We start from the raw sequence: 55832 nt of genomic DNA on the forward strand, positions 1-55832 counted from the left end.
TGCGCGCCTCGACGCCCCCGAAGTCGCCCCGCCCGCCTGCGCCTCATCCCTGATCACCCCGCTGGTGGCGCAGCACGAAAAACGACCGTGGCAGACCACCAGCGGGGCGAAACACGGGCTGGGGCGGTCTCCGGCGGGGCGCCTGGCTTGGTGCTGAGAAGCGCAGTGCCGAGGTGGGCGTGCGCAGCACGCGTCAATATCTGACTGGCCGTGGTTGTTTGAACGAAGCGGATGCAATCCGCGCAGTGAGTTCCACGGCCCCACCTCGGCGCGAGCATCGCAAGGCAGTCCCGCGCAGCGGGACCACCAAGCTGAAGCCCTGCCGGAGACCGCCCCAGCCCGCGCCCCGCGATCCCGGAAAAGCACTCACCCCTGCTTGCCCAGCCCCTGCCCCAGCCCCAGCCGCCACTGCAAAGGCGCCACCCCCGACCACCGTTTGAAAGCCCGCGAAAAAGCGCTCTGCTCGGAATAGCCCAGCAACGCCCCCACTTCGGCCAGCGTCAACCTGGGATCGCGCAAGTGCAACTCGGCGACCTGCCGCAAAGCCGTTTCGCGCAAGTCCCGAAAGTTCAAGCCCTGCTCGGCCAGCCGCCGATAGAACACGCGTGGCGACAGCCGCAACGCCTGCGCCACCTGTTCCAACTCGGGCGTGCCCAGGGGTGCCAAATGGGCCACCACCCGCCGCGTCATCTCCGCCAGATCGCCCGCGTCTGGCAACTGCGCCATGGCCGCGTCCACCTGCTCTTCCATGAGCTTGAGCAGCATGGGATCGGCCTGTCGCAACGGGGCCATCAGGCTTCCCAAGGGAATGGCCAGCCGCGTCATGGGTTGGTTGAAACGCACCGGGCAATCAAAGTACGCCTGATAAGGCCGCAAATCGGCCGGAGCCGGGTTCACAAAATCGACCTGGGCCAAGGGCAGTTGCTGGGCACACACATCGCGCCCGAACTGCACCAGGCCCGCGATGCCCGATTCATCGAACAAGGCCCCCGGCTTGCCATGCGCGATGCCCCACTGCAGTTCCAGGTTGCCATCGCAAATGCGGTGCTGCACCGGGTTTATGTCGTGCACCAGCCGGTGGTAGCGCTGGATGCGCTGAAGCGCCCCGCCCAGGTTCTCGCAGGCCAGAAGCACATAGCCCAGCGCGCCCAGGTGAGCGGGTTGAATGGTCTGCCCCAAATGCAGGCCCAGCAAGGGGTCGTGCAGGCGCTCGGCCGCCTTGATCAGCAACTGGCAATAGGCTTCGGCCGAAAAGCGGCCCAACTGGTTGGCATCCCCCACATCCAGGTCAGATGGCAGCACCTCGTGGGGGGCGACGCCTTTCGATTGCAGGTACTGGCTCAACACACGCACCAGGGTCAACGGCACCATGCCCCGCACCACGTCACGCTCGTACAACCGGGGTGGCATGGCGGGGCGTGAGGTAGAGGTAAGCGAGGCAGGCATGGACGAAATTGTCAAATTTCAGGTCGATCGGGTCAAGACGGGTCATCCCTGCCTGGCTATGCTGTGCCACCCTTCAGGAGCCTTCATCCATGAGCAGCCCATCTCGTCCCAGCATCTTCATCACCGGCGCCGCCGCTGGCATCGGCCGGGCGGTGGCCGAGCGTTTTGCCAAAGCAGGCTGGTTCGTGGGGCTGTACGACGTGGACGAAGCCGCGGTGCAGGCCTTGCGCCAGCAATTGGGGCCCGATCGCTGCCACGCAGGTCGGCTGGACGTGTCGAGTGCCGAGGATTGGGTGCCGCAGCTGGAAGCCTTCTGGCAGGCGGCGGGCCAACGCCTGGACCTGCTGTTCAACAACGCCGGCGTGGCCGTGACCAGTCCCTTCGAAGAGGCCGAACTGGCGCGCCACCACCGCCTCATCGACATCAACCTCAAGGGCGTGGTCAACGGCTGCCACAGCGCCTTGCCTTGGCTCAAGCGCACGCCGGACTCGCGGGTGGTCAACATGTGCTCGGCCTCGGCGCTGTATGGCCAGCCCATGCTCAGCACCTACTCGGCCACCAAGGCGGCGGTGCGGGGCCTCACCGAGGCGCTCGACATCGAGTGGCAACGCCACGGCATCCGCGTGGTCGACGTGCTGCCTTTGTTCGTCAACACCGCCATGGTCCGCGATGACGTCAGCAAGATGAAAACCGTGCAGACCCTGGGCGTGCGCCTGAGCGCCGATGACGTGGCGCGCACCGTGTGGCGCCTGTCGCAGGGCAAGCCATCGCGCCTGCCGGTTCATTCGGCCGTGGGTTGGCAGACCAAGCTGTTCGCCCTGCTGTCCAAGCATTCACCGGACGCGATCAACCGCTTCGTCACGGCCCGCATGGCGGGCCAGTGACCCCTTCACCTCAACGACATCCCCATGAGCACCATTGACACGATGCCTCTGCCTGCGGGCATGAAGGCGCTGACCGACTTCGACCAGGCCCGCGAATCCACCAGCCCGCAAGCGCGGCTGCAAGAGGTGCGCCGCCGCGCGCAAGCCTTGCGCGAACGCATGATGGCCGAGTCTGAGGTGCTGTTCTACCGCAGCTTCAACCTCATCCGCGCGCCCTATCCCACCTACTACGCCTTTTCGGGCGTGTTCGCGCACCGGGGCTTCAAGTTCCCGCTGGTGCACTTGCTCAACCGCTTGTTCGTGGTCCAGTACCGCGACCACGATGGTGTGCTGCGCACGCTCATGCTCTCGCCCTCCGACCACGAGGCCAACCGCGAGACCCCCTTCTTCAAGCGCCTGGCGCAAAGCGTGCCGCGCAGCCTCGACGGCGTGTTGGCGCCGCAGTACCACACGGTGCCCAGCGCCCTGGCCGAATGCGGCCTCCAGCCCGATCAGGTGGACTACATCAGCTACGACCACCTGCACACGCAAGACGTGCGGCGTTGGCTGGGCAGCCACGGCACGCCCGGCTACTTTCCCAAGGCCAAACTGCTGGTGCACCGCCAGGAGTGGGCCTCGACCCAGCACCTGCTGCCCATCCAGGCCGACTGGTATTGCCCGCAAGGCATCGATGGCATCGCGCCTGATCGCGTCATCACCTTTGACCGCAGCCTGAGCCTGGGGCCGGGCCTGGCGCTGGTCCACACACCAGGCCACACCGAAGGCAACCATTCGATGGCGGCGCGCGTGCCCGATGGCATCCGAGTGACGAGCGAGAACGGCGTGGGCGTGGACGCCTACGAGCCCAAGCATTCGCGCATCAATGCGGTGCGCAAGCATGCCTTGAGCACGGGCGTTGAAGTGATCCTGAATGGCAACACGCTGGAGGGCAGCAACGACCAGTACATCTCGATGGTGCTGGAGAAAACGCTGGCCGGGCCCTCGGCCAATCCGGCGTATCCCAACTGCGCCACATCGAGCGAACGCACGCCCTTCTGGCTCTTCCCGGGCGATGTGGCCAGCCACCTGTTTGGCGAAGCGCATTTCGGGCAGGTGCAAGGTTGATGGCGCAAGACGAAGAAGGGGTGTTGGTCACTGGGGGCTGCGGCTTCCTGGGGCGCGCTTTGGTCAACCAACTTTTGCGCGAGGCCAATGGCCCGATCAACGTGCTGGCGTTGCCGCACGAGGCCGTGCCGCCAGAATGGTCGTCGCGCGTCAACATTGTTCGCGGCGACATCACCCGCCTGCAAGATGTCGAACTGGCCGCCCAGGGCTGCCAACGCATCTTTCACCTGGCCGCGTTGGTGGGCGATGGCGGCACGTACGCGCAGCATGAGCGTGTCACCGTGGGCGGCACCGCCCATGTGTTCGACGTGGCCCTGCGGCGAGGGGCATCAGTGGTCCTCACCACCAGCGTGTGTGCCTATGGCAACGCGATCCAGCGTGGCGTGTGCCATGAAGGCACCCCGCTGGGCCAGCCACAAGGTCCGTATGGCCGGGCCAAACAAGGCCAGGAAAAGCTCGCCTGGCGTTTTCGTGATCAAGGCGGCCAGGTGTGCGTGGTGCGGCCCGCCAACATCATCGGGCCGGGCTCGGGGCCGTGGTTGTTGGATGCCGCGCAGGCCCTGCGCCAAGGCTTGCCTGCACTGGTCGGCGGTGGCCGGGGCAATGCGGCGCTGGCCATCGTGGACAACGTGTCGACCTTCTTGGTGCAGGTGGCCAACACGCCTTCGGCCCATGGCCAAGCCTTCAACATTCATGATGGGCTGCCCATCACCTGGCGCCGCTATTTCACTGACCTGGCGGGCTTGATGGGTGCGCCAGCGCCACGCTCCACGCCGCGCGCTTTGGCCTATCTGGGCGCTCGCGCGGTCGAGCCGATGTTCAGGCGCTTCCTGCCAGGGCGCAGGCCCCCGGTGACCCGCGAAGCGCTCAACCTGATCGCCTGGGACAACCAGTTCCCCACCGACAAGGCGCGTTCACTGGGTTGGGCGCCCGTGGTGGACTATCCGCAAATCTTGCGGTCGATCCAGCAGGACATCCAGGCGCGCGGGCTTTGATCGCTCGCCTCAAGCCGGGTCGCGAGGCAGCAGGAAGTGCCCGCGCGCGGTCGCCACCGGCTTGTGTTGATCGTCCTGCCAGACCGTGACCTGCACCAGCGCCACGCGGCTGCCTTGGCGGATCGTGGTCGCTTGCGCAAAGGTGTCCACCGGGCGTGCCGAGCGCAGGTAGTCGATCGAGAAATCGACGCCGCGTGGTGGCGTGCCGTCGCTCAAGCCCATGGTCGACACCAGGTGCAGCACCATGGCCGTTTCGGCAAAGCCGGCCAGCACGCCGCCATGCAGCGCGGGCAGCACCGGGTTGCCGATCAAATCGGGCTTGAAGGGCAAGCGGAACAGGGGCGCGTCGTCACCATGGTCGATGCTCTGATGCACGCTCAAATAATCCACGTAGGGCGACACCCCAGGCGCCAAGGCGGGCGTCACGGTGGGGCGCAAGGGGATGGCTTCCCCCTTGACCTCGGCGCTGGCCCTCGCGGCCTTGGGGGCCGCCAAAGGATCACGCCGCGCGCTGGCCGTGGCCCGCATGAAGGTGGCTTGCACGGTGGCCAGCACCTCATCCTGCCCCGGCTGGCGGATCTCGCCGCGCACAAAGGCCACGCTGCGCGACAGGCGGTGGCATTCAGCGTGGCAGATCAGTTCGCGGTCGGCCACAGCGGGGCGCAGGTAGTCCATGCGCAGGTCCAGCGTGGCGAAGGGCTCCATCACGTCGAGCGCGGTGCCCACGGCCACGCCGCAAGCGGTGTCGGCCAGCACGGTCAGCACGCCCGGGTGCGTGAGCTGGCGCTCGGCATCGCCGGTCCAATCGCCGCAGGCGGGCATCGCCAAGGTCGCGTGATTCTGCGAGACCTCGGTCACGTGCATGTTGGAGGCGCGCGCGTAGGGGATGCCCGCGATGAAGGCGTGGACCCACTGCAGGCGGTCAGTGTCGTTGAAAAGGCTCATGGCTTAGGCACCAGTTTGACCGACAGACCAGCGGCTGTCACGCGGATGTCCTCGACCTGGTAACCATGGCGATCGACCTCTCGCAAGTCTTCGGGCTTGAACTGGTGGATGGGGTAGTCCTGCAGTTTCTCTTGCGCCAGCATTGCGCCCAGCTTGGTCCATTGCCGCTGCGTGGCCTCGGTCAGGCCCGCGATGGCCAGCTTGTCGACCGTCACCGTGTTCAGGCGAATGGTGCGGTCTTGCGCCTCGTAGCGCATGCCGAAGCTGACGCCTACCGTGCCTTGGTAGCTGCGCCCAAAGAGGCGGTCGGTGGCCTTGATGTCGAACTCGGAGGCGATGCGATTGGTCTCTGGGCTGAGTTGCAGGCGCGGCGCTTGCGCTTCGACCTCGAAGATCTCGGCCAGCGTCTTACGCATGGGGAATTGTTTGGACAGCTTGGCCAGCAGTTGTTCGCGCGAGATGTCGACGGTGCGCGGGCCCATCAGGCTGGCGCAACCGGCCAGGGCCAAAACCATGGCGATCATCAGCCATGCCCAGCCGAACGTCTTGTGTTTGTGCAACGAAGCGCTTGGAGCCATGCTGTCAGGGAAAACGGTAGAACAAGGCGACATGCTAGCGGCATTCATGCAAAAGAGCCCCGAAGGGCTCTTTGTGCAGGCAGGGTTGCAATGAACTCAGACCTGTTGGCGGCGCTGACGCATCGCGCCAATCAAGCCCATGCCGATGAACAGCAGCATCGTGGTGGAAGGCTCTGGCACTGCTGTGTAGTTGGCCAGGCGGCTAGTGTCGCCCCGCGTCCAAAGCGCATAGGCGTCCTGGAAGGCAGGCTGCTGGTTGTAGATGTCCAACTGGCCATAGACAAAGGGCGTGTAGGGCAGCTGGTTGCCGTCCACGAAGGGGCTGCCGCCATGGAAATCGATGTCGAGAAATTCTGACTCACCAAAAAACTCGATCACGCCCTGGCCGTGTGAGAAGGAAACGGTGGGCTGGCCTGTGTCAATCGCATCGAGCAAGTTGACGGTTTTGCCTTGGTAGCTCATCTTCAACCAGATCGCACCAGAGGCCCAGTAGCTGGTGTTGGTCAGCGTTTGCAAAGAGTAGCCCGGCAAGGCCGACGAATCAAAGCCAAACGTGTAGTGAACATCCAGCGCAGGATTGACTGCCGAGGTGCCGTCGGCGTCTGGATTGGCCAGGAACTGATACTGGTACTGGGTGGCTTGTGCCTGGCTGAACGCCGCTAACAGCACACCTGCCGCCAGGCTTTTCAAGCCTATTTTTTTCATGAATTTCATGAAGCTCCCTGACTGATGTTGAAGGTGTCAGTGGACGCGATGGCTTGCTTTGCCGTCAACCCCTCATGCAGGTGCCTGCCAATCCGGGAGTTTCAGGATTTCAGTGCCCAAGAGCCTGGCGCGTCGCGCCAGCTTGAGCAGGGCGACGTCTTTGCTGATCAACCAGCGCGCGCCCACATGCAGGGCCAGGTCAATGAAAACCTGGTCATCCGGATCCCTGCACTTCAGGGGTCCACGTGGGGGCTCGTCCACCATCAGGGCGTGCTCGAACACGGTGGTGGTTAAGGCGGGGTCAGCTTGCCAACGCGCGAACACGCTGCGCGGCCACACATGGCCCCACTCGGTCTGCATGGCGGGGCTGGCCAGCCAGCGCAATCGGCCGGCTTGCAGGGCCTCGGCCAAGGGGGATGCGGACGGGTCCTTGAACACGCGCCAGTCGAGCAGGGCGTTGGTGTCGAGGATGATGATGGGTACCTGGCCCGCTGAAGGCTCAATGGATTCGGTGTTCATGCCGCGCCGCTGATCACACCACCACCCAGGCAAATCTCTCCGTCGTACAGCACGGCCGATTGCCCGGGTGTCACCGCCCATTGCGGCTGGGCGAAGTTCAAGCGCAGCTGCGCGTGGTCGGCGGCTTCAATCGAACAAGCCGCGTCCGCCTGCCGATAACGCGTCTTGGCCGCACAAGGGCCCAAGGGCGGCGCATGACCTGCCACCCAGCTCAAGTCATCCGCCGTCAACGTGTGGGATTGCAGCCAGGCGTGATCGTGCCCCTGCACCACGTACAGCACATTGGCCACCATGTCCTTGCGGGCCACGAACCAGGCGTCGTGCTCACCGCCGCCGCGTGCGGCGCCTTTTTCCTTCACGCCCCCAATGCCGATGCCTTTGCGCTGGCCCAGGGTGTAAAAACTCAAGCCCACGTGCTCGCCCAAGGTGCGGCCCCGGTCATCCAGGATCACGCCAGGCTGGTTCGACAGGTACTTGTTCAGGAATTCTCGAAACGGCCGCTCACCAATGAAGCAGATGCCGGTCGAATCCTTCTTCTTGGCATTGGGCAAGCCGATCTCAGCTGCGATGCGCCGCACCTCTGTCTTGGGCAGCTCGCCCACGGGGAACATCGTCTTGCTCAGCTGCGCCTGGTTCAGGCGGTGCAGAAAGTAGCTCTGGTCCTTCAGCGGATCCAGCCCCTTCAGCAGTTCAAACCGGCCTTCAACTTCGCGCACCCGGGCGTAGTGCCCCGTGGCGATTTTCTCGGCGCCCAGGCGCATGGCATGGTCCAGGAAGGCCTTGAACTTGATCTCGGCATTGCACAGCACATCGGGGTTGGGTGTGCGGCCCGCCTGGTACTCGCGCAAGAAATCGGAGAAGACGCGGTCCTTGTAGTCGGCCGCGAAGTTGACGTGCTCGATCTCGATGCCCAGCACGTCGGCCACACTGGCCGCGTCCAGAAAATCCTGCCGCGTTGAGCAATATTCGCTGTCGTCGTCATCTTCCCAGTTCTTCATGAAGATGCCGACCACCTCGTGGCCCTGCTGCTTCAGCAAATGGGCGGTGACCGCCGAATCGACGCCGCCGCTCAGGCCGACGACGATGCGCTGCGGCCGGGTGGCGCTCATGCCGAGCGGACGGCGGCTGGCGGTGCGAAGACGCTGTCGTGGATCGTCAGGATGGACAAGGGATAGCGCACGCCCGCCAAATACGTTTCCAGGCACTCCAGCACCAGGGGGCTGCGGTGGCGCTCGGGGCAGGCGCGGATCTCGTCGGCCGTCATCCACACGGCGCGCACGATGCCTTCGTCCAATTCCAGGCTGGCGTCCGGTTCGGACACGGTGCCAAAGAAGGTCAAACGCAGGTAGGTGATGTCTTCGCCCGTGCGGGTGCGCCGAAACCGCGACATGTACATGCCCAAAAAGCCTTGGGGCGTGAACTCGCAGGCGGTCTCTTCCAGCGTCTCGCGCATCACGCCCTGCAGCGGTGATTCGCCTGGGTCGAGGTGGCCGGCCGGGTTGTTCAGCAGCAGGCCATCGCTGGTCTGCTCTTCCACCAGCAGAAAGCGACCGTCGCGCTCAACCACCGCCGCCACGGTGACGTTGGGCTTCCAGCGTTGCGAGGGAACAGGGGTGGAGCCAGCCTTGGCCTCCGCTTCCAAAATATCGGCGGTCTTCATGAGCGCAGGATTATCCGTCAATGGTGTGTCAATGTGTGGCAATCGTGATTCTTCACAATGTGACAACGCGCACTCTCACATTTGAGGGTGCGCCCGCCACGGTTGCACCGAGAATGGGGGATTGTTGTGTATGCTGCCGGGTTTGGCGCGAATGCCGCCTGCCGCCCCCCCCTACATTAGGAGACCGTATGCTGATTGGCATACCCTTGGAGACCGCTGTCGGTGAAAGCCGCGTGGCCGTGACCCCCGAGACGGTGAAGAAATTGAAGGCGCAAGGGCACACCCTTCGCGTCCAGTCCGGCGCCGGCATCGCTGCCAGCGTGACCGACGAAGCCTATGCCGCCGCTGGCGCCGAGATCACCGACGTGGCGGGTGCCTTTGGCGCCGACATGGTGCTCAAGGTGCGTGCGCCGTTCGCCAACGAGTTGTCGCTGACCAAGCCTGGCTCGGTGGTGGTGGGCATGCTCAACCCCTTCGACAAGGCGGGCCTGCAGTCGATGACCGACGCCAAGCTCACCGGCTTCGCGCTCGAAGCCGCGCCCCGCACCACCCGTGCGCAAAGCATGGACGTGCTGTCATCTCAGGCCAATCTGGCGGGCTACAAGGCCGTCATGATCGCCGCCGACAAGTACCAGCGCATCTTCCCGATGCTGATGACCGCTGCAGGCACCGTCAAGGCCGCCCGCGTGGTGATCCTGGGCGTGGGCGTGGCGGGCTTGCAAGCCATCGCCACGGCCAAGCGCCTGGGTGCGGTGATCGAGGCTTCCGACGTGCGTCCTTCGGTGAAGGAGCAGGTTGAGTCGCTGGGCGCAAAGTTCATCGACGTCGCTTTCGAGACTGCCGAAGAAAAAGAAGCCGCTGAAGGCGTGGGTGGCTATGCCCGCCCCATGCCCCAAAGCTGGCTGGACCGCCAGAAGGTCGAAGTGGCCAAGCGCGTGGCCAACGCCGACATCGTCATCACCACGGCCCTGATCCCCGGTCGTGCGGCCCCGGTGCTGGTGAGCGAAGACATGGTCAAGGCCATGAAGCCTGGCTCGGTCATCGTTGACCTGGCCGCAGCCCAAGGTGGCAACTGCCCCCTGACCGAAGCCAACCAGACCGTGGTCAAGCATGGCGTGACCCTGGTGGGCGAGACCAATCTGCCCGCCCTGGTGGCCGCTGATGCGTCTGCCCTGTACGCGCGCAACGTGCTCGACTTCTTGAAGCTGGTCTTCAACAAAGAAGGCCAGTTCCACGTGGACCTGGAAGACGACATCGTCAAGGCTTGCCTGATGTGCCGCGACGGCGAACTGCTGCGCGCCTGACGACGAGCGAGGAGACTGACATGCAACGCCAAATGCTGCGGGCCAAGCTGCACCGCGCCACCGTGACCGAGGCCGACCTGAACTACGAAGGTTCCTGCGGCATCGACGAGAACCTGCTCGAAGCCGCCGACATGAAAGAGTTCGAGTACATCGAGCTCTACAACATCAACAACGGCGAGCGCTTCTCGACCTACGTCATCAAGGCCGCGCGCGGCTCCGGCGTGATCTCGCTGAACGGCGCGGCCGCGCGCAAGGCGCATGTGGGCGACCTGCTCATCATCTGCACCTACGCGCCCATGACCGAGGCTGAAGTGGCCAGCCACAAGCCCAAGGTGGTTTTGCTCGACGAGGGCAACGCCATCAAAGAGATTCGCAAGTTCTGACCTCATTCAATCTATCTGGAGACACGATGGAAGCCCTTGCTCAAGTCGACCATGTCGTCATCAACCTGTCCATTTTCGTGCTGGCCATTTATGTGGGCTATCACGTGGTGTGGACGGTGACACCGGCATTGCACACCCCCCTCATGGCCGTGACCAACGCGGTGTCGGCCATCGTCATCGTGGGCGCCATGCTGGCCGCCGCGCTGACCGTCACGCCTTTGGGCAAGACCATGGGCGTGCTTGCCGTGGCGCTGGCCGCGGTCAATGTGTTTGGGGGCTTTTTGGTCACCCGCCGCATGCTCGAGATGTTCAAGAAGAAAGAAAAGAAAGCGGGAGCTGCTAAATGAGCATGAACCTCATCGCTTTGCTCTACCTGTTCGCCTCGGTGTGTTTCATCCAGGCGCTCAAGGGCTTGAGCCACCCCACCACGTCGATCCGTGGCAACTTCTTCGGCATGGTCGGCATGACCGTGGCCGTGCTTACCACCGTGGGCCTGATCCACGGCAAGGTCACGGCCTTGATGGCCGGTGGCTTGCACGTTGACTTCACCGAAGGCCTGGCCTGGGTGCTGGGCGCCCTGGTCGTTGGCGGCGGCGCGGGCACCATCATGGCCAAGCGCGTCGAGATGACCAAGATGCCCGAACTGGTCGCCTTCATGCACAGCATGATCGGCTTGGCGGCGGTGTTCATCGCCGTGGCCGTGGTGGCCGAACCTTGGGCACTGCTGCAAGAGGTTGGCCCCGGCCAGCCCATCCCCACCGGCAACCGGCTTGAGTTGGTGCTGGGGGCTGCCATTGGCGCCATCACCTTCAGCGGCTCGGTCATTGCTTTTGGCAAGCTGAGCGGCAAGTACAAGTTCCGCCTGTTCCAGGGCGCGCCGGTCAGCTTCAAGGGCCAGCACATGCTGAACCTGGTGCTGGGCCTGGCCACGCTGGGCCTGGGTGGCTACTTCATGGCCACGCAAAGCATGGAAGCCTTCTTCGCCGTGCTGGCGCTGAGCTTCATCCTGGGCGTGCTGATCATCATCCCGATTGGCGGCGCCGACATGCCGGTGGTGGTGTCCATGCTGAACAGCTATTCGGGCTGGGCGGCGGCGGGCATCGGCTTCTCGCTGAACAACTCGATGCTGATCATTGCCGGATCGCTGGTGGGCTCGTCGGGCGCGATCCTGAGCTACATCATGTGCAAGGCCATGAACCGATCGTTCTTCAACGTGATCCTGGGTGGCTTTGGTGGCGAGGCCGGTCCTGCGGCCGTGGCTGGCGCGCAGGCGCAACGTCCTGTCAAAACCGGCAGTGCCGATGACGCGGCTTTTGTCTTGGGCAATGCCGAGACCGTGATCATCGTGCCGGGCTATGGCCTGGCCGTGGCGCGTGCCCAGCACGCCGTCAAGGAACTGGCCGCCAAGCTGACCGAAAAGGGCATCACGGTGAAGTACGCGATTCACCCCGTGGCGGGCCGCATGCCGGGCCACATGAACGTGCTGCTGGCCGAGGCCGAAGTGCCTTACGACCAGGTGTTCGAGATGGAAGACATCAATGGCGAGTTCGGCCAGGCCGATGTGGCGATCATCCTGGGCGCCAATGACGTGGTGAACCCTGCGGCGCACACCAAGGGCAGCCCGATTTATGGCATGCCGATTTTGGAAGCGTACAAGGCCAAGACGATCATCGTGAACAAGCGCTCGATGGCGGCGGGTTATGCTGGTCTGGACAATGAACTGTTCTACAGCGACAAGACCATGATGGTGTTTGGCGATGCCAAGAAGGTGGTTGAGGACATGGTCAAGGCGGTGGAGTGAATCCCATCGGGCTGTCCTCATGGTTTGTGGCGCAAGCGCAGCAATGTGCGTATAGTCTTGTCAACATGCGTGTTGGTTTTATTCCACGGACGCTTGACCGCAACCAGCAGGAGTCGATTCAATGATCGTCACTGAACAAGTCCTGATCGAGAAGATCAGGCAATTGCCCCCGCAGCGCATGTCCGAGGTCGAAGATTTCATCGACTTCTTGCGCTCACGCGAAGAAGAGCACAACCTCACACGGACCGCATCCAAGGCCAGCGAAGCCAGCTTCGCTGGCGTGTGGGCCAATGACGAAGACGCCGCTTACGACAAACTCTGAACCCATGCCATATGCATTCGGCAATGTCGTGCTGGTGCCATTCCCGTTCACCAACAACCGCTCATCGTGCGGACCATGGGTACGCTGACCACGGCGGATGAGCACACCTTGCGCGCCATCCTGGTGCGCGTTATCGGGTGACTCAATGGTAGTGGTAACGCAGTTGGGCAATCAGAAGGGCATCGCCATCAATCTTGTAGACCATGCGATGCTCGTCCGTCATTCGACGAGACCAAAACCCGGCCAGCGCGTGCTTAAGCGGTTCAGGCTTGCCAATTCCGGCAAGCGGTTCACGCTGAACTTCCTTGATTAACTTGTTGATTCGCTCAACCATGCGTTTGTCCTGTTGCTGCCAATAGACATAGTCCTCCCAGGCCGCTTCGGCAAAAATCAGCCTCATTCAACCAGCTTTCGTTCAACACCGGCTCCGGTGTTCAATTGCTCAATGGCTTGCATCAGGCGCTTGGTGTTGCCAGGGCTGCGAAGCAGGTACGCCGTCTCTTCAAGGGAAGCAAAGTCTTCCAGCGAAAGCATCACGACCGACTGCTCGCCATTTCGCGTGATGATCAAGGGCTCGTGGTCGTTGCAAACACGATCCATGGTGCTTGCCAAATTGGCTCGCGCAGATGAATAAGAGATCGCATCCATAGAGGCTCCTGTGTTGTACGTAATATTGTACAATCAGGCCTTGTTCTTGTCCAGCTCGGGCCTGTATTCGGCCGTTCTGAACAGGGCATGGGCGATTGGCCGCGCTGACACGCGGGCGCGAAGAAGCCGGGCAATTGCCTGGCTTCTGGCTTGTCATGCCTTGGGTGGCCTACTGCTTACTCATGCCCAGTTGGCGGCGATCACCGGGTTGAGGGCCGTTTGGTAGTTGGCGGGCAAGGTGGTCTGGCCTAAGGCTGGCGGTGTGAAGCTGGCCATGGCGTTGACCAGGTTGTCCACGTTGCTGGGGGTCAGCGTCTTGCCGTCGGACAACTTCACGCTTTCGACCTGGTTGGCCGCATTGGCATACCAGTTGTTGATGGTGAACTTGTCATTGTGCCGATGACGGACAGTTCCAGGTTGTTGCCGACGTGGCGCAGCCAGAGTTGGTTGGTGGTGGCCTTGCTCGTGCATCAGGGTGTCGGGGTCAGCCGCGATGTGGTGCAGGCGGGCCAGCAGGCACAGGGCCTGCCAGGGCTGTTGCGGGTGTCTTGGGGCGGGATCAGACGGTGAAACGTCTTCCGCCCTCGCAATGGCGGAGGATTGCATGATGACCTACCCTGGTTTTATATTTAGAACGCGCGATTATTGGACTGGCTCTGTGACAGGCACTCCCCCCTGATTGGGGGTGGTTGGCCCATTTGTGTAAGCAAGTGTTCCGCCCAGTAAAAAGCCGGACAGTGTCCGGCTTTTTACTGGGGCAACAGGCCAGGAAACTCAGTTCACTTTGCTGACGCTGCCGTTTGTGCGTTTGGCAGCGTCTGCTGCGCCCCCAGTGACTGTTGCACCGCCAGAAACGACGCCACATCATGCACGCCGTCCCTGGTGATGTCCGAGATGCCGATCGCGCCAGCGGCCCGGACGCCGGTGAAGTTGCCGTTGACGAAACTCTTCTCGAGAGTGGACTCGCCAGCCGTCACTCGGGTGGAACTGAAAGACGCGCCGTTGATGTTGCCGGCGGCTTGATATCCACCAGCGTGGTCAAAGTCGCCGCTCCACCGGCTGTTCCCGAAGTCCACCAACAGCGTCATGTTGGTGGTGGCTCCAAAGGCACTCACTGATTGGCCGGAGTAGGTGGCTAGAAACCCCCCGGCGCGCAATGAGTCCATGTCTTTCAAAGAGGTCTGATAACCAAATACACCCACTTCAATGGTGCCTCGTTCAACCACATTGGGATCGATCTCGTCACCCGCGATGTATTCGGTGACGGTGTACCTTCTGTAGAAGCTGGCCTGCACATCCGCAGCCTCCACCACTTCCGATGACAAGTCGGATTCGATCAGTTGCAGGTTGGTCCGGTGGTTTTGGGCATCAGCACTGGAATATTCGGTCCCATCCAAGGTCATCCTGCCCGATTCCGACATGGGGTGGGTGCCGGTGGTCAGCGAAGTCGTTTGCAACTGGAGGGCCTGTGCGTCGAGGCTACCGGCCGTGGGAATGCCAAAAGCCGTGCCCGTCAGGCTGATGGAGTGAGGGCCATCGAACTCAATGTGGCCTTCACCGATGCCGCCTTCGCCCTGAAATATGGTCAGGTTTGTGAAGCCGCCAAAGCCCACCAGATTCTGGTTGATGTCGGCCACCGGAGCGACGTTGGGCAAGGTGCGGTAGAGCTCCGACGTGCGGGGCAGTTGGGCCAATGGGGGCGCGCCAGCCGCTGGCGGTTCGAATTCCGTCCAGGGGCCCCAGCCATTGACGGAGTCCTGGGCGATGGTGACATCGCCATACAGCTTGACGCTGTTGAGTTGTGCGTCGGTGGCGGCACCGGCCTGACTTTGCAGAAACAGGGTGGCCACGGCCACGCTGAGTGCTTTGAGAGAGTGGTTCTTCATGATGTCGACTTCCTTACTTCAGTAGCTGCGGCCCAACGTGATCTGCACCAAGTTACGGTTGTATTCGTACAAGGCGAGATTGGCTTGGTTTTGAATCATGGTGAATGTGGCTGAGCCCTGCCACTTCTCCAGCCAGCCTGTCTTGAATTGTTGGTTGGCACCGAACTCGAGTCGGTATTCGTCTTCGCGGCGCGCGACGCCATAGAAGGGCTCTGCGCCGATGTAACCACTGTGGCGCCAAGCTGCGCGGGCGAACAGGTCGCCACCAATCCAGGCGTTCTGGCGGCCACCGAAGAAGATCTCGTAGCCGTTGTTGCTGAAGCGGTCCAGCTGGGCTTCTTCGTCGAACATGCGGGCACCGGCTTGCAGGGTCAGGCGGTTCTTGTTGTACAGGCCGCCATAGCTGAAACCGCCGGAGCTGTAATGGCTGTCGCGGCCTTGGTCGCCAGGCTGCGCGAAGTTGCGGTAGGCCAGTTGGGCATCGGCCGTGAACTCGTCGCCAGAGTTCAGGCGCCAGGTGGCCGAAGGCGACACCGAGGTGTACAGGGCCAGCTTGCGGTCGCCCAGGGTCAGGCGGTCGGCTTGGAAATTGAGGTTGCCACGCCAGTTCTTGCCCATGATCAGCGCGGGGCCGGTGGCGGCGGTGAGCACGCCCAGGTTGTATTCACTCAGCCGACCATAGCCTTTGTAGTAAACGCCGAGCTGGCTGTTCCAGCCAAAGCGGCCGGTGGATTCGCCGGAGCGCACCGGGGTGGGCGACATCCAGCTGTGGCTCACGCCGCCCTGCAGGGCATAACCGCCGTCGGCCCGCGCGGTGGAGCCGGGGTTCAGCACCAAGCCGCCAGGGAGCACGGCGTTGTCCGGGCCAGCGTTGACGTTGCTGTCGTACACGGCACCCAGAGACAGGCTGTAGTCCAGCTTGTGGGGGCGGCCAAAGTTGGCGGCTTCGTCCAGTTCAAGTTGCTTGATGAAAGACAGCACCGACAGGCGCACGGCTTCGGGGGTGGTGGGGTCGTCCAGCACCGCCTGCGCCTGGGCTTTGGCCTTGGCGAAATTCAGGGTGCGGTAATAGGCCACGGCCACTTCCAGCCGGGCGCGGTTGAGCGTGGGGTTGGCGGCCAGGATGGTTTCCAACGTCTCGATGGCGCTGTAAGGCCGACCGGTTTCACGCTGGTAAAGGCCTTCGCGGTATTGGTCTTCCACCGACGGGGGGGCAGACTGCGCTTGGGCGTTGAGCGCGCCAAGGCAAGACAGACCAGTTGCAATGACGACCACACGCAAAGAACAAATACCAGCCATCTGAGGAACTCCACACATCTTTAAGGGAATGAGCGCCGATTGTGGAGTTCAGCCCCCGATGTGTCGAGCCCTTGTCTGCGTGCAATTGGCGGGGTAATGCCTAGGACTCCCCGCATCCAGGGGGTGCTAGGTGACTCCGCTGGCCCCTTTGAGCATTTCTTTTCGGAAGCGGTTGAGCTCTTGCACGCTGGCAAAGCTGCGACCCATGATCAGACTCATGTTGTGCAGGATGCGGTCCACGACCTTGGTTTCCCACACGGCGTCGAAGTTGATCTGGCGGTCCAGCCAGTGTTCCAGCCATTGCGGATCGGGCAAGCGGGACTGGATGGTGTCGCGCGGGAAGAGCTTGGTGCTGACGTGCAGGTTGGTGGGGTGCAGGGCCTGGGCCGTGCGGCGGGCGCTGGCCATGAGCACCCCCACTTTGGCAAACGCGGCCTTGGCTTCGTCGCCAAACTTGTTGATGGCGCGTTTCATGTACCGCAGATAAGCCCCGCCGTGTCGGGCTTCGTCTTTGGCCAGGGTCTCGTAGATGGCCTTGATGACGGGCTCGGTGTGCCACTCGGCGGCGCGGCGGTACCAGTGGTTCAACCGGATCTCGCCGCAGAAGTGCAGCATCAGGGTCTCGAGCGCCGGGGCGGGATCAAAGTCGAAACGGACCTCGTGCAACTCTTCTTCGGTGGGCACCAGTTCGGGCCGAAAGCGCCGCAGGTATTCCATCAAGACCAGTGAATGCTTTTGCTCTTCAAAGAACCACACGCTCATGAAGGCGCAAAAGTCGCTGTCGTCGCGGTTGTCGCGCAGGAACATCTCGGTGGCGGGCAGGGCGGCCCATTCCGTGATGGCGTTCATCTTGATGGTCTGGGCTTGTTCGTCCGTCAGTTGGCTGGCGTCGAACTGGTCCCAGGGGATGTCCGTGTCCATGTTCCAGCGCACAGACTCGAGTTGCTTGAAGAGTTCAGGGTAAAGCATGGTGATCTCCAAATACTGCGAACAGCCTACCCGACAATTTTGACAATGTGGCTGCAATGCAGACGGCGGCATGGGTTTGTGGTGTGATGTGATTCCCCACTTCGAAAGGTCATGCCCATGAGCGCACCTCGTTCCTTTTCCTTGATGCTGGCTGCGGCCCTGGTGGGCTCTCTGCCCGGGCTGTGTTTGGCGGTCGAGCCGCCGCCTGCCGCCACCACGTCAGCGGCTTGCCCCGCGTTGTTGAACCAGACCTTTCCTCGCCTGCAGGATGAAAAACCCCAGTCGCTGTGCCAGTACGCCGGCAAGGTGGTGTTGGTGGTGAACACGGCCAGCTATTGTGGCTTCACGCCGCAGTTCAAGGGCCTGGAGGCGCTGCATGCCAAGTACAAGGACCGGGGCCTGGTGGTGCTGGGCTTCCCGTCGAATGATTTTGGACAGCAGGATCCGGGCAACGCCAAGCAAATCGCTGACTTTTGCGAGAGCACCTATGGCGTCAAGTTCCCGATGTTTGGCAAAAGCCATGTGCGCGGAGATGCCGTGAACCCGCTGCACGCCAGCCTGATCAAGATCACGGGCACCACGCCCAAATGGAATTTCTACAAGTACCTGATCGCCCGCGATGGCCGCACGGTGACCTCCTACAGCAGCCTCACCACGCCAGATGACCGCGACCTTGTCGCGGAAGTGGAAAAATTCCTGGCTGCAAAATAATTACCAATGAGTTACGATATGAACTAGTTGGTAATTTATTGGGTCGCGGCAACGCTGGCCACAGGAGCAAAGCCCATGAAACGCATTGCAGTGGTTGGGTCGGGGGTGGCGGGTTTGGGGGCGGCGGCGCGTTTGAGCGCGGCGGCGGGTGAGCGCCAGGTCACGCTGTTCGAGGCGGCTGATTACTTTGGCGGCCATGCCCACACGGTGGACGTGACCTTGGCGGCGCCCTCCGGTGAGCGCGTCACCCACGGTGTGGACACCGGTTTTTTGGTGATGAACGAGCGCACCTACCCGCAATTGCTGGGTTTGCTTGATGCTCTGGGCGTGCCGCGGGCCAAGTCGGACATGTCGTTTTCTGTGCAGGCGGGCAGCCTGGAGTGGTGTGGATCGTCCCTGAACACGGTGTTCGCCCAGCGGCGCAACCTGGTGTCGCCCGGCTTTTGGCGCATGTTGGCCGACCTGATGCGCTTCAACAAGCTGGCCACGCAGATGGCCGAGCAGGGCCGGGATGCTGCACTGACCCAGCCGATTGCCGAATTCCTGGCCGAGCACCGCTTTGGCGCCGAGTTCCAGGAGGGCTACCTGATGCCGATGATCGCGTGCATCTGGTCGTGCCCCACCGACCAGATGCTGCGTTTTCCCATGGCCACCTTGATCCGCTTTTGCCACAACCATGGCCTGCTGCAGGTCACCAACCGGCCACAGTGGTACACGGTGCAGGGCGGCTCGCGCAACTACGTGCGGCGTTTGGTCGAGCAGTTGAGCGACGCGCGCTTATCCACTCCGGTGCGCAGCCTGACCAGCCTGGGTGAGGGCGGTCTGGGCGGCGTGCTGGTGCACACCGACGCGGGCAGCGAGCGCTTTGACGAGGTGGTGTTGGCCTGTCACAGCGACCAGGCCCTGGCCTTGTTGGGCAGTGGCGCCACGCGGGATGAGCGCGAGTTGCTGGGCGCCATCGGGTACCACCGCAACCGGGCGGTTTTGCACACCGACACCCGCCTGCTGCCGCGCAACCCGCGCGCCTGGGCCGCCTGGAACTACGAGCGCGCCAGCAGCGCCGATGCCGAACACCAGGGCGTGTGCCTGCATTACCTCATCAACCGCTTGCAGCCCTTGCCTTGGACCACGCCGGTGGTGGTGTCGCTCAACCCGCTGCGTGAACCACGGGCTGACACGGTGCTGGGCACCTACGACTACGCGCACCCGGTGTTCGACCAAGCCGCGATCCAGGCGCAAGCGCGTCTGCCGAGCATCCAGGGCCAGCATGGCGTTTGGTTCTGCGGCGCCTGGACGGGTTATGGCTTCCATGAAGATGGCTTGAAGGCCGGGCAGGGCGTGGCCGATCAGTTGTTGGCTTGCGATGAGCGGCCTGCGAGCGCGCCCGAAAGCCGCCGCGCGCAGGCTGACCGGGTGTGGGCATGAGCTTGCCGCATCGGCCCCTGATCGGCTTTGGGCAGGTGCGCCACACCCGCCTCAAGCCCGCGCGCAATGCCTTTGTCTATCCCAGTTACTTCTGGATGCTGCCTTTGCGCACCTTGCGTCGGCAAGCGTCGGATGACGTCCAGCGAAACCGCTTCGGCCTGTTGAGCTTTCACGATGCCGACCATGGTGTGGGTGGCCCTGATGCCTTGGCCTGGCTGGATGGCTTGTTGCGAGAAGAGGGCCTCGGCGATCCCGACATCAGCGAGGGCGAGGTCTGGCTGCAGACTTACCCACGGGTGCTGGGCCACGTGTTCAAGCCCGTGAGCTTTTGGTATGTGCACCGCAGGGATGGCAGCCTGGCCGCCGTGGTGGCCGAGGTCAACAACACTTTTGGCGAGCGGCACTGCTATCTGCTGCACGGGCCGGCCTTGGGCTGGGGCCGCGAGATCACGGCCGACAAGGTGTTCCACGTGTCACCCTTTTGCGAGGTGACGGGCACCTACCGTTTTCGCTTCATGCGCAATGCGCAGGATCGCATCGTGGTTCGCATTGATCATGACGATGCCGAAGGACCGGTCCTGCAGACCAGCCTGAGTGGGCGGCTCGAACCCTTGACCCGCGCCAGCGTGCTTCGCGCCTTTTGGGGCTGGCCTTTGATGACGGTGGGCGTGGTGGCACGCATCCACTGGCAGGCCTTGCGCGTATGGGTCAAGGGCGTGCCCTTGCGCACCAAACCCGCCCCTCCCACCGAACTCGTCACCGGGCCGCATGGCCAGACCACACCATGAACCGATCGACCACGCTTCAGCATTCCAACGCTACTCAACTGCCCCAGGATGCCCCTGCCTCGGCCCGCATGGCCATGCGGCTGCTGGCGCGCCTGCAAGTGGGCAGTCTGGACCTGCAACTGCCCGATGGCAGCACCGCGCATTTTGGCCAGGCCGCTGAACAGGCGCCGCGCGCAGCCTTGCGTCTGCACAACTGGAAGGTGTGCTCTGCCGCCATGAAGTCGGGCGACATAGGCTTTGCCGAAAGCTACATCGCCGGCGACTGGACCACGCCCGACCTGACGGCGCTGCTCAAGCTGTTCATTGCCAACCGGGACCACATCGAAAGCGCCGTGTACGGCAGTTGGTGGGGCCGCTTGCTGTACCGCGTGCGCCACCTGCTGCGGCACAACTCCAAGGCCAACAGCCGCAAGAACATCCAGGCCCACTACGACCTGGGCAATGAGTTCTACCGCTTGTGGCTGGACCCGACCATGAGCTATTCCAGCGCCTGGTTCGACGGCGACCATTCGCGTTCGATGCCCGAGGCCCAGCAGGCCAAGATCCTGCGGGCCTTGCATGAGGCGGGCGTGACGGCAGACCAGCCCGGCCAGCGCGTGCTGGAAATCGGTTGCGGCTGGGGCGGCTTGGCCGAGGTGGCCGCACGCGATTGCGGCGCCCATGTCACCGGCGTGACGCTCTCGTCCGAACAGCTGGCCTGGGCGCAGCAGCGCATGGTGGATGCGGGCTTGTCGAATCAGGCCGACCTGCGCTTGCAGGATTACCGCGACATCCAGGATCAGCCCTTCGATGCCATCGTGTCCATCGAGATGTTCGAGGCCGTGGGTCAGGAGTATTGGGCCAGCTACTTCGCCACCTTGAAGCGCTGCCTCAAGCCGGGCGGCCGTGCCTGCCTGCAAACGATCACCATCCGTGATGACCTGTTCGATCGCTACGTGAACTCCACCGACTTCATCCAGCAGTACATCTTCCCTGGCGGATTGTTGCCCAGCGATGCCGCCTTCAAGGCTGAGGCCCGCAAGGCCGGCCTGGAGGTGGTGAACTCGATGGCCTTTGGTCCCGACTACGCTGAGACCTTGCGCCGCTGGCGCGCCGACTTCATCCAGCACCTGCACAGCGTTCAGCGCCTGGGCTTTGACCAACGCTTTCAGCACATCTGGGAGTTTTACCTGGCTTATTGCGAAGCGGCTTTTGACATGGGCAACACCAATGTCGTGCAGTACACACTGCGCCGGGTTTGACCGCGCCATGAGCTTGCCACACAGCGCTCACCAGGCATCACGCCGACAAGCCTTGCGGTGCGCGGGGGCCCTCGGCATGGCGAGCTGGCTGGGCCCGATGGCGCGGGCGCAAGCCAATGCACCCCGCGACACCCCCACGCCACCCGAGCTGACCCAGCACCTGCCCCAAGCCCGCCTGCAAGGCAGCTCGCGCTTTCGTTACTACGGCTTCCACGTGTACGACGCGCAGTTGTGGGTGCTGCCTGCCTTTGACGCGGCCAAGCTGTTCAACCAACCCTTTGCCTTGAGCCTGATCTACGCGCGCAGCCTCAAGGCGAGGGACATCGCTGAACGATCGATTGAAGAGATGCGCCGCCAGACCACGCTCAGTGAGGCAGATGCACAGCGGTGGTTGCAGGCCATGACAGCGGCCTTTGCGGATGTGCGCGAGGGCGACCGTTTGACCGGCCTGTACCAAGTGGAAGGGGCGGCCAGCTTCTTCCTCAATGGTCAGGCCACCCAGGCGATCAAGGACAAGCGCTTTGCCACGCTGTTCTTCGGCATCTGGCTGTCCGGTGCCACGTCGGCACCAGCCTTTCGGCGGGACTTGCTCGGTGTCTGACGCGCCCCTGCCCCACGCTGCCTCGGCCCGCTATGGTTTGCTGGGCCTGCCTTTGGCCTTCGTGGCCCTGCCTTTGTACGTGATGCTGCCCTCGCATTACGCGCAGCTGGGCGTGCCCTTGGCGCTGCTGGGCCTGGTCTTGCTGGGCACCCGTTTGTTCGATGCGGTGATCGATCCGGTGCTGGGCCGTTGGGTGGACGCGCAGTGGTCACCTCCCCGCGCCTTGAAGGCGGCGGCCGTGGCGGCTTTGGTCTTGGGGGCGGGCTTTGCGGCCTTGTTCTTCCCGGCGGTGCAAGGCAACACGGCTTTGATGCTGTGGTGTGCCGTGGCGTTGATGGGCACCTTCGTGGCCTTCAGCCTCGCCAGTGTGGTGCACCAGGCCTGGGGCAGTCGCCTGGGGGGCTCGGCGGTGCAAAGGTCGCGCCTGGTGGCCTGGCGCGAGGGCTTGGGCCTGGTGGGTGTGCTGCTGGCCAATGTGCTGGCCACGCAAGCGGGCCTGTTGGTCACCACCATCGTTTTGTGGATCAGCCTGGCCGTGGGGGTGTGGGCCTTGAGCAAGGCCCCCGTGCCGCGCAAGACCTGGGCACATGCTGCTTTGCTGCCCGCCGACCAGTCGCTGGCCTTGCCCTGGCGCGGCCGTGAATTCCGCCACCTCATGGCCTTGTTCATGGTCAATGGCATCGCCAGCGCGATTCCGGCCACCCTGGTGCTGTTTTTCATCAACGACCGCGTGCAGGCCCCCAGTTGGGCGCCCCTGTTCCTGGGTGCTTACTTCGTCATGGGCGCGGCCAGCGTCCCGGTCTGGTTGAAGCTGATCAAACGCTTTGGCCCCTCCAACGCCTGGGCCGGTGGCATGGCCCTGAACGTGGTCACCTTCATCGGTGTGCTGGCCATTGGCGCGGGTGATGCTGTGGGCTACCTGGCCGTCTGCGTGGCCAGTGGCCTGGCCTTGGGCGCCGACCTCACCGTGCCCGGCACCTTGCTCACGGGCGTGATCCAGCGGGCGGGCCACGCGGGCCAAGCCGAGGGCGCCTACGCGGGCTGGTGGCAACTGGCGACCAAGCTCAACCTGGCCCTGGCCGCAGGGTTGGCGTTGCCCGCCTTGCAGTGGTGGGGCTATGGGCCTGGCGCGCGTGATCCGCAAGCCTTGCAGGCCTTGAGCTGGGCCTATGGCGCCTTGCCTTGCTTGTTCAAGCTGTTGGCTTTGGCCTTGTGGTGGCGCTTGTGGCGCCGCCAAAACCTCGAATGAAAGCACCTCACCCCATGCGCACCATCTCACGATCCAAATGGCTGGCCTTGTTGCTGGCGCTGAGCCTGATGGGCTGCGCCAGCGCGCCCACCCCGGCCGACTACGCCGACCAGAAGCCCACGCTGGATTTGCGTCAGTACTTCAATGGCCCGCTCACCGCGCACGGCATCTTCACCGACCGCTCGGGCCGCGTCGTCAAGCGTTTCACCGTGCAGATGGTGGGCCGCTGGACCGGTGACCAAGGCGTGCTGGAAGAAGACTTCAGCTACAGCGATGGCACCCAGCAGCGCCGCGTCTGGCGCATCACCGACCATGGCCAGGGCCGCTACACCGGCCAGGCCGATGACGTGGTCGGCACAGCGCAAGGCCACGCCGCAGGCAACGCCTTGCAGTGGGCCTACACCCTGCGCCTGCCCGTGGATGGCAAGACCTACGACGTCCAGTTCAACGACTGGATGTACCTGATGGACCAGCACACCATGCTCAACAGGGCCGCCATGAGCAAGTTCGGGCTGCACCTGGGTGAAGTGACCTTGTCCTTCCACAAGCCTTGACGATGAAAGCCTGACATGGCCCTCAACCCACGCATCACCGTTTGGCAAGGCCGCACCGTCTGGCTGATCGGGGCCTCGACTGGCATTGGCCGCGCCACGGCCTCCCTGCTGCACGCCAAGGGCGCGCACGTGATCGTGTCGGCGCGCAATGTGCAGGCCTTGCAGTCCTTTGTGGTGGCGCACCCCGGCAGCGATTTCGAAGCGCTGGACGTGGCCGATGCGGTGGCGGTGCGCGAGGCGGCCGCGCGCATCCAGGCGCAGTCGTCATCGGGGCGGCTCGACATGGTGGTCTACTGCGCAGGCCACTACCAGGCCATGCGGGCACAAAGCTTTGACCTGGGCGAGGCCCTGCGCCACCAGCAGATCAACTACGTGGGGGCCTTGCATGTGCTGGCCGCCACTTTGCCTTTGCTCACCGCCCAGGGGGCAGGGCACCTCAGCCTGGTCGGCAGCGTGGCGGGCTTTCGCGGCTTGCCCAAGGCCATGGCCTATGGGCCGACCAAGGCCGCGCTCAACAACCTGGCCGAGTGCCTCTACCTGGACTTGCACCCTTTGGGCATCGGCGTGTCAGTGATCAACCCGGGCTTTGTGCAAACGCCGCTGACGGCGGGCAATGACTTCGACATGCCCGCCCTGCTGACGCCCGAGCAGGCCGCCGCCGAGATCGTGTCGGGCTGGCACGCGGGTCGTTTCGAGATTCACTTTCCATGGCGCTTCACCCTGTGGCTCAAGCTGCTGCGGCACCTGCCCCACGCCTGGTATTTCCCGGCGATCAGCCGCATCACGAGGGGTTGAGCTGGGCCTGAGATTTCGAAGGGCCAAAAAAAACCCCGCCGAAAGGGCGGGGCGGTGTTCAATCCGTGAAAAGAACTGGAACTGTGGAAGCTTGTCCTTGGTGTTGTGGGCGTGTGATGCGTTCCTCACGTCACCGCCATGTGATCAAGCCCCGTTATCGACTCCCCTCTCCACTTCAAACGTGATGACAGCTTGTTGTGTGATCGCTAATGTAGGAGGGGCCATGGGGTGGCCATATCCCTCTGTCGGGGGTGGTGTGCTGCAGCATGGGCTGGAGGGCTAAACACGCCCCCGTGTTTGAGGGGGTTGGTGCGGCACTTGTCGTGCAATTAGCCACAGGCGAGCCGTTGATGGGGCTGGCGGGCCCTCAAGTCGGGGGGTGTTCCTGTCGAAGGAAACGTCATCATGAGCTTGCGCTTGCCTGCTGTGTCCCCATCTGAGAGACAAGCCCATGAATCTGGAGTGCAGTCCATGCAAATGCTTTACAACTCCGACAACTACGCGGTCGTTCAGATCGAGTTGGCTGCGGATGAGTTCCCGGTTCCCCCTTCGGTCGTCAGCACCCTCACCCGAGGTGGTTACGAGATCGTGGACAAGTTCGCCCGCAAGGAACTGTTCATCGAAGGCGCCCTGGCTGAGAGCTTCAAGGTGGGGGTCGATGCCCTGATTGAAACCTCGCCCAGCGTCGAAGAGTTCGACGCCTACCTGGAAGGCTTCACCGGCCTGGCTCAACAGCCAGTCGTGATGCATTAGGCAGATCAGCCTCCCAGCCATTCAAGTCCTGGCAGCCGCCGCCGAAATGTAACCAGACTACCCCTGTAATCTGGATTTACGTGGCCGCGGAGGGCTGATGCCTCAAGACCTGTTGGTCGTCCGCCATGACGGCGTTGCACTGACCGCAGCGTGGTTCTTGGCGGTTTACGCCATTTACGTCATGACCCTGGTGATTCGCCGCGTGCGGGCTTCGGACCGTGACGTGAGAATTGGCTGGTGGATGGGCGGCGCTGTGACGGTGGGCACGGGCATTTGGGCCCAAGGCTTCATCAGCATGCTCAGTCGCCAGTTGCCCATCCAGGTGGGCTATCTGCCGGCCGTCGTGATGGCCGCGTGGTTGCCGGCGGTGCTGATCTGTGCCGTGCTCATCTGGTCGGTCAGCCGGGTTCATCAGCCCATGGACAAGCGCGTCACCGCCGGGCTGCTCGGGGCCCTGGGCTTTGGTTTTCTGACCTATCTGAACGTGTCCGCCATGGTCTTGCAACCCGAGGTGGTCTGGGACCCGCTTTGGCTGTTGGCGTCTTTTGCCGTCATCCTGCTCGGCAACGTCCTGGCCTCGGTCATGCTGCGGCGAGAGTTGTTGCGCGAGGCGACATTCTGGAACCAGGCGAAGGTGGCGTTGGTGGTGGGCAGTGCGGTGCACTTGTCCCAGTTGCTCATGCTGGAATCTGCGGGTGTGCCGGTGGGCGCCGTGTGCCTGAGCGCGCAGCAGTTGTCGGGCACTCACCTGGATTGGCTGGTCACCCTGGTCAGTGGCGTCTTGCTGATGGGGGTGCAGTTGTGCACGATCCTGGACACGCGTTTGCGCCACCAGCATGCCCAACTGCTGTCCTCGCTCCGGCAGGCGCACACCGAGCTGGAGGGGGCGGCCCACCGCGATGCCCTGACCGGCCTGCTCAACCGACCAGGTTTCGAGCATCACCTGCGCGAGGTGATCCAGTCGCTGGACGAGGCGGGTGAGGCGCCCGCGGGGTGCCTGGCCGTGATGCGCATCAACCTGGATGGCTTTCGCGCCCTGGTCAACACTTATGGGCACGCCCTGGGAGACAAGCTGCTGCGCCAAGTGGCCAAGCGCCTGCTGGTGCTGGTGCGCAACACTGATGCGCCAGCGCGCGGTGATGGCGAAGAGTTCATGCTGCTCCTGCCCAGCATGCCCGACCAGCACGCGGTGGCCCAACTGGCCCACCGCATCGGCTTGGCCGTGAGCCAGCCTTGCGTGATCAATGGCGAGGACGTGACCATCACTTGTTCCATCGGCATCGCCCTGTACCCGGACAGTGTCACGGTGGAACAACTGATCGGTCATGCCAACGAGGCCATGCTGGCCGCGAGCAAGGCCGGTGGCGGCGTGTATTGCCTGCACGAGCCGGGCATGGACATCAGCGGTGCCAAGCAGGTCGAGATGCAGCGCGACCTGCGCTATGCCATTCAACGCGGCGAGTTGGCCTTGCACTTCCAGCCCAAGCTGGACGCGGTGCGAGGGGGCCTGGTGGGCGTGGAGGCGCTGCTGCGCTGGACGCACCCGCAGCGCGGCCCCGTCAGCCCGGCCGATTTCATCCCCGTGGCCGAGCGCTTTGGCCTGATCGGCGAACTGGGCCAATGGGTGATGAACGAAGCCTGCCGCCACATGCGTCTTTGGTTGGACGCGGGCTTGGAGATCCCGGTGGCGGTCAACATGTCGGCGCACCAGCTGCGCGAACACGACCTGGAAAGCCGCATCCGCGAAACCCTGGCGCGCCACGCCCTGCCCGCCGGCATGCTGATCCTGGAGATCACCGAGTCGGTGGCCATGGACGACATTGAAGCTTCACTGAAAGTGTTCGACATGCTAGACCGCATTGGCGTGAAGCTGTCGATCGACGACTTTGGCACCGGCTATTCCAGCCTCAGCTATTTGCGCCGCCTGCCCGCGCGCCAACTCAAGATCGACCGCAGCTTTGTGCGCGACCTGGACCACAGCGCCGATGCGCAGGCCATCGTCGAAGCCGTGGTGCGCCTGTCGCACGCCCTGGGCATGACCGTGGTGGCCGAAGGCGTGGAGACCGAAGCGCAGCGCCAGGTGCTGGTCAAGCTGGCCTGCGACGAATTGCAAGGCTTCCTGTTTGCCAAGCCCATGGCCGAGCCTGACCTGCGGGCCTGGATGGTCGCGCAGGCCGTGCCCATGGCCCCGATCCACTTGGTACCCGCATGAGGGAATCGAATGCAGATGTTTGAACGCTGGATTGCCCGGGCCAAGGCCCTGTGGGCAAGTCCTTCCGTGGTGCCGTTGACGCCGCCGCCCGCGCCGGTCAATTTGAAAGACCTGAGCCACCACGACCCGTTGACGGGCCTAGCCAATCGCCTTCTGTTTGAAGACCGGCTGGATGGCGCGGCGCGCCGGGTCGAGGCCTCGGGCCGCCGATTGGGCGTGTTGTTCATTGACGTGGATGGGTTCAAGGCCGTCAACGATTCGTATGGCCACCGCGCTGGCGACGAGCTGCTGCGCGAAGTGGGCCGCCGCGTGGCGCTGCAGGCGCGGCAAACCGACACGGTGGCGCGCCTGGGCGGCGACCAGTTCCTGATGCTGCTGGATGGCAACCCGGACGCTTCGGCCGCCGCCGTGGTGGCCGCGCGTTTGCGGGCTTGCCTGGCCGACGTCATCCGGGTGGCAGGGCGCGATTTGCGCCTGTCCTGCTCCGTGGGCATCGTGCTCTACCCGGACCATGGCCCGCGCGCCAAGCTCCTCGCCCATGCGGACGCGGCCATGTCGGTGGCCAAGCAGGCTGGTGGCGGCATGCACGTGTTTTTTGAGCCGCACATGGCGGTGAACAGCGAAGCCCAGATCGACCTGCAGCGCGACCTGCGCCATGCCCTTGACCTGGGCGGTGATGGCCTGTCGCTGGACTACCAGCCCAAAGTGGACACCAAGAGCGGCCGCCTGACCGGCGTGGAAGCCTTGCTGCGCTGGCGGCATCCCCATCAAGGGCTGATCGAGCCCAGCCTGTTCATCCCCGTGGCCGAACGCTTTGGGCTGATCGGGATGCTGGGCCAGTGGGTGATCGATGAAGCTTGCCGCCAGCAACGCGCCTGGCAGGACGAGGGCCTGGACTTGCGCGTGGCCATCAACCTGTCGGTGCACCAGGTGCGCCAGGTCGATCTGGTCGATCGCATCGAACAGGCCCTGAAGGCGCAGCGCATCCAGGCCGACCGCTTGATGTTCGAGGTGTCCGAGATCGCGGCCATGGCCGATCCGCAAGCCTGCGTGCGCCTGTTCGAGCAGTTCATGCGCCTGGGCGTTCAGGTGTCGATCGACGACTTTGGCATGGGCAACGCCAACCTCACTCAATTGCGCAAGCTGCCGGCCTGCCAGCTCAAGATCGACCGCAGCATTGTGCAAAGCCTGGAGCATGACGAAGACGCCAAAGCCATCGTGGACGCGGCCGTGCGCCTGTCGCACGCCTTGGGCCTGAACGTGGTGGCCGAAGGCGTGGAAACCACGCACCAGCAGGACATCCTGTTGCGCTTTGGCTGTGATGAACTGCAGGGCTATTTGTTCGCACGGCCCATGTCGCCGGTGCAGATGGCCTTGTGGGCGCGCAGCAGTGAGGCGGTGCCCCGGCCCGAGCCGCCGGTGCGCCTGGGACGGCCGAATTGACCGCTTTTTTGCGGCGGCTTGACGGGGTTTCTACAATGGGGGCATGAGCGCCATCCTCACCCCCTCCAAAACCACCTTGCCGGTGGAACGCCGCCCCTACACCCGTGGGGCCCAATTGCCCGAGATCATGCGCCAGCGCATCGTCATCCTGGACGGTGCCATGGGCACCATGATCCAGCGCTACAAGCTGACCGAGGCCGATTACCGGGGCTCGCGTTTCCTTGAGCACCACAAGGACCTCAAGGGCAACAACGAGCTTTTGCAGTTGACCAAGCCCGAGGTGATCAGCGAGATCCACGAGCAGTACCTGGCTGCGGGCGCCGACCTGATCGAGACCAACACCTTTGGCGCCACCACCGTGGCCCAGGACGACTACGACCTGCCCGAACTGGCGCGCGAGATGAACCTCGAAGGCGCCCGCCTGGCGCGCCTGGCCTGCGACAAGTACAGCACGCCTGACAAACCCCGTTTTGTGGCAGGCGCCATTGGCCCCACGCCCAAGACCGCCAGCATCAGCCCCGACGTGAACGACCCTGCCGCGCGCAATGTGAGCTTCGACACCCTGCGGCAGGCTTATTACGAGCAGGCCGAGGCTTTGCTCGAAGGTGGCAGCGATGTCTTCCTGGTAGAAACCATTTTTGACACGCTCAACGCCAAGGCCGCGATCTTCGCGCTTGATGAGTTGTTTGAGAACACTGGCGAGCGCCTGCCCATCATCATCTCAGGCACGGTGACCGATGCGTCAGGCCGCATCCTGTCGGGCCAAACGGTGGGCGCGTTCTGGCACTCGGTGCGGCATGCGCACCCGCTGGCCATTGGGCTGAACTGCGCTTTGGGCGCCGCGCTGATGCGGCCGTACATTGAAGAGCTGACCAAGATCGCAGGGGACACCTTCGTCAGTTGCTATCCCAATGCGGGCTTGCCCAACCCGATGAGCGACACCGGCTTTGACGAAACGCCGGAGATCACGGGCGGGTTGTTGGAGGACTTTGCCAAGGCGGGGTTCTTGAACATCGCAGGGGGGTGTTGCGGCACCACGCCACAGCACATTGCGGCGATTGCCAAGCGGGTGGGGCAGTACAAGCCACGCTGCTTGCACGAAGGGGCGACGGGGTTTTTGAGCGGGCTTGGGCGCTGACGTTGCTTTTTCGGGGCGTCATCAGTGGTCGTCGCCTTCCCGCTGGTGCTGCTCTTTACCCCTTTTGAGGCCAAGGCGGGCCTCAGCTTCTCTTTCAGATGAGCAACCACGGATTCTGCGGAGTGCGTAGCATGTTGTGCGGATTGCCGAGGCAGCTCCATTCATCAGTGATGAGGGGCCACTACACTGGATTTGCAAAGCAGTTTGGCTCTCATCGTCACGTTGGGTGCAACTGACGGCGCCGTCGCGCGCAAGCTGCGCCGCAGCCGCCCCGCCAGCGCGCTGCCGAACGGTTTCGGGCAACCTTCCACACCTGAGGGATCATCACGTGGAAGAAGGCCTTCAGGTCGACGCGGCCCACGCAAGGCAACTTTGCCGCGTTCCACGCTGGGGTTGTACTTTTCAAAGAAGGCGATGTCGGCCTGTTGGCGCAGTTCGCGGGTGACTTATTCCTGGGTGGCAATACAGTAGCCAGTTCAGGCTCATACCTCGGTGGACAAGGCTGGCACTTGACGAAGGCGAGCTTGGAAACCATAATGGTTCCATTTTGGTTGTATCGCGTTATGCCCACAACATTGACCCTGAAGAACATTCCGGACGAACTATATGGGCGCTTGAAGGCCGCGGCAGAGGCGCACCGCCGCAGCTTGAACAGCGAAGTGCTGGTATGCCTTGAGGCTGTTTTGCTCCCGCAGCGAATGTCTGTGGAAGACCGTTTGGCCAGAGCCCGACAGTTGCGCCAGGCGTTGCCAACGGGCGCCTTCAATGCCGATGACATTACACGCTTGCGTGATGAGGGGCGCGCGTGATTGTTGTTGATTCGAACATCCTGGCATGCCTGTACCTTCCGGGAGACTTGACGGCACAAGCGGAACAATTGTTGGCCGAGGATCCTGATTGGGTCGCACCGCCGCTTTGGCGAAGTGAGTTCCGCAATATTTTGGCGGGCTACATCAGGCGGGGTGCGCTGACCTTGGACCAGGCATGCGCCCTCCAGCTAGAGGCGGAAGGACTGCTTAGCGGACGTGAGTACGACGTTGACTCACATGACGTGCTGGAGTTAGTGACGGCAAGCGAATGCTCTGCCTACGACTGCGAATTCGTGGCGCTTGCAAAAAAGCTGGGTGTGAAGCTCGCGACGATGGACAAGAAGGTACTCAGAAATTTTCCTGAGGGCACGATTTCCATTGACAGCGTTTCACACTGAGTCAAAGCCTAAGCCACATACCGTGGCCAAAGTGAAGTCAACCCCACAGCGCATCCCGATGCCGTGCCACGGCCTTGCCGAAGCTGGAATCGGCCCAGGCCGCACCAGCACGTTCGCGCACGGTTTCAGGCCGGGCACGTGAAGGCTTGACCAGCACCTTCCACAGCTGTGGAATGATCACCTGGAAAAAAGCCTTCAGATCAGCGCGGCCCACGCAGGGCAGCTCGGTGCCGCGTTCCCACTGAGGGTTGCATTTCTCGAAGAAAGCGATGTCGGCCTGCTGACGCAACTCGCGGGTGATGGGGGTCACGTCGCCCTTCAGGCAGTTGTAGCCATCGCCAAAGTCCAGCACCATCGATTCCTTGTCCAGCTTGCCGGGGAACAGCGTCTCGCAGTACGTCTCGGCGATGTGCTTGAGGTGGTCGTTCTTCTGCGTGGGGTGCGGGTAGTAATCGGGGAAGTTGCGGCTCAAGAGCAAGAAGGTCTTGTAGCCCTTCGAGATCAGGAACCAGTACTGAGGCGTCAGCGGGTTCTTGACGGCTTCCCACAGCACGCGCTTCACAAAAGCGGCGTTGATGGCGCGGTTGCCCCAGTGCTCCTTTTCCAGCACCGTGTCGCCACTGAACACGCCCTTGATTTCCTTGCCATCGACCTGCATGCGGTACACGCCGAAGGTGGAGAAGCCCACGATGGCGTCGTCACGTTGGCGGCGCACGATGAAGGCCCCGGTTTTCTTGCCCAGGTCGGTCACGAACTGGTCGAGCGCGACATTGTCGTAGTAGCGGCAAAACACCTTGAACATGTCCCGAATGTCCTGAACAGTGATGCTGTTCAAGGCTTGGTAACGGGTGTAGATCTTGGCTTTGGAGGGGTGGGACATCAGGGACCTCAAGGGGTTGGCTTGGCCGATGTCTCGATTCTGCGCACTGGGCTCTAACCCGTTCAGGGGGTGCCCCCCAACACCCCCTCATTTGAGCGTGCCTGCCACCGTGCAGTAATGCACGCATCGGCACTTTCACGCTTTTCGCCCGCCCCGATTGCAGGTATTCAAACGTTTGTTTGTTTGCTAATAGGGGTCGGCAAAGCCCAGCGTGGCCAGGATCTCGCGCTCTTGCGCTTCCATGGCCAGGGCCTCGTCGTCCACTTCGTGGTCAAAGCCTTGCGCGTGCAGGGTGCCGTGCACCAGCATGTGCGCATAGTGGGCGTCGATCGCCTTGCCTTGTTCTTGGGCTTCACGCTCGATCACGGGGGCGCAGATCACCAGGTCGGCCGTGACCACCGGCTCTTGCGCGTAGTCGAAGGTCAGCACATTGGTGGCGTAGTCCTTCTGGCGGAAGTCGCGGTTCAGGGCGCGGCCTTCTTCTTCTCCCACGATGCGCACGGTGATCTCGCCATCAACCCCATCCACCGCCAGCGCGGCGCGGATCCAGCGGGCCACCTTGTGGCGCGGCAGGTGCTCGCGGTGGGTCTTGTCGGCGAATTGAAGGCTCAGGCTCAGATTCGGTTTGGCAGTGCTCATGCGGTGGGGGTGTCGTTCAGCAAGTCGCGGTCATAGGCCTGCACGATGCGGCCGACCAGCGGGTGGCGCACGATGTCGTGCGGGGTGAAGCGGGTGAAGGCGATGCCGGTGACCTTGCGCAGAATGCGTTCGGCCTCGATCAGGCCACTGCGCGCGCCCTTGGGCAGGTCGATCTGGCTGACGTCGCCGGTGACCACGGCCTTGGTGCCAAAGCCGATGCGCGTCAAAAACATCTTCATCTGCTCGGGCGTGGTGTTTTGCGCCTCGTCCAGGATGACGAAAGCGTGGCTGAGCGTGCGCCCGCGCATGAAGGCCAGCGGGGCCACTTCGATCTGGCCTTTCTCAAAGGCCTTGGTGACGCGGTCAAAACCCATCAGGTCATACAGCGCGTCGTACAAGGGGCGCAGGTAGGGATCGACCTTTTGCGACAGGTCGCCGGGCAGGAAGCCCAGGCGTTCGCCGGCCTCCACCGCCGGGCGGGTCAGCACGATGCGCTGCACCATGCTGCGCTCCAGCGCATCGACCGCGCAGGCCACGGCTAGGAAGGTTTTGCCGGTGCCGGCCGGGCCGATGCCGAAGGTCAAGTCGTGGGTCAGGATGTCGCGCAGGTAGCTGACCTGGTTGGTGGTGCGGCCCTGCAGGTCGCTGCGGCGGGTGCTGAGCATCGGGCCTTCGTCGGGCTCGTCGTCAGGGCCGGGTTCGGTCGCCGCGTCCTTGGCGCCGCGCTTGCTGCGGGTGGGCTTCTGGCGCTGGGCCAACAAGGAGGCCAGCGCCAGTTGCACTTGCTCAGGGCTGATCTGCCGGGCCGATTTGGCGTACAGGGTCTCCAGCATCTCCAGGGCTTCTTCAGGGCGCCCTTTGGCGCCATCGATGCGGAACTGGTCACCGCGCCGGGCCAGGGTCACGCCCAAGGCGGCCTCAATGGTGCGCAGGTGCTCGTCCATCGGCCCGCACAAGTGGGCCAGGCGGGTGTTGTCGAGCGGGATGAAACGGTGGCGCAAGGTCATGGAAGGCCCAGGGTTGAACGCATCGGTGCACAAAAAGCCCGCAAATTGTCGCTTGACCGGGGCATCAAAGTGTGACGGATCTTGCAGAATGGGGCCGACATTGCGCATGGTGCGCAGTTTTGGCCATGGGATTGACGTTATTCATGTTGCAACGCTGGTGGCAAAACCTGTTGAATCGGACGCGTTCGGCCGCATCGGCCCAAGCCGCGCTCGAGACGCCGTCCGGCACCGTGATCCCGGTCAGCCGGGCGGGGCAGTGGCTGCTGTTGACGCTGGGCCTGGCGCTGGCCTGGGTGGTGGGTTGGGGCCTGGTGGTGCTCAACCAGGAGGCCATCCGCCTCAGCAAGCCGACCCTGGCCGATGGCGGGGCCACCACCTTGCTGTTCCGTGATGCCTGGGCTGTGGCCAGTGCGGCGGCGCACTATCCCATCGACCAGCCAGGCCAGTCCGTCGGCTTGCCCGATGAATGGCCGCGCTCGCACCCCAGCTACGAGGGCAGCATCTGGTACCGGGTTCATTTCGAAACGCCCCTCCAACCCACCACCGACAAGCTGTTGGCCGCCTACATCGAGCGGGCCTGCTCCAACGTCGAGGTCCACCTCAATGGCCAGTTGCTGTACCGGGGTGGCCGCATGACCGAGCCGGTGGCGCGCAACTGCGACCAGTCGCACGTGGTGCCCCTGCCCACTTTCTTGCTGCGCACCGGCTCCAACCAGCTGGACTTGAAGGTGACCGGTTACCCGATCGAGCGCGTGACTGCCCGCCAGCGTGCGGGTGGCCTGGACGAAGTGCGCGTGGGCCCCTTGCAAGACATGCAACGCATGCACCAGGACCACGAGTTCTGGTCCAACACGGTGTCCCAAGTCATCGCTGGCATCCTGGTGGTGCTGGGTTTGTTCGCTTTGGGCCTGGCCTGGGTGCGCCAGCTCAGCTACCTCACCTATTTTGGCTTGTTGACCATTGGCTGGTCTTTGATGACGGGGCGCTGGTGGATCAACGAGCTGCCCGTGTCCAACGCCTCCACGGAGGTCCTGGTCGCGATGATGTTCGCGCCCATGACGGCCTTTGCCATCAAGTTCCTGCTGGGCTATTCCGGACACGGCGTGCGCAACCGCAAAGCCCGCGACCTGACCCGTCAGGTCAATGCCCTGTTGTGGGCGCAGTGTTTGCTGCTGCCGCTCAGCCTGTGGCTGGTCGGTGTGAATGGCCTGTTCCTGGTCGCTCGCCTTTGGTATGTGCTGTTTGCGCTGGAGTTGTTTGTGGCCATCGGCTATTTCCTGTGGCATTCGGGGCGCACGCGCAAGCCGGAGTTCTGGCTGATGAGTGTGGCCCTGGGGGTGGTTTCGGCCGTGATGGGCATCGAGCTGTTTTTCCAGAATGGGCTGCTGCGGGTCTGGGGCGTGCACGTCACCTACTTTGTGATGCCGGTGTTGTACGCGGTGGTGGCCGTGCGTTTGATCCAGGTCTACGCGGGTGCCTTGAAGACCGCCGAGGGCGCACGCAACCAGTTGGAGAAGCGCGTGCAGGAGATCAGCGCCGAGATCGAGCGCAACTTCAACCAGATCGCCGAGCTTCGGGTGGAGCAGATCGCCGAGAAAGAGCGCAAGCGCATCGCCGCCGATCTGCACGACGACCTGGGCGCCAAGCTGCTGACCATCGTGCACACCAGTGACAACGACCGCATCTCCACGCTGGCGCGCGAAGCGCTGGAAGAAATGCGCCTGTCGGTGCGTGGCCTGACCGGGCGGCCCATGGTCCTGTCTGATGCCTTGGCCGACTGGCGGGCCGAGGTGGTGTCTCGCCTGGGGCAATCGGGCATCGAGATCGAATGGCGCAATTCCATCGACGAGGTGGAAGAACCCCTGTCGGCGCGCACCTATGTGCAGACCACGCGGATCATCCGCGAGGCCGTCAGCAACATCATCAAACACAGCCAGGCCTCGCACGTGGTCATCCACACCGATGTGCACCTGGAGCACCACGACTTTTTGCTGGTGATCCAGGACAATGGCAAGGGCATTCCGATGGAGCTGGACGGCCGCCTGGACCGAGGCCATGGCATGACCAGCATGAAGCACCGTGCCAAACAGCTCAATGGGCAGTGCCTGGTCGAGTCCGGGCCGGGTTTTGGCACCGTCATTCGGCTCACTTTGCCCCTTGAAATTGCCGTCGTGCAACAGAAGGTGCCCCTTGAGCACACGCAAGCGGCTAGCACTGCTAGCATCCCCAATGGTGCACAGGGATCTCCCCTGGGCACGACCCCTTGATGTGAGGCCTCGGCCATGAAGCAGATTTTGTTGCTCGAAGATCTTCCTGAAATCCGCGCCTGGCTGAAAACGCTGGCGCTTCAGGTGTTTCCGGGTGCTCACATCAGTGAGAGTGCACGGGTTCATGATGCCCTGGAACTGGTCAACGCCGTGCGCTTTGACGTGGCCCTGTGCGACTTGGGTTTGCCGGATGGCTCCGGCGTTGAAGTGGTGCAGGCCCTGCGCGAAAAGCAGCCCGATGTGCAGTCGGTCGTGGTCACCATCCACGACGACGACGAGCATTTGTTCCCCGCCCTGCAGGCCGGCGCTTTCGGCTACCTGCTGAAAGAGCAATCGCGCGAACAACTGGCCGAGCAGTTGCACCGCATCAGCCAGGGCGAACCGCCGCTGTCGCCGTCCATCGCCCGCCGCGTGATCAAGTACTTCACCGCGCAGGCCCACCACCAGCACATCTCGCAGGCTGACTCGGTGACGCCGCACGTGCAACTGACCGACCGCGAAAACGAAGTGCTGCTGCGCGTTGCCAAGGGCTTCACCCTGCCCGAGATCGGTGTGCAGCTGAACCTGTCGCGCCACACCATTGCCGACTACGTCAAGCAGATCTACCGCAAGCTGAACGTGTCTTCGCGTGCCGAAGCGGCTTTGGAAGCGCAACGATTGGGCTTGTTCCGCCGATGATTTCCCGCCTGACTGGGCTTCTCGCCGAGAAAGCCCCACCCCACGTGCTGGTGGATTGCAACGGCGTGGGGTACGAAGTGCAGGTGCCCATGAGCACCTTCTACAACCTGCCCGAACTGGGCGCCCGCGTGACCTTGCTGACCCAGTTCGTGGTGCGCGAAGATGCCCAGCTGCTGTATGGGTTTTTGACCGCGGGCGAGCGTGCCTCCTTCCGCGAGTTGACCAAGATCAGTGGCGTGGGGCCCCGCATCGCTTTGGCCTTGCTGTCGGGCCTGAGCACCGACGAGCTGGCGCAGGCCGTGGCGGCCCAAGATGCGGCCCGCCTGGTCAAGGTGCCCGGCATTGGCAAGAAAACGGCCGAACGCCTGTTGCTGGAGCTGAAAGGCAAGCTGGCCCCCGCCCTGTCAGCGCCAGGCTTTTCCATGGTCAGCGCCGCGCAGTCGGACATCCTGCAGGCCTTGCTGGCCCTGGGGTACACCGACAAGGAAGCGCAGGCCACGCTCAAGCAATTGCCCGCCGATGTCTCCGTCAGCGATGGCATCAAACTGGCCCTGAAGAACCTCGCCCGATGAATTTTCGTTCCTCACTGGTGTCGATGTGGGTGATGTGGGCCGTGGCGCTTGGCGCACACGCCGCCCCCAACAAGGCCGCCGCACCGGCCCAGCCCATGGCGCTGATTCAGACACCCCAAGCCTTCTGCCAGCAGGTCGCTGGCCGCCTGCCGAATGTGCCGATGGCTTTGTGTGCGCAGGCGCAGTTGCAGACCAATGGCGCCAAGTCGGTCCAGGGTCATGCCTTGATGCAGCGCGACGTGATCTCGCCCAATGCCCACTTGCGCGTGCTGGTGATTGGTGGCGTGCATGGCGATGAGCTGTCGTCCACCTCGCTGGTGCTGCACTGGATCCGCGCTTCCACGGAGACACCGTCCAATATCCACTGGCGTTTCGTGCCCTTGATGAACCCGGACGGCATGCTGCTGGCTCGCCCCAAGCGCACCAATGCCCGTGGTGTGGATCTGAACCGCAACTTCCCCACGCCCAACTGGGACAAGGAGGCGCCTCAGTACTGGAGCAAGCGGACCAAGAACGATCCGCGTCGTTACCCGGGGCCCAAGCCCTTGTCCGAGCCTGAGTCGAAATGGTTGTTCGATGAGATGGAGCGCTGGAAGCCTGACCTGATCGTGTCGGTGCACGCGCCTTATGGCGTGCTGGACTTTGACGGGCCCACCTCGCCACCGCAGAAGCTGGGGCGCTTGTACCTGGACCAAGTGGGGATCTTTCCGGGCAGCTTGGGCAACTATGGTGGGGTGCACAAGAAGATGCCGGTGGTGACCATCGAATTGCCGAGCGCCATTCGCACGCCGCAAGAGGCGGAGATTCGGCAGATGTGGCTGGATTTGCTGCGTTGGACGGCGGAGCGGCTGGGGGCGAATTAGTGGCGTGCGTCGGGTGGCTTGATTGGCCTGGCAGCGCGGGGCGGGGATGAGTCGGAGTCGGGCGGGTATCCGGCGGGGCGCCTGGTTGGTGCTGAGAAGCGGAGGGCCGAGGTGGGCGCGCGACAGCGCGCGTCAACATCTGACCGGCCGTGGTTGTTTGAACGAAGCGGATGAAATCCGCGCAGTGAGTTCCACGGCCCCACCTTGGCGCGAGCATCGCAAGGCAGTCCCGCTAACAGCGGGACCACCAACCTGAAGCCCTGACGGATACCCGCCCAGCCCTCGCCCCGCGCTAACCGTCAAGCGCGCAAATTCAGGAGTTCAACGGTGGCGCCGCCTGCGTGCTTGGCAGAGCCGCCAAAATCGTCAACAGCCGGTTGATCTGCAAAGGTTTCACCAGATACTGGTTAAACCCAGCCTGCAACGCCCGCGCAATGTGATCAGGCAAAGCGTCCCCACTCAAGGCAATCAAAGGCAGCTTCTTGAACGCCGCCTTGGCCCGCAACTGGCGGCACAAGTCCAAACCGCTGCCATCCGGCAAGTTGATGTCGACCAAGGCCACATCCGGCTGCATGGATTCGATGCAAGCCAGTCCATCGGCGGCCGTGTCAGCCGACAGCAAGCGCACCTGCGGATACGTGGCGAACAGGGCCTCGACCAGACTGCGGTTCAGAGCGTTGTCCTCGATGTGCACCACGCGCAAAGGCGGCAGCATCACCAAAGGCTCGGAGGGGCGGGCGCTGGTGGGCGTGGTGGTGTGGGTGCGCTCGGCCAGTGGCAGCTTCAGGCCGAACACGCTGCCTTCGCCCAAGGTGCTGTGCACCTCGATGCGGCCGTGCATCAGCGCGGCCATGCGCTGCGCGACCGCCAGGCCCAGGCCGTGGCCCTCGGAGCTGTCGGCTTCGGTGGCGCGGTCCAGTCGGGTGAAGGGGTGGAACAGCTTGGGCAGGTCGCTTTGGTCAATGCCGGCGCCCTGGTCACGCACTTCAACAATGCCCATGCGCTCTTCGGCCACTTCACGGGCGCGCAACCACACGGTCGAGCCGGCGGGGCTGACGCGGATGGCGTTGTTCAGCAGTTGCACCAGGATGTCTTTGGTGGGCTGGGGGTCGGCCCAGACGGTGTGCGGCGCGCAATCAACCACCACGGTCACGTTGTGTTTGCGGGCCAGCGCTTCTTGGGCAGCGCAGACCTCACGCAGCAGACCCGTCATGGCCAGGCGCTGGGGCCGCAGGGTGACCGAGGGCTCGTCCAGGCGGGCGAACTCGAGGGCCTGGTCCAGAAGGCTCAACAACTGTTGGCCGGCTGTGCGGATGTGGCCCAACTGGCGCTGCAGGGATTCGGGCATGCCCGTTTGGTCCTGCATGTCCAGCAACTGCGAAAAGCCCATGATGGCGTTCAGGGGCGAGCGCATGCTGTGCCCCATGCGGGCCAGGAAATCGGCCTTGGCCACCAAGGTGAGCTCAGCCTGCAGGCGGCGCGTGTGTTCGGCCTCGCCACGGCGCTGGGCGCTGACGTCGCGCATCAACTCGATGTAGCGGGTGACCTGGCCGTCGGCGTCGGGCAGGGGGTGCACGGTGCGCGCCACCCAGAAAGGCTCGCCATCCTTGCGGTGGTGGCAGATTTCGAGGTTTTCAACGGCGTGGCCCTGGGCCAGCGTCTGGTTGATGCGGGTGATCAGGGCCGCCTCGGTGTGCGGGCCGCTGAGCAACTCTTCGGGCTGCTGGTCCAGGCTTTCCGACAAGGAAAAGCCGGTCAGCCTTGAAAAGCTGGGATTGACCCACCGTATGCAACGCTGTGCATCGCAGATCATCACCGCGTCACTGACCCGGTCGGCCAGCAAGGCCAGTTCCTGGTTGGTGGCTTGCGCGCGCTGCAAGGCGGCTTGGACTTGTCTCATGGGCAGGCCTTGCTCAGTCGCGACTGGCAGGTCGGCCTCAATGGTGTTTTGGGGCATGGCGTTTTCCTCTCGGCACCGTGGGTGCGGATACTCACCTGTCTCTGGCGAGCAAAGGGATACAGCTAGGAACTCATGATGTCAGAATGGACGCTTCATGTGTAGGTACTTTGAGAAAGTTCTTGGCCATCATGACCCAATCCATCTACGAATTTGAGGCGCTTTCCACGGACGGCGTTCCCGTGAAGTTGGAGCAGTATCGCGGCCGCGTGCTGCTGATTGTGAACACTGCCAGCAAGTGTGGTTTTACGCCACAGTTTGAAGGGCTGGAACAGCTGTGGAAAGACCACGCAGACCAAGGTTTGACGGTGCTGGGTTTTCCGTGCAACCAGTTCGGCGGACAAGACCCTGGCGCCAACACTGAGATTGCTTCGTTCTGCCAGCTGAACTACGGCGTGAGCTTTCCGGTGATGGCCAAGATCGACGTCAACGGGGCCGAGGCCCATCCGCTGTACCAGTGGCTGACGCGCGAGGCGCCCGGCATCCTGGGCACTAAGTCCATCAAGTGGAATTTCACCAAGTTCCTGGTGAACCGCGACGGCGTGGTGCTGGGCCGCTACGCCCCCACCGACACCCCCAAGAGCCTGCGCGACGACATTGAAAAAGCACTCGCTTGATTGAGTGAATGATTGACTGACGAAAGATCCTCGACACCATGTTCCAACACGTTGACGCCTACCCGGGCGACCCCATCCTCACGCTGAACGAGGACTTCCAGAAAGACCCACGCGCCGACAAGATCAACCTCAGCATCGGCATCTACTTTGACGATGCTGGCAAGCTGCCCGTGATGGCTGCGGTGCGCGAAGCTGAAAGCGCCATGTTGGCCACCGTGGGCCCCAAGCCCTACTTGCCGATGGTGGGCGCCAGCAACTACCGCGAGGCCGTGCAACACCTGCTGTTCGGCGCCGACCATGAGGCTGTCAAAAGCGGCCGGATCGCCACCTTGCAGACGATTGGCGGCTCAGGCGGTTTGAAGGTGGGCGGCGATTTCCTGAAACGCTATTTTCCGGATTCGCAAGTGTGGGTGAGCGACCCGACCTGGGACAACCACCGCGCCATGTTCGAGGGCGCGGGCTTCAAGGTCAACACCTACCCGTATTACGACGCGGCCACGGGCGGCTTGAACTTCGAGGGCCTGTTGGCCACGATCAGCGACCTGCCCGCCCACAGCATCGTGCTGATGCACGCCTGCTGCCACAACCCCACCGGCGTGGACCTGAGCACCGCGCAATGGGCGCAGTTGATCCCGGTGTTGAAAAGCCGCCAGCTGCTGCCCTACCTGGACATCGCCTACCAAGGCTTTGGCGACGGCATTGACGAAGACGCGCACGCGATCCGCGCCCTGGCCGATGCGGGCGTGAGCTTCTTCGTGGCCAACTCGTTTTCCAAGAGCTTCTCGCTGTACGGCGAACGCGTGGGCGGCCTGAGCGTGGCCTGCCCCGACAAAGCGCAGGCCGAGCGTGTGCTGGGCCAGTTGATGTCGGCGGTGCGCCGCAACTATTCCAGCCCACCAACGCTTGGCAGCCAGATCGTGGCGCGTGTGCTGCAAACGCCCGCTTTGCGCCAGGTGTGGTCGGACGAGCTGGGTGCCATGCGCACCCGCATCCAGGCCATGCGCCAGCGTTTGCACGCTGGCCTGGTGACGCGCTTGCCGGGCCGCGATTTCCAGTACTTTCTGGACCAGCGCGGCATGTTCAGCTACACCGGCCTGAGCGCCCAGCAGGCCGACACCCTGCGCGAAGTGCACGGGGTTTACGTGCTGCGGTCCGGCCGCATGTGCGTGGCCGGTTTGAACGCCGACAACGTTGACCGCGTGGCCGAGGCCATGGCCGCCGTGCTGGCTTGAGATGTCCTAAAAAATTGGCTTAAGGGGGCCGTTTGATTGGGGGCATCCCCTGAGTCGGGGGGTGGAAGTTCCGTAGAAGAATGTGGCCACAACGAAAAGTCACGAGGAACCTTCCGCCGCCATGGACAAAATCTGGCTCAGGCACTACCCCACCGGGGTGCCACACGAGATCGACCCCTCCGTGTACCACTCACTGGTGGAGTTGATGGACGAGGGCTTCGCCGCCCACCGCGACAAGTCGGCCTACAAGTTCATGGGCCGGACCTGGACCTTCGACCAGATCGACCGGGCCTCGCAGGCCTTCGCTGCTTATTTGCAGGGCCTGGACTTGCCCGCTGGTGCGCGCGTGGCGGTGATGATGCCCAATGTGCCGCAGTACCCGGTGGTGGTCACGGCCATCCTGCGGGCCGGTTTCGTGGTGGTCAATGTCAACCCGCTGTACACGCCGCGCGAGCTGGAGCACCAGCTCAAGGACTCGGGCAGCCAGGCCATCGTCATCGTCGAGAACTTCGCCGCCACCTTGCAGGCGGTGATCGCGCAGACGCCGGTCAAGCACGTGGTGCTGGCCAGCATGGGCGACCTGCTGGGGCCGCTCAAGGGCACGCTGGTGAACCACGTGGTGCGCCGGGTGCGAAAGCTGGTGCCGAGGTTTTCCTTGCCCGGGGCAGTGCGCTTCAACGCGGCCTTGGCGAAGGGGCGTGATCGCGCTTACCAGCCCGCCCGGCCCGGCCCGGACGACATCGCGGTGCTGCAGTACACCGGCGGCACCACGGGGGTCAGCAAGGGCGCGATGCTGATGCACCGCAACATCATCGCCAACCTGCTGCAGTCCGAAGCCTGGAACGCGCCGATGTGGAAGCAGTTGCCCGAAGGCGAGCAACTCACCACGGTGTGCGCCTTGCCGCTGTACCACATCTTCGGTTTCACGGTGAGCATGATGGTGGGCCTGCGCCTGGGCGTCTGCAACATCCTGATCCCCAATCCTCGCGACCTGGCTGCCACCTTGAAGGAGCTGGCCAAGCACCGCTTTCACAGCTTCCCGGCAGTCAACACGCTGTTTGGGGCACTGGCCCGCCACCCCGATTTTCACAAGGTTGACTGGAGCCACCTGCGCTTGTCGGTGGGCGGCGGCATGGCGGTGCAGCAGGCCACGGCCAAGCTGTGGAAGGACAAGACCGGTTGTGCGGTGTTCGAAGGCTACGGACTGTCCGAGACCTCGCCTTCGGTGACCTGCAACCCAGTGACCAACACGACTTACTCCGGCACCATTGGCCTGCCCCTGCCATCGACCGAGGTGTGCGTGCTGGACGATGAGGGGCACGAGGTGCCGCTGGGCCAGCCGGGCGAGTTGGCGGTGCGCGGTCCGCAGGTGATGGCGGGCTACTGGCAACGGCCTGACGAAACCGCCCAGGTGATGACGGCCCAGGGTTTTTTCCGCACCGGCGACATCGCCACCATTGATGAACGCGGCTACGTCAAGATCGTCGATCGCAAGAAGGACATGATCCTGGTGTCGGGTTTCAACGTCTACCCCAACGAGGTGGAAGACGTGGTCACGCAGATGCCGGGCATTGTGGAATGCGCCGCGGTGGGCATCCCGGACGAGCATTCGGGCGAGGCCGTGAAACTGGTCATCGTGCGCCAGAACCTGGCTGTGACCGAGCAGCAAGTGCGTGACTACTGCGCCCAGCACCTGACCGGCTACAAGCGGCCCAAGGTGGTGGACTTTCGATCGGAGTTGCCCAAAACTGCGGTGGGAAAGATTTTGCGGCGGGCCTTGCGAGAGGCTGCTTGAGCGGCGGTTTCAGGGTTGGCGGGCGTGGGCCCAGTCGCCCAGCAGGCGCTGCAAGGCGTCGCAGTCCGCCGGTTTGACCAGGTGGTGGTCAAAGCTGGCTTCGGCTGATTTTTGTCGATCCGACACTTGGCCATAGCCAGTGAGCGCAATGAGCAGGGCATCCTCGCCCGATGGCAGGGTTCGCAGCCTGCGCGCCAGCTCGGTGCCGGCCATGCCTGGCAGGCCGATGTCCAGGATGAAGGCGTCAAAGGACGAGGTGCGGGCCAGGGCCAGCGCCGAGGGACCATCGTGGCTGACCTCCACGCTGTGCCCATCGAGCGAGAGCACCTGGGCCAGGCTGTGCGCAGCGTCCACGTTGTCGTCGACCACCAGGATGCGCAGCTTGCCAACGGTGGTGGCAGCCACCGGCATCGCTGTGGGCGCGATGGCTTGCGATGCAGCCAGCCGTGGCAGGCGAACGGTGAAGACGGCGCCTTGGCCCATGCCTGGGCTGGCGGCGGCCACGGTGCCACCATGCAGGGCCACCAGGTGCTTGACCAAAGCCAGGCCCAGCCCCAGGCCGCCTTCGCGTCGATCCGACGCCCGCTTGCCTTGCGTGAACAAATCGAAAATTTCGGGCATCAGGTCGGGGGCAATGCCGACGCCGTTGTCCTGTACCTTGATCACGGCTTCGGTGGGGCTGGCGGTCACTTCCACCCAAACCTGGCCGCCTGGCTTGGTGTAATTGGCGGCGTTTGCCAGCAAGTTGCTGAGGACCTGGATCAGCCTGGCGCGGTCGGCCATCACCGTGATGGGTTCAGGCGCCACCGTCACGGTCAGGTGGTGTTGCCGGGCCTCCATCAAGGGCCTCACTTGTTCGACCGCGCCAGAGATGATTTCCGCCAACTCGAGTTCAGTGTTCTCCAGCGTGACCATGCCCCGGGTGACCCGTGACACGTCCAGCAGGTCGTTGATGATCTTGGTCATGTGGCCGACTTGTCGGCTGATCATCTCGCAGGTGCGCAGCACGCGGGGATCGGTGTCGGGGATGCGGCGCAGCAACTCGGCCCCGGCACGGATGGGCGACAAGGGGTTGCGCAACTCATGGCCCAGCATGGCCAGGAAGTTGTCTTTGTTGCGGTCGGCCGCTTGAAGCACTTCGGTGAGGGCCGTGAGCTTCTCGCGCTCGCGCAGCAGGTCGGCGTGTTGCTCGTGAAGTCGGTCCAGCATGTCGTTGATGGACTGGGCCAGGCTGGCCACTTCGTGGCTGCCGCCCTCGGGCGCGCGTTCGGTTCTCAATCCGCTGCCAAACAGCTGGCGGGAAAATGCTTCCAGGCGCTGGAGGTCGAGGGTGAGCAGTCGGGCCAGCAACATGCCGACCAGCACCACGGCACTGAACAAGGTCAGGGAAATCAGCCAGATGTGCAGGTAGGGCACTTGCAGCTTCATGCCGACATCGGGGCCTGACAGCTGGCTATGGAGCCGAAGGCGCAAAGGCTCGAACACCTTGGGGCTCGGCACCAGCGTGTCCGGGGTGTCGTCCTTGGGGTGGGGCTGGTCGGTCCCCCATGCCAGGCTCATGCCGGGTCCCGCTTTGATGTGGCTCAGGTCCACCTTGTAGAACACCGCACCTTCGGGCGAGCTGGTGCGCGGGTACACCAGTGGTTCGATGGCGACCAGCTCGTTGCCCTGGGGCGAGGTAAAGACCCGTGCCACGGCCTGCCCGGTTTCCAGGTGGCCTCGCAGCCAGGCCAGCTGTTCCGGTGAAAAGCGGGCGCCCGAGTTGCTGGCAATTTCGTTGCCCTGGAAATCCGTGAACATCACTTGCACACGGATGCCGTTGATCTGGCGGATGCTGTCCAGGAACGGCCCCAGGTAGGTCTCCCGGCCGATGCTGTCAACCAAACCTGTGGCCAGGATGGTGCTGGCGGCAATCTCGGTCATGCGGCTGGCCAAGGCGTTCAAGTCCGCGCCAACGGTGGCGGCTCGGAATTGCCTTTCGTTGGCGGTCAGGGCCTTCAAGGCCTGGTCGTGTTGTTCGTTGATCAGCCACCAGGAGGCCAAGGTGGTGACCACCAACGCGACCGCGGCCAGCGCGGCCGCCACCAGGGCGAACCGGTGCGCCAGGCGGCTTGGAAACCAGCGTGTCCACCGACTGCCCAAAAGTTTCATCTCACTGGTCAGACGGGACAATCACGCCAGCATCGGTGAACCGAGCCATGCGCAGTTCGTTGGTCCCCAATGCCTCGTGCCGACTGGGGGTGAAGGGCGGTGCATAGCGCTTGACCAGGCCTTCGTGCACCTGCACCTTCTCAAGGGCGTCACGGATGGCCGTCCGGTCGGTGCTGCCGGCCAGGGCGATCGCCTTGGCCAAGATGTGGGTCATGTCATAGGCGTGGGCGGTGCCCACCGGGCTTTCGATGTCTTCGATCCGCTGAATGCCGAACTTGGCTGCGGTGGCCATGAACTTGGCCAGCGCGGGCTTGTTGGCCTGGAAGAAGCTGAAAGTTTGAATCACGTTGAAGTCGACCACCTTGAGCGAGGCGCCCGCCTGTTGGAAGAATTTGCCGCCGGTGATGCCCCAGTGGCTGTAAATCGGCACGCGCTTGTCGGCAGGCAGGGCGGCGATCTCATTGACCAGCACGGCGGCCTCGTCGTCATTGGCCACCAGCAGGATCGCTTGGGCTTGGGCGGCCTGCAGCTTGAGGTATTGGTCGATCAGGCTGCGTTCCAGCCAGTTGTACCAGGCTGTGCCGACCACCTTGGGTGAGGCGTGCTTGCCAACGTATTTTTCAACGGCCGCCAGGTTGCTGCGGCCCCACGAGGTGTTGGTGAGCAGCAGCCCGACGCGCTCAAGCTTGCGCTCGCGGATCTTGTCCAGCATGAATGGCATGGCCAGGCTGTCGCGCAAGGACAGGCGAAACGCGTAGTTGGGCGTGCTGCCGTTGTCGACGATGGCATCGGCGGCCGACCACACCGCCAGGAAGGGCACCTTGGCGGCCTTCAGGGTGGGCAACTCTTCGATCACGACGGGGCTGAATCGCCCACCGAACACGGCCACCAGGTCGGGCAAGGCGGCCAGTTCGGTGATGTTGCGGATGCCCCGAGCCGGGATGGAGCGGTGGTCTTTGGTGACGATTTGCAGAGGGCGCCCGCCCAACACGCCGCCTTGTGCGTTGATTTGGTCGACGGCGATCCGAACGCCCAGTTCAACGGCCTGGGCCGAAGTGCTGTTGAGCAGCCCGAACTCGGCATCGATGCCCAGTAGCACGGGTTTGGGATCGGTGGCCAGTGCCGACCAAGGCGTGGCCAGCCAGGCGAGTGCTGAGCCTTGAAGAAGCCTTCTGCGGGACGCGCAGGTCGGGGGCGGTTCTTTGGATGGCATGGCGCGGTCCTTGGTCAGAGGTGAGGTTGGGGCAGGGGCACGGTGTCCCAGAACGGACACTGTGCATCGGCATCGCCCGCCCGCACTTCAGGGCCGGCGTCCAGCCAGAGGAAGCGGTCACCCGGCCCGGCGGGCGGCCAGGCCAGGCTGCCCGCGTGAGGCAGGTGGCCGGTGCGGGCCAGTCGGGCCCACCTGGGCACCAGGGCTTGCTGCAAGGCCAGGTCCGATGCGTTGGGCTGGTAGGCGCCTTGCCAGGCGAAGAAGAACACGTGCTCGATGGTGTGCACGGACTCCAGGGCGCTCAGTGCGGGGTCGTTCTTAAGCCCGTGTGCGAACAGGTAACGGTAAACCGGCGCTGTCTGATGGCGTGACAGCAAGCGTGCCACCCGCCAACTCTGGCAGGTGAACAGCGCGTCGGTCGTCAGCTGGACCATGGCTCGCCGTGGTGAGGGGTAGCTGGTTACGGGGTAGGCCGCGAGGATGCGCTGGGTGGCGCCTTCACCGAACACGCGCCCAATGGCCGCTTCATAGGACACCACGTCGGTGATGGGCCCCACGGAATCGACGAACTGCAGGGTCTCTTGCGCATTGCTGCCAATGATCACGGGCATGGCCGCGTGGTCGCCGCGCTCGATGACCCTGGCGGGCTGGTCAGGGAAGACGTGCCCATCCACATTCGGCCCGTACAAGCGGGGCAGCACGCCAAAGGTGCCGGGCACGGCCCGGACCACCTCGGCCGCGCTCTTGCTGCGCAGGCAGGCCGACGTGGCGCTGGCGCTGCAACCCAGTTCTTGCGCCACGCGGGCGCCCGTGCCTTGTTGCGCTTGCGCCAGCGTGGGCAGCTCGCACCCGGTTGGCACGCTGGATTGCATGGCCGCGCGTTGGAAGAGGCCCTTGGCCGATGGCGCGGTCAGGAGGGCACAGATGTTGCCGCCGCCCGCCGAGGTGCCGAACACCATGACCCGGCGCGGATCACCGCCGAACGCGGCGATGTTGTCTTGCACCCAGCGCAGCATGGCGATTTGGTCCAGGCTGCCGTAGTTGCCTGAGATGCCCCGCGATTGCTCTGCGCTCAGGGCAGGATGGGCCAGAAAACCCAGCGCGCCGAGCCGGTAATTGAAGCTGACGTACACCACGCCTTCGGCGTTCAGCTTTTCGCCGTTGTACTGCACGCCACCGAAGCCAGCCGTGCCCTGGCCGGAAAAGGCATGGTTGCCGCCCCCGGTGAAAAACACCATCACCGGCTTGGGTTGGCGCGGGGCCGCCTTGGGCTTCCACACATTGAGGGTCAGGCAGTTTTCATCGCCCACCACCTCGTTGCCCACCAACTGAGGGCACACCGGACCGAACTGCGATCCGTCACGCAGCCCTGCCCAGCGCGTGGGGGCCGCCGGTGCCTGCCAGCGCAGCGCTCCCACCGGGGCCTGGGCATAGGGGATGCCCTTGAAGGCCACGGTGTCGTGCTCCACGACCCCTTTGACGGTGCCTTGCCCAGTGCAGGCCACCAGCTCGTCTTGCGCATTGCAGCGTGGGGAGTGGTCGGATCGACCCACGGCCTGGGCGTGCGAGGCGACGAAGGCGCCAGCGAGAAACACAGTGGCAAACCGCAAGCTTGCCTTGGCGAGGAGGGGGCCTGTGCTGATGTGAGGGTCAGTGGACATGGTTCTCTGCCTGGTTGATGGCTTGGCCGCTTTTAAGGGATTGCGGACATTAGGTTATATCAAGATGCAGGGTTCATTCTGGTGGCCCCATCAGCTTGATGGGCGTGACTTCGACCGTCTCCTGGCCATCGTTGACCCAGATGGTGCCGTCTTGCACGGTGATCTGCAATTGCATCGTGCGTTGCGCCAACTTGGCCAGGGCCTGGCTCTGCTCGGAAGGCACCTGCCATACCGTCAGGTTGCGCGCGCGGGTCAGTTTGGTGGCGATGCCGTCCCACCACACCTTGGTGCTGCTTTGGAACACCCACAGGCTGACCTGGTGGGCGCGGCCGCTGGCCTTCATCAGGCGCTTGTCGTCGGGCTGGCCCACGTCCACCCAGTGCAGGATCTCGCCCGAGTAGTTCTTTTGCCACAGCGCGGGCTCGTCGGTGTCCCACATGTCCTTGGCCAGCTCGATGGTGCCTTCCTGCGTGTTGGCGGGCCAGCCCAGTGCTAACGCCAGCACGCGGATCATCATGCGTTCGTCGGCCTCGGAGGGGTGGCGCGCGATCGTCAGGGCGGGGTCGGCGTAGACGTTGCGGTCCATGTTGGCCAGCTGCAGCTGGGCCTTGTAGATGGTGGCTTTGATCGCCATGGGGATGTTCTCTTTATTGGGGTTCGGGTTCGAAGGTGTCAAGCCAGCGGGCCAGGTCGGCGAAGACCTGCGCCTGGTCGGGCTCGTGGAAGATTTCGTGGGCCATGCGCGGGTAGGCGTGCGTGGTGACCACGGCATGCGGTGCGGCGGCGGCAAAGCGCGCGCTGCCGGCGGGGCGCACGCAACGGTCGGCGCCCGCGTAGATCAGCAGGGTGGGCGTGGTCCAGTGTGCGGCGCGCTGCAGGGTGTGCTCGGCGGCGTCGACGATGAAGTGGCTCAAGCGGCCGGTGGCGCGGTCGTGCACCAGCGGGTCGGCGATGTAGGCCTTGACGATGGCCGGGTCGCTGCACACCCACTCGGGCTTGAGGCCGTTGGGCACGGCCAGGTTGGGTGTGAGCTTGCCAAAGGTGGCCAGCAGGGTTTTCTGGAACCAGCTCAGGCCGGGGTCGAGGGCGGGGGATGACATGACCAGCAGATCCACCGGGCGGGCCCAGGGGGCGGCTTCAGGCGGATGGGCTTGGGCGGCCACGAAGCGGCCGACGACCAGGCCGCCCAGGCTGTGGCCGATCAGCAGCAGGCGCTGCCCGGGGTAGGTGGCGCGCACGGTGTCCAGCACCGAGGCCAGGTCGTAGAGCAGGTCATCGCCGTGGGCGAGGCGGCCCTGGGCGCCGGGTGATCGGCCGTGGCCACGGTGGTCATAGCCCACCCCGGCCCAGCCCCAGTTGTTCAGGTGGTGGGCCACGTGCTCGTAGCGGCCGGCGTGTTCGCCCAGGCCGTGCACCAGCAGGGCGACGCCGCGCGGCTCGACCTTGTCGGGCAGAGGCCAGTGGCGGGTGGCCAGGGCCAGGCCGTCGCGGGTGGTGATGGTGGCGGGGATCTTGGGGATCATCGGGTGCCTTTTTCTTCGGGTGCCAGGGCGGTGGCGGCGTGCAGCCAGTTCAGTCCGGCGGAGGTGCCGCCCGGGCCGCTTTGGCGTGGGCGGTATTCGCAGCCGATCCAGCCTGGCCATTGCAGCGCGCGCAATTCGGCAAAGACGTGAGGGTAGTGCAGTTCGCCCGCGTCGGGTTCGCCCCGGTCGGGCACGGCGGCGACCTGCAGGTGGCCGACCCGGCCGGTGGGCAGGGCCTGGCGCAACTGCGTGCTGATGTCGCCCTCCACGATCTGGCAGTGGTACAGGTCGAGTTGCACCTGCAGGTGGGGCGAGTTGATGCGCTGGACCAAGGCGTGGGCTTCAAGCTGGCGGTTGAGCAGGTAGCCGGGCATGTCGCGCGGGTTGATGGGTTCTATCAGGAGAGTGCGGCCGGCCAGGCGGGCCTGTTCGGCGGCCCAGGCCAGGCGTTGTTCGTAAATCGCCAGGGCGCGCGTCCGATCTTGGTCGGGGGCGGCGCCCGAACACAGGCCGGCCATCACGTGGACGCGGGGACAGTCCAGGCGCTGGGCCAGGGCCAGCGCGGCCAGCACGCTGGATTGGAAGTCGGATTCGCGCCCCTCCAGGCAGGCCAGACCGCGTTCGCCTGCGGCCCAATCGCCTGGGGCGGCGTTGAAAAGGACCAGTTCAAGGCCCAGATTGCGCAGGCGGGCCCGGATCTCGCTTTCAGGGTGTTCGTGCGGGAACAAGCACTCTACGCCACGAAAACCGTCGTCGGCAGCGGCCTGGAACCGGTCCAGAAAGGGGCGGTCAGGGTAAAGCCATGACAGGTTCGCCGCGAATTTCAAGGGAGATGTGGGGTTCACGTTGGGTGTCCTACCCCCCAGGGCTTAGGGAGTGCGTAAACGGGTGGCGACGGTTATAACCTGCCGTTGGGTGGGATCCGGGGCGCCCGTTGAGGGTGGCCAGCATGGCCCGTACACATTTTGAAGGATCTCAACTGTGCGTTTGCCGAGCGTTTTATCCCGGGGCCTGGCCCTGGTGTTGTGTGTTTCACCTCTGGCAGCCTGGTCCCAGGCCGCGCCCGTTGAGCCTGCGCCTGGGGTGATCCCCTCGGCTCAGCAACTCCAGCAAGTTCGTGAAACCACCCTGTCGCCCGTTGAAAGCGCCGCCGAGGTGCCCGCCCCCGCCCCCGTGCCCAAAGAGCTGGGCAAGCCCGTGGATGACATCACCCTGGACGTGGCGGCCTACGAGGTCGATGGCCTGAACGAGGTGCCGCGCGATGTGCTGGCCAAGCTGACAGCGCCCTACGCGGGCAAGGCGCGCAGTTACGAAGACATGGTGGACGCGGCCGCTGCAGTGTCGCGCTACATGCAGCGCGAGCTGGGGTATTACCTGGGCCATGCCTACCTGCCGGAGCAATCGCCCAAGGATGGGGTGGTGCGCATTGCCGTGATGGAGGGGCGCCTGGACCAGGTGTTGCTGCAGTGGCCCGACAAGATGATCGTGCAGCGCGAGGTGGTCGAGCGCTACCTGGCGCGGCTGAAGCCCGGCGAGATCCTGCGCGTGCGCGATGTCGAGCGGGTGGTGTTCATGGTCAATGACCTGCAGGGCATCCGCGCCCGGTTCGAGGTCAGGGCCGGGCGACATCCGGGCACCGCCTCCTTGGTGGTGTCGCCGCAAAGCGAGGCCCGTTTCTCGGGCAAGGCCGAGTTTGACAGCCATGGTTCGCGCTATTCAGGCACCGGGCGGCTCAATGTGGTGGGCACTTTTGCCAGCCCGCTGGGGCGTGGCGACGGCCTGGTGCTCAACGCCATGACCACGGTCACCGGCGGCATGGGCTTTGGCCTGGTCAGCTATGTGCTGCCCTTGGGCTCGGACGGTTTGAAGTTGGGCGCGTCGGCCTCCAAGGTGCGCTATGAGCTCGACAAGGAAGCGTTCCCGGTGGGGCTGAATGGTGATGCCTCGGCGGCCAATGTGTTCGGCCTTTACCCCTTGGTGCGTTCGCGCAACCTGAACGTGTTCGCGCTGGCCAGCTTTGAGCACAAGGAGTTCGAGGACCGCCGCGAGATCGGCCTGAACACGCGCAAGCGCAGCGACGACTTGCAGGTGGGCGTGGTGGGCGACTTCCGCGACAACATGCTGACGGGCGGCGTCAACACCTACGAGCTGAGCGTGCTGCAGGGGGATCTGACCTACCAGCAGGGCTTCGTGCCCAGCGACACGCCCCAGCGCTACCAGAAGGTGACGGCCGGCTACTCGCGCCTGCAGAATCTGGTGAGCAACCGCCTGTTGCTGTACGTGCGCTACAAGGGCCAGCGCTCGTTGCAGAACCTGGACACGACCGAGCGCTTCAGCCTGGGTGGCCCGAGCGGCGTGCGGGCCTTTGCCCCGGGCGAGGCCACGGGCGACGAAGGTGACCTGTTCACCGCCGAGCTGCGATTTTTGCCCTTTGAATCCTGGTTTGGCCGCGCTTCGCGCGAGATGGTGTTCAGTGCCTTCTACGACGTGGGCCACGCCACTTTCCGCCACGATCCCAGCCTGCCTTCGCTCAACGCCTTGCCGGGCGCGCCCAACACGGCCACGCTCAGCGGCGCTGGCGTTGGGGCGATTTGGGACCGATCGCAATCGTTCGCCCTGCGCCTGAACCTGGCCTGGCCGCTCAATGGTGAAGGCACCAGCGATCCGGCCAAGAAGACACCCCGCGCCTATGCGGTGATGACCAAGTATTTCTGAGCGAGAGACGACCATGAAACGCAGCACCTTGACCCACGCCCGTCGCCTCGCTCAAAGGGGGTGTTTTGCCTTGCGGCCTTTGTCCGCGGCGGCCGCCTTGCTCATCTTGTCGGAAGGGGCCATGGCCCAGACGGCGGCTTTGCCTTCGACCGGCAAGGTGATTTACGGTGATGTGACCACCACGCAGCCCAACGCCAACACGCTCAACATCCACCAGGGCAGCGACAAGGCCTACGTTCAGTACGACAGCTTCTCGATCGGTTTGGGCAACAAGGTGGTCATCCAGCAACCGACGACTACCTCGACCTTCCTGGGGCAGGTCACCGGCTACGACGCCAGTTTCATCATGGGGCAGTTGCAGGCCAATGGCCGGGTGTTCTTGATCAACCCCAACGGCATCGTGTTTGGTGAGCATGCGCGCGTGGACGTGGGCAGTTTGCTGGCCACCACCATGAGCTTGTCGCTGGGCGACTTTTTGAACAACCGCATTCTGCTGACCTCCAACCCCACCGATGGGCGCGGCGATCTGGCGGGCGTGGTGCGCAATGACGGCACCATCACCGCCAAGGATGGTTTCGTGGTGCTGGCCGGCCGCGAGGTCATCAACACCGGGCAGATCCTGGCCGAGAACGGCCGAGTGGGCCTGGCCGCCGCCAGCAAGCTGCTGGTCGATGTGGAAGGCGATGGCTTGCTGTTCTTCGAAGTCGAAGGCAAGGACGCTGGCGCGCGCCTGGCGCAACTCGGCCGCATCGAGGCCAATGGTGGCTCGGTGGAAATGATGGCCGCCGCGCGCGGCCAGTTCGCTGACACCGTGCTCAACATGAGCGGTGTGGTGCAAGCGCGCAGCCTGGGCATGAAGCAAGGCCGCGTGGTCATCGATGGTGGCGACAGCGGCGTCACGTCGGTCACCGGCCAGGTAGACGTGTCGGGCCTGCAAGCCGGTGAGCGGGGTGGTTCGGTCAGCATCCTGGGCGATCGCGTGGGCCTGTTCGAGCACGCCAGCATCAACGCTTCGGGCGCGGCCGGTGGCGGTGATGTCAAGCTGGGTGGCGACTTCCACGGACAGGGCACCGCCCGCCGTGCCAGCCAGACCCTGGTGGGCCGCGATGTGAGCATCAAAGCCGATGCCACGGTGCAGGGCGATGGCGGCCAGGTGGTCGCTTGGGCCGATGGCGACACGCGCTTCCTGGGCAGCATTTCTGCACGTGGCGGTGCGCTGGGTGGCAATGGTGGTCAGGCCGAGGTCTCGGGCCGCGAAACGCTGGACTACCGTGGCCAGACCGATCTGCGCGGTGGCGCTGGCGGCGCCAAAGGCACCTTGCTGCTGGACCCGAGGAACATCGAGATCGTGGCCGCGGGCCCCGACATCGGCGGTGACGCCGGTGGCCTGGACCTGACGGCGGCCTCTTTCAGCGCCAACGCGGGTGGTGCTGGCAGCGTCAGCAAGATCACCGCCGGGGCCGTGGTCGCGCAACTTGACCTGGCCAATGTGCACTTGAGCGCCGACAAGGCCATCACCGTGTCCTCGGCCGTCGATGCCTCGGCCAACGCGGGTGACTTCGGCCTGCAGTTGACGGCGGGCGACCAGATCATCCTGAAGGCGGATGTGATCACCCGCAATGGCCTGACCCTGGATGGCACGCTGTCCAGTGGCGGCATCAACTTGACCGGCGCGCTGGCGCCCGTCACGCTGAACGCGGGCGCGGGCAAGCTGTCGCTGGGGGCGGCGGTGAACGGCGTGGCGCAGGGCCTGACCCTGGCCAGCACCAACACGGCGGCGGATGCCATCAAGACCACGGGCACGGTCACCAACGTGGCGGCCTTGAACGTGCAAGGCAAGTCGACCCTGGGCGGCAACGTCACCACCATCGGTGACCAAACCTACACCGGCACGACCACGCTGGCCGGCAACACGCAACTGGACGCGGCCGCGTCCAAGGTGTCGCTGGCCTTGGTCGATGGCGGAGGGCACAACCTCACCGTGCTGACCACCAGCGCGGCGGCCGATGCCATCTCGACCAGTGGCACCGTCAGCAACACGGCGGTGCTGAGCGTGCAGGGCAAGGCCACGCTGGGCGGCAACGTCACCACCACGGGCAACCAGACCTACACCGGCCCGGTGGCCTTGGCGGCCAACGCGCAACTGGACGCGGGCGCCGCGAAGGTGTCCCTGACCTCGGTCGATGGTGGCACGCACGACCTGACGGTCATCAGCAGCAACGCGGCGGCCGATGCCATCAAGACCACGGGTGCCATCACCAACACGGCGGCACTGAGCGTGCAAGGCAAGTCCACCTTGGGCGCAGACGTCACCACCACTGGCAACCAGACTTACACCGGCACCACCACCTTGGGTGCCAACGCGCAGTTGGACGCGGGCGCGGGCAAGGTTGCTTTGGCGGCGGTCGATGGCGGCACGCACAACCTGACGGTGTTCAGCAGCAACGTAGCGGCCGATGCGATCAAGACCACCGGCGCCATCACCAACACGGCGGTG

General features: G+C 64.1%; 55 protein-coding genes (1 of these 55 running past the window's edge). 32 read left to right on the forward strand and 23 right to left on the reverse strand.

The window, feature by feature from the left end; translation table 11 throughout:
- Positions 1-366 precede the first annotated feature (366 nt).
- Positions 367-1446: an AraC family transcriptional regulator gene (locus PSV38_RS02170; protein ID WP_300544347.1), complete on the reverse strand. Its 1080-nt coding sequence runs from the start codon at positions 1444-1446 to the stop codon at positions 367-369.
- A gap of 89 nt (positions 1447-1535) precedes the next feature.
- Here PSV38_RS02170 and PSV38_RS02175 point away from each other — a divergent pair, with 89 nt between their 5' ends.
- The 3 genes from PSV38_RS02175 to PSV38_RS02185 are packed head-to-tail and all read left to right on the forward strand — an operon-like array spanning position 1536 to position 4429.
- Positions 1536-2330 (forward strand): SDR family oxidoreductase, encoded by a 795-nt coding sequence (locus tag PSV38_RS02175; protein WP_300544349.1) that lies wholly within the window; start codon positions 1536-1538, stop codon positions 2328-2330.
- A gap of 24 nt (positions 2331-2354) precedes the next feature.
- A complete protein-coding gene (locus PSV38_RS02180; protein ID WP_300544351.1) occupies positions 2355-3434 on the forward strand; it encodes a hypothetical protein in 1080 nt (359 codons plus the stop codon).
- Positions 3434-4429 carry an NAD-dependent epimerase/dehydratase family protein gene (locus PSV38_RS02185; protein WP_300544353.1) on the forward strand — a complete coding sequence of 332 codons (996 nt, stop codon included), beginning with the start codon at positions 3434-3436 and terminating at the stop codon, positions 4427-4429. Before PSV38_RS02180 ends, PSV38_RS02185 begins: the two co-directional genes overlap by 1 nt.
- 9 nt (positions 4430-4438) lie before the next feature.
- On the opposite strand, the gene PSV38_RS02190 is transcribed toward PSV38_RS02185, so the two are convergent.
- Positions 4439-5374 (reverse strand): PaaI family thioesterase, encoded by a 936-nt coding sequence (locus PSV38_RS02190; protein WP_300544355.1) that lies wholly within the window; start codon positions 5372-5374, stop codon positions 4439-4441.
- Positions 5371-5898, reverse strand: coding sequence for a hypothetical protein (locus PSV38_RS02195; RefSeq protein ID WP_300544357.1), 528 nt, complete (start codon positions 5896-5898; stop codon positions 5371-5373). The genes PSV38_RS02190 and PSV38_RS02195 overlap by 4 nt, the downstream gene beginning before the upstream one ends.
- Between PSV38_RS02195 and PSV38_RS02200 the strand changes: the two genes are divergently transcribed.
- Positions 5888-6046, forward strand: coding sequence for a hypothetical protein (locus tag PSV38_RS02200; RefSeq protein WP_300544360.1), 159 nt, complete (start codon positions 5888-5890; stop codon positions 6044-6046). The genes PSV38_RS02195 and PSV38_RS02200 overlap by 11 nt on opposite strands.
- Positions 6047-6048: 2 nt before the next feature.
- On the opposite strand, the gene PSV38_RS02205 is transcribed toward PSV38_RS02200, so the two are convergent.
- From PSV38_RS02205 to PSV38_RS02220, 4 genes are all read right to left on the reverse strand, one after another.
- Complete coding sequence (locus PSV38_RS02205) at positions 6049-6657, reverse strand: PEP-CTERM sorting domain-containing protein (RefSeq protein ID WP_300544362.1); 609 nt, start codon at positions 6655-6657, stop codon at positions 6049-6051.
- 72 nt (positions 6658-6729) lie between these two features.
- Positions 6730-7176, reverse strand: coding sequence for a PIN domain-containing protein (locus PSV38_RS02210; protein WP_300544364.1), 447 nt, complete (start codon positions 7174-7176; stop codon positions 6730-6732).
- Positions 7173-8285: a tRNA 2-thiouridine(34) synthase MnmA gene (mnmA, locus tag PSV38_RS02215; protein WP_300544366.1), complete on the reverse strand. Its 1113-nt coding sequence runs from the start codon at positions 8283-8285 to the stop codon at positions 7173-7175. Before mnmA ends, PSV38_RS02210 begins: the two co-directional genes overlap by 4 nt.
- The gene (locus PSV38_RS02220; RefSeq protein ID WP_300544368.1) at positions 8282-8836 is read right to left on the reverse strand and encodes an NUDIX hydrolase; all 555 of its coding nucleotides are present in this window, start codon (positions 8834-8836) and stop codon (positions 8282-8284) included. The genes mnmA and PSV38_RS02220 overlap by 4 nt, the downstream gene beginning before the upstream one ends.
- Positions 8837-9024: 188 nt before the next feature.
- Between PSV38_RS02220 and PSV38_RS02225 the strand changes: the two genes are divergently transcribed.
- From PSV38_RS02225 to PSV38_RS02245, 5 genes are all read left to right on the forward strand, one after another.
- Positions 9025-10140 (forward strand): Re/Si-specific NAD(P)(+) transhydrogenase subunit alpha, encoded by a 1116-nt coding sequence (locus PSV38_RS02225; protein ID WP_300544371.1) that lies wholly within the window; start codon positions 9025-9027, stop codon positions 10138-10140.
- 20 nt (positions 10141-10160) lie between these two features.
- Positions 10161-10523 (forward strand): aspartate 1-decarboxylase, encoded by a 363-nt coding sequence (gene panD / locus PSV38_RS02230; protein WP_300544373.1) that lies wholly within the window; start codon positions 10161-10163, stop codon positions 10521-10523.
- A 26-nt stretch (positions 10524-10549) separates the two neighbouring features.
- Positions 10550-10870, forward strand: a complete 321-nt coding sequence (locus PSV38_RS02235) for an NAD(P) transhydrogenase subunit alpha (protein ID WP_300544375.1) — start codon at positions 10550-10552, stop codon at positions 10868-10870.
- Positions 10867-12324, forward strand: a complete 1458-nt coding sequence (locus PSV38_RS02240; protein ID WP_300544378.1) for an NAD(P)(+) transhydrogenase (Re/Si-specific) subunit beta — start codon at positions 10867-10869, stop codon at positions 12322-12324. The genes PSV38_RS02235 and PSV38_RS02240 overlap by 4 nt, the downstream gene beginning before the upstream one ends.
- A gap of 121 nt (positions 12325-12445) precedes the next feature.
- Positions 12446-12646 carry a DUF2281 domain-containing protein gene (locus PSV38_RS02245; RefSeq protein ID WP_300544379.1) on the forward strand — a complete coding sequence of 67 codons (201 nt, stop codon included), beginning with the start codon at positions 12446-12448 and terminating at the stop codon, positions 12644-12646.
- Between the two features lie 142 nt (positions 12647-12788).
- Here PSV38_RS02245 and PSV38_RS02250 read toward each other — a convergent pair whose 3' ends face one another.
- The 6 genes from PSV38_RS02250 to PSV38_RS02275 form a co-directional block, all read right to left on the reverse strand.
- A complete protein-coding gene (locus PSV38_RS02250) occupies positions 12789-13046 on the reverse strand; it encodes a Txe/YoeB family addiction module toxin (RefSeq protein WP_300544381.1) in 258 nt (85 codons plus the stop codon).
- Positions 13043-13294, reverse strand: coding sequence for a type II toxin-antitoxin system prevent-host-death family antitoxin (locus PSV38_RS02255; RefSeq protein WP_300544482.1), 252 nt, complete (start codon positions 13292-13294; stop codon positions 13043-13045). The genes PSV38_RS02250 and PSV38_RS02255 overlap by 4 nt, the downstream gene beginning before the upstream one ends.
- Before the next feature lie 180 nt (positions 13295-13474).
- The gene (locus PSV38_RS02260; protein WP_300544383.1) at positions 13475-13900 is read right to left on the reverse strand and encodes a calcium-binding protein; all 426 of its coding nucleotides are present in this window, start codon (positions 13898-13900) and stop codon (positions 13475-13477) included.
- Positions 13901-14073: 173 nt separating this feature from the next.
- Complete coding sequence (locus PSV38_RS02265) at positions 14074-15180, reverse strand: hypothetical protein (protein WP_300544385.1); 1107 nt, start codon at positions 15178-15180, stop codon at positions 14074-14076.
- Between the two features lie 18 nt (positions 15181-15198).
- Positions 15199-16479: a hypothetical protein gene (locus PSV38_RS02270; RefSeq protein WP_300544387.1), complete on the reverse strand. Its 1281-nt coding sequence runs from the start codon at positions 16477-16479 to the stop codon at positions 15199-15201.
- 126 nt (positions 16480-16605) lie between these two features.
- A complete protein-coding gene (locus PSV38_RS02275) occupies positions 16606-17448 on the reverse strand; it encodes a ferritin-like domain-containing protein (RefSeq protein WP_300544389.1) in 843 nt (280 codons plus the stop codon).
- 117 nt (positions 17449-17565) lie between these two features.
- Between PSV38_RS02275 and PSV38_RS02280 the strand changes: the two genes are divergently transcribed.
- The 14 genes from PSV38_RS02280 to PSV38_RS02345 all read left to right on the forward strand — a co-directional run bounded on the left by PSV38_RS02280 (position 17566) and on the right by PSV38_RS02345 (position 31565).
- A complete protein-coding gene (locus PSV38_RS02280; RefSeq protein WP_300544390.1) occupies positions 17566-18159 on the forward strand; it encodes a glutathione peroxidase in 594 nt (197 codons plus the stop codon).
- A 75-nt stretch (positions 18160-18234) separates the two neighbouring features.
- A complete protein-coding gene (locus PSV38_RS02285) occupies positions 18235-19584 on the forward strand; it encodes an FAD-dependent oxidoreductase (RefSeq protein WP_300544392.1) in 1350 nt (449 codons plus the stop codon).
- 2 nt (positions 19585-19586) lie between these two features.
- Entirely contained in the window at positions 19587-20372 is a 786-nt protein-coding gene (locus PSV38_RS02290) for a DUF1365 domain-containing protein (protein WP_300544484.1), read from the forward strand.
- Positions 20369-21613 (forward strand): cyclopropane-fatty-acyl-phospholipid synthase family protein, encoded by a 1245-nt coding sequence (locus tag PSV38_RS02295; protein WP_300544395.1) that lies wholly within the window; start codon positions 20369-20371, stop codon positions 21611-21613. Before PSV38_RS02290 ends, PSV38_RS02295 begins: the two co-directional genes overlap by 4 nt.
- A 7-nt stretch (positions 21614-21620) precedes the next feature.
- On the forward strand, positions 21621-22214 hold the full coding sequence (locus PSV38_RS02300; protein ID WP_300544397.1) for a chalcone isomerase family protein: 594 nt from the start codon (positions 21621-21623) through the stop codon (positions 22212-22214).
- Positions 22207-23463 carry an MFS transporter gene (locus PSV38_RS02305; protein WP_300544400.1) on the forward strand — a complete coding sequence of 419 codons (1257 nt, stop codon included), beginning with the start codon at positions 22207-22209 and terminating at the stop codon, positions 23461-23463. Before PSV38_RS02300 ends, PSV38_RS02305 begins: the two co-directional genes overlap by 8 nt.
- Positions 23464-23477: 14 nt before the next feature.
- The gene (locus PSV38_RS02310) at positions 23478-24017 is read left to right on the forward strand and encodes a DUF3833 domain-containing protein (protein WP_300544402.1); all 540 of its coding nucleotides are present in this window, start codon (positions 23478-23480) and stop codon (positions 24015-24017) included.
- Between the two features lie 15 nt (positions 24018-24032).
- Positions 24033-24812, forward strand: a complete 780-nt coding sequence (locus PSV38_RS02315; RefSeq protein WP_300544404.1) for an SDR family NAD(P)-dependent oxidoreductase — start codon at positions 24033-24035, stop codon at positions 24810-24812.
- A 471-nt stretch (positions 24813-25283) separates the two neighbouring features.
- Positions 25284-25565, forward strand: coding sequence for a DUF3567 domain-containing protein (locus PSV38_RS02320; protein WP_300544406.1), 282 nt, complete (start codon positions 25284-25286; stop codon positions 25563-25565).
- Positions 25566-25662: 97 nt separating this feature from the next.
- Positions 25663-27777, forward strand: coding sequence for an EAL domain-containing protein (locus PSV38_RS02325; protein ID WP_300544408.1), 2115 nt, complete (start codon positions 25663-25665; stop codon positions 27775-27777).
- Positions 27778-27786: 9 nt separating this feature from the next.
- The gene (locus tag PSV38_RS02330) at positions 27787-29220 is read left to right on the forward strand and encodes a bifunctional diguanylate cyclase/phosphodiesterase (protein ID WP_300544410.1); all 1434 of its coding nucleotides are present in this window, start codon (positions 27787-27789) and stop codon (positions 29218-29220) included.
- A gap of 52 nt (positions 29221-29272) precedes the next feature.
- Entirely contained in the window at positions 29273-30358 is a 1086-nt protein-coding gene (locus PSV38_RS02335) for a homocysteine S-methyltransferase family protein (protein ID WP_300544486.1), read from the forward strand.
- 509 nt (positions 30359-30867) lie between these two features.
- A complete protein-coding gene (locus PSV38_RS02340) occupies positions 30868-31167 on the forward strand; it encodes an Arc family DNA-binding protein (protein ID WP_300544412.1) in 300 nt (99 codons plus the stop codon).
- Positions 31164-31565 carry a type II toxin-antitoxin system VapC family toxin gene (locus PSV38_RS02345; RefSeq protein ID WP_300544414.1) on the forward strand — a complete coding sequence of 134 codons (402 nt, stop codon included), beginning with the start codon at positions 31164-31166 and terminating at the stop codon, positions 31563-31565. The genes PSV38_RS02340 and PSV38_RS02345 overlap by 4 nt, the downstream gene beginning before the upstream one ends.
- Positions 31566-31602: 37 nt before the next feature.
- Here PSV38_RS02345 and PSV38_RS02350 read toward each other — a convergent pair whose 3' ends face one another.
- From PSV38_RS02350 to PSV38_RS02360, 3 genes are all read right to left on the reverse strand, one after another.
- On the reverse strand, positions 31603-32445 hold the full coding sequence (locus PSV38_RS02350; RefSeq protein WP_300544416.1) for a hypothetical protein: 843 nt from the start codon (positions 32443-32445) through the stop codon (positions 31603-31605).
- Between the two features lie 186 nt (positions 32446-32631).
- Positions 32632-33084, reverse strand: a complete 453-nt coding sequence (gene ybeY / locus PSV38_RS02355; RefSeq protein WP_300544418.1) for an rRNA maturation RNase YbeY — start codon at positions 33082-33084, stop codon at positions 32632-32634.
- Positions 33081-34091 (reverse strand): PhoH family protein, encoded by a 1011-nt coding sequence (locus tag PSV38_RS02360; RefSeq protein ID WP_300544420.1) that lies wholly within the window; start codon positions 34089-34091, stop codon positions 33081-33083. The genes ybeY and PSV38_RS02360 overlap by 4 nt, the downstream gene beginning before the upstream one ends.
- A gap of 143 nt (positions 34092-34234) precedes the next feature.
- Between PSV38_RS02360 and PSV38_RS02365 the strand changes: the two genes are divergently transcribed.
- From PSV38_RS02365 to PSV38_RS02380, 4 genes are read left to right on the forward strand one after another with little or no spacing between them, the layout of a single operon-like run.
- Positions 34235-36358, forward strand: coding sequence for an ATP-binding protein (locus PSV38_RS02365; RefSeq protein ID WP_300544422.1), 2124 nt, complete (start codon positions 34235-34237; stop codon positions 36356-36358).
- A 15-nt stretch (positions 36359-36373) separates the two neighbouring features.
- A complete protein-coding gene (locus PSV38_RS02370) occupies positions 36374-37036 on the forward strand; it encodes a response regulator transcription factor (protein WP_300544424.1) in 663 nt (220 codons plus the stop codon).
- Complete coding sequence (gene ruvA, locus PSV38_RS02375) at positions 37033-37608, forward strand: Holliday junction branch migration protein RuvA (protein ID WP_300544427.1); 576 nt, start codon at positions 37033-37035, stop codon at positions 37606-37608. Before PSV38_RS02370 ends, ruvA begins: the two co-directional genes overlap by 4 nt.
- The gene (locus PSV38_RS02380; protein WP_300544429.1) at positions 37605-38471 is read left to right on the forward strand and encodes a M14 family murein peptide amidase A; all 867 of its coding nucleotides are present in this window, start codon (positions 37605-37607) and stop codon (positions 38469-38471) included. The genes ruvA and PSV38_RS02380 overlap by 4 nt, the downstream gene beginning before the upstream one ends.
- Positions 38472-38784: 313 nt before the next feature.
- On the opposite strand, the gene PSV38_RS02385 is transcribed toward PSV38_RS02380, so the two are convergent.
- The gene (locus tag PSV38_RS02385; RefSeq protein ID WP_300544431.1) at positions 38785-40428 is read right to left on the reverse strand and encodes an ATP-binding protein; all 1644 of its coding nucleotides are present in this window, start codon (positions 40426-40428) and stop codon (positions 38785-38787) included.
- Positions 40429-40559: 131 nt separating this feature from the next.
- Here PSV38_RS02385 and PSV38_RS02390 point away from each other — a divergent pair, with 131 nt between their 5' ends.
- The 3 genes from PSV38_RS02390 (at position 40560) to PSV38_RS02400 (ending at position 44072) form a co-directional block, all read left to right on the forward strand.
- Entirely contained in the window at positions 40560-41045 is a 486-nt protein-coding gene (locus tag PSV38_RS02390; protein WP_300544433.1) for a glutathione peroxidase, read from the forward strand.
- A 38-nt stretch (positions 41046-41083) separates the two neighbouring features.
- On the forward strand, positions 41084-42277 hold the full coding sequence (locus PSV38_RS02395; protein WP_300544435.1) for an amino acid aminotransferase: 1194 nt from the start codon (positions 41084-41086) through the stop codon (positions 42275-42277).
- Between the two features lie 121 nt (positions 42278-42398).
- The gene (locus tag PSV38_RS02400) at positions 42399-44072 is read left to right on the forward strand and encodes a long-chain-fatty-acid--CoA ligase (protein ID WP_300544437.1); all 1674 of its coding nucleotides are present in this window, start codon (positions 42399-42401) and stop codon (positions 44070-44072) included.
- 9 nt (positions 44073-44081) lie between these two features.
- Here PSV38_RS02400 and PSV38_RS02405 read toward each other — a convergent pair whose 3' ends face one another.
- The 6 genes from PSV38_RS02405 to otnI form a co-directional block, all read right to left on the reverse strand.
- Positions 44082-46223, reverse strand: a complete 2142-nt coding sequence (locus PSV38_RS02405; protein ID WP_300544439.1) for an ATP-binding protein — start codon at positions 46221-46223, stop codon at positions 44082-44084.
- A 1-nt stretch (position 46224) separates the two neighbouring features.
- The gene (locus PSV38_RS02410; RefSeq protein WP_300544441.1) at positions 46225-47436 is read right to left on the reverse strand and encodes an ABC transporter substrate-binding protein; all 1212 of its coding nucleotides are present in this window, start codon (positions 47434-47436) and stop codon (positions 46225-46227) included.
- A 14-nt stretch (positions 47437-47450) separates the two neighbouring features.
- The gene (locus tag PSV38_RS02415; RefSeq protein ID WP_300544444.1) at positions 47451-49097 is read right to left on the reverse strand and encodes a carboxylesterase family protein; all 1647 of its coding nucleotides are present in this window, start codon (positions 49095-49097) and stop codon (positions 47451-47453) included.
- 73 nt (positions 49098-49170) lie between these two features.
- Positions 49171-49731: a YaeQ family protein gene (locus PSV38_RS02420; protein ID WP_300544446.1), complete on the reverse strand. Its 561-nt coding sequence runs from the start codon at positions 49729-49731 to the stop codon at positions 49171-49173.
- A gap of 13 nt (positions 49732-49744) precedes the next feature.
- The gene (locus tag PSV38_RS02425) at positions 49745-50620 is read right to left on the reverse strand and encodes an alpha/beta hydrolase (RefSeq protein WP_300544449.1); all 876 of its coding nucleotides are present in this window, start codon (positions 50618-50620) and stop codon (positions 49745-49747) included.
- On the reverse strand, positions 50617-51465 hold the full coding sequence (otnI, locus tag PSV38_RS02430) for a 2-oxo-tetronate isomerase (protein WP_300544452.1): 849 nt from the start codon (positions 51463-51465) through the stop codon (positions 50617-50619). The genes PSV38_RS02425 and otnI overlap by 4 nt, the downstream gene beginning before the upstream one ends.
- Before the next feature lie 136 nt (positions 51466-51601).
- On the opposite strand from otnI, the gene PSV38_RS02435 reads away from it, so the two are divergent.
- Positions 51602-53335, forward strand: coding sequence for a ShlB/FhaC/HecB family hemolysin secretion/activation protein (locus tag PSV38_RS02435; protein WP_300544454.1), 1734 nt, complete (start codon positions 51602-51604; stop codon positions 53333-53335).
- Between the two features lie 13 nt (positions 53336-53348).
- On the forward strand, positions 53349-55832 hold the beginning of the coding sequence (locus PSV38_RS02440) for a filamentous hemagglutinin N-terminal domain-containing protein (RefSeq protein ID WP_300544456.1). It continues 6561 nt past the right edge of the window; only the first 2484 of its 9045 coding nucleotides appear in the window; it begins with the start codon at positions 53349-53351; its stop codon lies beyond the right edge, outside the window.

It is taken from the genome of Aquabacterium sp. (assembly GCF_029946005.1).
Classification (GTDB): Bacteria; Pseudomonadota; Gammaproteobacteria; order Burkholderiales; family Burkholderiaceae_C; genus Aquabacterium.

What these genes read in the sequence shown, in the direction of transcription:
- PSV38_RS02170 (WP_300544347.1), bottom strand. Translation starts at nt 1,446, where the DNA reads ATGCCTGCCTCGCTTACCTCTACCTCACGCCCCGCCATGCCACCCCGG.
- PSV38_RS02175 (WP_300544349.1), top strand. Translation starts at nt 1,536, where the DNA reads ATGAGCAGCCCATCTCGTCCCAGCATCTTCATCACCGGCGCCGCCGCT.
- PSV38_RS02180 (WP_300544351.1), top strand. Translation starts at nt 2,355, where the DNA reads ATGAGCACCATTGACACGATGCCTCTGCCTGCGGGCATGAAGGCGCTG.
- PSV38_RS02185 (WP_300544353.1), top strand. Translation starts at nt 3,434, where the DNA reads ATGGCGCAAGACGAAGAAGGGGTGTTGGTCACTGGGGGCTGCGGCTTC.
- PSV38_RS02190 (WP_300544355.1), bottom strand. Translation starts at nt 5,374, where the DNA reads ATGAGCCTTTTCAACGACACTGACCGCCTGCAGTGGGTCCACGCCTTC.
- PSV38_RS02200 (WP_300544360.1), top strand. Translation starts at nt 5,888, where the DNA reads ATGGCGATCATCAGCCATGCCCAGCCGAACGTCTTGTGTTTGTGCAAC.
- PSV38_RS02195 (WP_300544357.1), bottom strand. Translation starts at nt 5,898, where the DNA reads ATGATCGCCATGGTTTTGGCCCTGGCCGGTTGCGCCAGCCTGATGGGC.
- PSV38_RS02205 (WP_300544362.1), bottom strand. Translation starts at nt 6,657, where the DNA reads ATGAAAAAAATAGGCTTGAAAAGCCTGGCGGCAGGTGTGCTGTTAGCG.
- PSV38_RS02210 (WP_300544364.1), bottom strand. Translation starts at nt 7,176, where the DNA reads ATGAACACCGAATCCATTGAGCCTTCAGCGGGCCAGGTACCCATCATC.
- mnmA (WP_300544366.1), bottom strand. Translation starts at nt 8,285, where the DNA reads ATGAGCGCCACCCGGCCGCAGCGCATCGTCGTCGGCCTGAGCGGCGGC.
- PSV38_RS02220 (WP_300544368.1), bottom strand. Translation starts at nt 8,836, where the DNA reads ATGAAGACCGCCGATATTTTGGAAGCGGAGGCCAAGGCTGGCTCCACC.
- PSV38_RS02225 (WP_300544371.1), top strand. Translation starts at nt 9,025, where the DNA reads ATGCTGATTGGCATACCCTTGGAGACCGCTGTCGGTGAAAGCCGCGTG.
- panD (WP_300544373.1), top strand. Translation starts at nt 10,161, where the DNA reads ATGCAACGCCAAATGCTGCGGGCCAAGCTGCACCGCGCCACCGTGACC.
- PSV38_RS02235 (WP_300544375.1), top strand. Translation starts at nt 10,550, where the DNA reads ATGGAAGCCCTTGCTCAAGTCGACCATGTCGTCATCAACCTGTCCATT.
- PSV38_RS02240 (WP_300544378.1), top strand. Translation starts at nt 10,867, where the DNA reads ATGAGCATGAACCTCATCGCTTTGCTCTACCTGTTCGCCTCGGTGTGT.
- PSV38_RS02245 (WP_300544379.1), top strand. Translation starts at nt 12,446, where the DNA reads ATGATCGTCACTGAACAAGTCCTGATCGAGAAGATCAGGCAATTGCCC.
- PSV38_RS02250 (WP_300544381.1), bottom strand. Translation starts at nt 13,046, where the DNA reads ATGAGGCTGATTTTTGCCGAAGCGGCCTGGGAGGACTATGTCTATTGG.
- PSV38_RS02255 (WP_300544482.1), bottom strand. Translation starts at nt 13,294, where the DNA reads ATGGATGCGATCTCTTATTCATCTGCGCGAGCCAATTTGGCAAGCACC.
- PSV38_RS02260 (WP_300544383.1), bottom strand. Translation starts at nt 13,900, where the DNA reads ATGCAATCCTCCGCCATTGCGAGGGCGGAAGACGTTTCACCGTCTGAT.
- PSV38_RS02265 (WP_300544385.1), bottom strand. Translation starts at nt 15,180, where the DNA reads ATGAAGAACCACTCTCTCAAAGCACTCAGCGTGGCCGTGGCCACCCTG.
- PSV38_RS02270 (WP_300544387.1), bottom strand. Translation starts at nt 16,479, where the DNA reads ATGGCTGGTATTTGTTCTTTGCGTGTGGTCGTCATTGCAACTGGTCTG.
- PSV38_RS02275 (WP_300544389.1), bottom strand. Translation starts at nt 17,448, where the DNA reads ATGCTTTACCCTGAACTCTTCAAGCAACTCGAGTCTGTGCGCTGGAAC.
- PSV38_RS02280 (WP_300544390.1), top strand. Translation starts at nt 17,566, where the DNA reads ATGAGCGCACCTCGTTCCTTTTCCTTGATGCTGGCTGCGGCCCTGGTG.
- PSV38_RS02285 (WP_300544392.1), top strand. Translation starts at nt 18,235, where the DNA reads ATGAAACGCATTGCAGTGGTTGGGTCGGGGGTGGCGGGTTTGGGGGCG.
- PSV38_RS02295 (WP_300544395.1), top strand. Translation starts at nt 20,369, where the DNA reads ATGAACCGATCGACCACGCTTCAGCATTCCAACGCTACTCAACTGCCC.
- PSV38_RS02300 (WP_300544397.1), top strand. Translation starts at nt 21,621, where the DNA reads ATGAGCTTGCCACACAGCGCTCACCAGGCATCACGCCGACAAGCCTTG.
- PSV38_RS02310 (WP_300544402.1), top strand. Translation starts at nt 23,478, where the DNA reads ATGCGCACCATCTCACGATCCAAATGGCTGGCCTTGTTGCTGGCGCTG.
- PSV38_RS02315 (WP_300544404.1), top strand. Translation starts at nt 24,033, where the DNA reads ATGGCCCTCAACCCACGCATCACCGTTTGGCAAGGCCGCACCGTCTGG.
- PSV38_RS02320 (WP_300544406.1), top strand. Translation starts at nt 25,284, where the DNA reads ATGCAAATGCTTTACAACTCCGACAACTACGCGGTCGTTCAGATCGAG.
- PSV38_RS02325 (WP_300544408.1), top strand. Translation starts at nt 25,663, where the DNA reads ATGCCTCAAGACCTGTTGGTCGTCCGCCATGACGGCGTTGCACTGACC.
- PSV38_RS02330 (WP_300544410.1), top strand. Translation starts at nt 27,787, where the DNA reads ATGCAGATGTTTGAACGCTGGATTGCCCGGGCCAAGGCCCTGTGGGCA.
- PSV38_RS02350 (WP_300544416.1), bottom strand. Translation starts at nt 32,445, where the DNA reads ATGTCCCACCCCTCCAAAGCCAAGATCTACACCCGTTACCAAGCCTTG.
- ybeY (WP_300544418.1), bottom strand. Translation starts at nt 33,084, where the DNA reads ATGAGCACTGCCAAACCGAATCTGAGCCTGAGCCTTCAATTCGCCGAC.
- PSV38_RS02360 (WP_300544420.1), bottom strand. Translation starts at nt 34,091, where the DNA reads ATGACCTTGCGCCACCGTTTCATCCCGCTCGACAACACCCGCCTGGCC.
- PSV38_RS02365 (WP_300544422.1), top strand. Translation starts at nt 34,235, where the DNA reads ATGTTGCAACGCTGGTGGCAAAACCTGTTGAATCGGACGCGTTCGGCC.
- PSV38_RS02370 (WP_300544424.1), top strand. Translation starts at nt 36,374, where the DNA reads ATGAAGCAGATTTTGTTGCTCGAAGATCTTCCTGAAATCCGCGCCTGG.
- ruvA (WP_300544427.1), top strand. Translation starts at nt 37,033, where the DNA reads ATGATTTCCCGCCTGACTGGGCTTCTCGCCGAGAAAGCCCCACCCCAC.
- PSV38_RS02380 (WP_300544429.1), top strand. Translation starts at nt 37,605, where the DNA reads ATGAATTTTCGTTCCTCACTGGTGTCGATGTGGGTGATGTGGGCCGTG.
- PSV38_RS02385 (WP_300544431.1), bottom strand. Translation starts at nt 40,428, where the DNA reads ATGCCCCAAAACACCATTGAGGCCGACCTGCCAGTCGCGACTGAGCAA.
- PSV38_RS02390 (WP_300544433.1), top strand. Translation starts at nt 40,560, where the DNA reads ATGACCCAATCCATCTACGAATTTGAGGCGCTTTCCACGGACGGCGTT.
- PSV38_RS02395 (WP_300544435.1), top strand. Translation starts at nt 41,084, where the DNA reads ATGTTCCAACACGTTGACGCCTACCCGGGCGACCCCATCCTCACGCTG.
- PSV38_RS02400 (WP_300544437.1), top strand. Translation starts at nt 42,399, where the DNA reads ATGGACAAAATCTGGCTCAGGCACTACCCCACCGGGGTGCCACACGAG.
- PSV38_RS02405 (WP_300544439.1), bottom strand. Translation starts at nt 46,223, where the DNA reads ATGAAACTTTTGGGCAGTCGGTGGACACGCTGGTTTCCAAGCCGCCTG.
- PSV38_RS02410 (WP_300544441.1), bottom strand. Translation starts at nt 47,436, where the DNA reads ATGCCATCCAAAGAACCGCCCCCGACCTGCGCGTCCCGCAGAAGGCTT.
- PSV38_RS02415 (WP_300544444.1), bottom strand. Translation starts at nt 49,097, where the DNA reads ATGTCCACTGACCCTCACATCAGCACAGGCCCCCTCCTCGCCAAGGCA.
- PSV38_RS02420 (WP_300544446.1), bottom strand. Translation starts at nt 49,731, where the DNA reads ATGGCGATCAAAGCCACCATCTACAAGGCCCAGCTGCAGCTGGCCAAC.
- PSV38_RS02425 (WP_300544449.1), bottom strand. Translation starts at nt 50,620, where the DNA reads ATGATCCCCAAGATCCCCGCCACCATCACCACCCGCGACGGCCTGGCC.